This is a genomic window from Prevotella falsenii DSM 22864 = JCM 15124 (genome assembly GCF_000613945.1).
GTDB classification, from domain to species: domain Bacteria; phylum Bacteroidota; class Bacteroidia; order Bacteroidales; family Bacteroidaceae; genus Prevotella; species Prevotella falsenii.
Genome location: NZ_BAJY01000022.1, coordinates 1 through 45,924 on the forward strand (window position 1 = coordinate 1; position 45,924 = coordinate 45,924).

General features: G+C 42.1%; 31 protein-coding genes, 1 tRNA gene and 3 pseudogenes. 22 read left to right on the top strand and 13 right to left on the bottom strand.

The window, feature by feature from the left end:
* Positions 1-166, top strand: a pseudogene (locus tag JCM15124_RS16190) (transposase); the annotation flags it as partial.
* Positions 167-360: 194 nt separating this feature from the next.
* Here the strand turns inward: JCM15124_RS16190 and cas2 are convergent.
* From cas2 to JCM15124_RS16970, 4 genes are all read right to left on the bottom strand, one after another.
* Complete coding sequence (gene cas2 / locus JCM15124_RS08685; protein ID WP_036885267.1) at positions 361-657, bottom strand: CRISPR-associated endonuclease Cas2; 297 nt, start codon at positions 655-657, stop codon at positions 361-363.
* A 51-nt stretch (positions 658-708) separates the two neighbouring features.
* A complete protein-coding gene (gene cas1, locus JCM15124_RS08690) occupies positions 709-1,641 on the bottom strand; it encodes a type II CRISPR-associated endonuclease Cas1 (protein ID WP_024999114.1) in 933 nt (310 codons plus the stop codon).
* Between the two features lie 12 nt (positions 1,642-1,653).
* A complete protein-coding gene (gene cas9, locus JCM15124_RS08695; protein WP_024999115.1) occupies positions 1,654-5,796 on the bottom strand; it encodes a type II CRISPR RNA-guided endonuclease Cas9 in 4,143 nt (1,380 codons plus the stop codon).
* 1,301 nt (positions 5,797-7,097) lie between these two features.
* A complete protein-coding gene (locus tag JCM15124_RS16970) occupies positions 7,098-7,223 on the bottom strand; it encodes a hypothetical protein (RefSeq protein WP_262499276.1) in 126 nt (41 codons plus the stop codon).
* A 333-nt stretch (positions 7,224-7,556) separates the two neighbouring features.
* On the opposite strand from JCM15124_RS16970, the gene JCM15124_RS08715 reads away from it, so the two are divergent.
* Positions 7,557-9,746: a glutamine synthetase III family protein gene (locus tag JCM15124_RS08715; protein ID WP_024999116.1), complete on the top strand. Its 2,190-nt coding sequence runs from the start codon at positions 7,557-7,559 to the stop codon at positions 9,744-9,746.
* Positions 9,747-10,359: 613 nt separating this feature from the next.
* On the opposite strand, the gene glsB is transcribed toward JCM15124_RS08715, so the two are convergent.
* Both glsB and glsA read right to left on the bottom strand, forming a co-directional pair.
* Complete coding sequence (gene glsB / locus JCM15124_RS08720; protein ID WP_024999117.1) at positions 10,360-11,352, bottom strand: glycine N(alpha)-acyltransferase GlsB; 993 nt, start codon at positions 11,350-11,352, stop codon at positions 10,360-10,362.
* A gap of 59 nt (positions 11,353-11,411) precedes the next feature.
* Positions 11,412-12,227 carry a lyso-glycine lipid O-acyltransferase GlsA gene (gene glsA / locus JCM15124_RS08725; protein ID WP_036885264.1) on the bottom strand — a complete coding sequence of 272 codons (816 nt, stop codon included), beginning with the start codon at positions 12,225-12,227 and terminating at the stop codon, positions 11,412-11,414.
* Positions 12,228-13,045: 818 nt separating this feature from the next.
* On the opposite strand from glsA, the gene mraZ reads away from it, so the two are divergent.
* The 14 genes and pseudogenes from mraZ to JCM15124_RS15315 all read left to right on the top strand — a co-directional run.
* Positions 13,046-13,525 (top strand): division/cell wall cluster transcriptional repressor MraZ, encoded by a 480-nt coding sequence (mraZ, locus tag JCM15124_RS08730; RefSeq protein ID WP_024999119.1) that lies wholly within the window; start codon positions 13,046-13,048, stop codon positions 13,523-13,525.
* A gap of 7 nt (positions 13,526-13,532) precedes the next feature.
* A complete protein-coding gene (rsmH, locus tag JCM15124_RS08735) occupies positions 13,533-14,468 on the top strand; it encodes a 16S rRNA (cytosine(1402)-N(4))-methyltransferase RsmH (RefSeq protein WP_024999120.1) in 936 nt (311 codons plus the stop codon).
* The gene (locus JCM15124_RS08740; RefSeq protein ID WP_024999121.1) at positions 14,469-15,137 is read left to right on the top strand and encodes an FtsL-like putative cell division protein; all 669 of its coding nucleotides are present in this window, start codon (positions 14,469-14,471) and stop codon (positions 15,135-15,137) included. It abuts the gene before it with no gap.
* A 5-nt stretch (positions 15,138-15,142) separates the two neighbouring features.
* Positions 15,143-17,296, top strand: coding sequence for a PASTA domain-containing penicillin-binding protein (locus JCM15124_RS08745; protein ID WP_024999122.1), 2,154 nt, complete (start codon positions 15,143-15,145; stop codon positions 17,294-17,296).
* 52 nt (positions 17,297-17,348) lie between these two features.
* On the top strand, positions 17,349-18,809 hold the full coding sequence (locus JCM15124_RS08750; RefSeq protein ID WP_024999123.1) for a UDP-N-acetylmuramoyl-L-alanyl-D-glutamate--2,6-diaminopimelate ligase: 1,461 nt from the start codon (positions 17,349-17,351) through the stop codon (positions 18,807-18,809).
* A 51-nt stretch (positions 18,810-18,860) separates the two neighbouring features.
* A complete protein-coding gene (locus tag JCM15124_RS08755; protein ID WP_024999124.1) occupies positions 18,861-20,132 on the top strand; it encodes a phospho-N-acetylmuramoyl-pentapeptide-transferase in 1,272 nt (423 codons plus the stop codon).
* Positions 20,133-20,207: 75 nt separating this feature from the next.
* Entirely contained in the window at positions 20,208-21,539 is a 1,332-nt protein-coding gene (gene murD / locus JCM15124_RS08760) for a UDP-N-acetylmuramoyl-L-alanine--D-glutamate ligase (protein ID WP_024999125.1), read from the top strand.
* A 58-nt stretch (positions 21,540-21,597) separates the two neighbouring features.
* Positions 21,598-22,869: an FtsW/RodA/SpoVE family cell cycle protein gene (locus JCM15124_RS08765; RefSeq protein WP_024999126.1), complete on the top strand. Its 1,272-nt coding sequence runs from the start codon at positions 21,598-21,600 to the stop codon at positions 22,867-22,869.
* 440 nt (positions 22,870-23,309) lie between these two features.
* Positions 23,310-24,412, top strand: a pseudogene (murG, locus tag JCM15124_RS13895) (undecaprenyldiphospho-muramoylpentapeptide beta-N-acetylglucosaminyltransferase).
* Positions 24,413-24,457: 45 nt separating this feature from the next.
* The gene (gene murC, locus JCM15124_RS08775) at positions 24,458-25,843 is read left to right on the top strand and encodes a UDP-N-acetylmuramate--L-alanine ligase (RefSeq protein ID WP_024999127.1); all 1,386 of its coding nucleotides are present in this window, start codon (positions 24,458-24,460) and stop codon (positions 25,841-25,843) included.
* Positions 25,844-25,847: 4 nt separating this feature from the next.
* Positions 25,848-26,708 (top strand): POTRA-like domain-containing protein, encoded by an 861-nt coding sequence (locus JCM15124_RS08780; RefSeq protein ID WP_024999128.1) that lies wholly within the window; start codon positions 25,848-25,850, stop codon positions 26,706-26,708.
* A 33-nt stretch (positions 26,709-26,741) separates the two neighbouring features.
* The gene (ftsA, locus tag JCM15124_RS08785; protein ID WP_024999129.1) at positions 26,742-28,190 is read left to right on the top strand and encodes a cell division protein FtsA; all 1,449 of its coding nucleotides are present in this window, start codon (positions 26,742-26,744) and stop codon (positions 28,188-28,190) included.
* Positions 28,191-28,268: 78 nt separating this feature from the next.
* Complete coding sequence (ftsZ, locus tag JCM15124_RS08790) at positions 28,269-29,579, top strand: cell division protein FtsZ (RefSeq protein WP_024999130.1); 1,311 nt, start codon at positions 28,269-28,271, stop codon at positions 29,577-29,579.
* Between the two features lie 190 nt (positions 29,580-29,769).
* Positions 29,770-30,053 (top strand): annotated as a pseudogene (locus JCM15124_RS15315) (HU family DNA-binding protein); the annotation flags it as partial.
* Between the two features lie 91 nt (positions 30,054-30,144).
* On the opposite strand, the gene JCM15124_RS08800 reads toward JCM15124_RS15315, so the two are convergent.
* From JCM15124_RS08800 to JCM15124_RS08815, 4 genes are all read right to left on the bottom strand, one after another.
* Entirely contained in the window at positions 30,145-31,011 is an 867-nt protein-coding gene (locus tag JCM15124_RS08800) for a helix-turn-helix domain-containing protein (protein WP_024999131.1), read from the bottom strand.
* A 95-nt stretch (positions 31,012-31,106) separates the two neighbouring features.
* Entirely contained in the window at positions 31,107-33,077 is a 1,971-nt protein-coding gene (gene gyrB / locus JCM15124_RS08805) for a DNA topoisomerase (ATP-hydrolyzing) subunit B (protein ID WP_024999132.1), read from the bottom strand.
* Between the two features lie 710 nt (positions 33,078-33,787).
* Complete coding sequence (rpsT, locus tag JCM15124_RS08810) at positions 33,788-34,042, bottom strand: 30S ribosomal protein S20 (RefSeq protein WP_024999133.1); 255 nt, start codon at positions 34,040-34,042, stop codon at positions 33,788-33,790.
* 22 nt (positions 34,043-34,064) lie between these two features.
* Positions 34,065-34,136 (bottom strand) — tRNA-Glu (locus JCM15124_RS08815).
* Between the two features lie 114 nt (positions 34,137-34,250).
* On the opposite strand from JCM15124_RS08815, the gene recO reads away from it, so the two are divergent.
* The 3 genes from recO (at position 34,251) to JCM15124_RS08830 (ending at position 37,516) form a co-directional block, all read left to right on the top strand.
* On the top strand, positions 34,251-34,985 hold the full coding sequence (gene recO, locus JCM15124_RS08820; RefSeq protein ID WP_024999134.1) for a DNA repair protein RecO: 735 nt from the start codon (positions 34,251-34,253) through the stop codon (positions 34,983-34,985).
* Between the two features lie 208 nt (positions 34,986-35,193).
* Positions 35,194-36,744: an Eco57I restriction-modification methylase domain-containing protein gene (locus tag JCM15124_RS08825; RefSeq protein WP_024999135.1), complete on the top strand. Its 1,551-nt coding sequence runs from the start codon at positions 35,194-35,196 to the stop codon at positions 36,742-36,744.
* Positions 36,731-37,516, top strand: coding sequence for a HincII family type II restriction endonuclease (locus JCM15124_RS08830; RefSeq protein ID WP_024999136.1), 786 nt, complete (start codon positions 36,731-36,733; stop codon positions 37,514-37,516). Before JCM15124_RS08825 ends, JCM15124_RS08830 begins: the two co-directional genes overlap by 14 nt.
* A gap of 52 nt (positions 37,517-37,568) precedes the next feature.
* Here JCM15124_RS08830 and JCM15124_RS08835 read toward each other — a convergent pair whose 3' ends face one another.
* Entirely contained in the window at positions 37,569-38,585 is a 1,017-nt protein-coding gene (locus JCM15124_RS08835; RefSeq protein WP_232220141.1) for a glycosyl transferase family 90, read from the bottom strand.
* 548 nt (positions 38,586-39,133) lie between these two features.
* Between JCM15124_RS08835 and JCM15124_RS08840 the strand changes: the two genes are divergently transcribed.
* Genes JCM15124_RS08840 through JCM15124_RS08850 form a run of 3 tightly spaced genes read left to right on the top strand, consistent with a single transcriptional unit; the run spans position 39,134 to position 41,734 of the window.
* Positions 39,134-39,838 (top strand): NigD1/NigD2 family lipoprotein, encoded by a 705-nt coding sequence (locus tag JCM15124_RS08840; RefSeq protein ID WP_024999138.1) that lies wholly within the window; start codon positions 39,134-39,136, stop codon positions 39,836-39,838.
* A gap of 22 nt (positions 39,839-39,860) precedes the next feature.
* Positions 39,861-40,424 (top strand): RNA polymerase sigma factor, encoded by a 564-nt coding sequence (locus JCM15124_RS08845; protein ID WP_024999139.1) that lies wholly within the window; start codon positions 39,861-39,863, stop codon positions 40,422-40,424.
* Complete coding sequence (locus tag JCM15124_RS08850; protein WP_024999140.1) at positions 40,421-41,734, top strand: outer membrane beta-barrel protein; 1,314 nt, start codon at positions 40,421-40,423, stop codon at positions 41,732-41,734. Before JCM15124_RS08845 ends, JCM15124_RS08850 begins: the two co-directional genes overlap by 4 nt.
* A 469-nt stretch (positions 41,735-42,203) precedes the next feature.
* Here the strand turns inward: JCM15124_RS08850 and JCM15124_RS08855 are convergent, their stop codons facing one another.
* A complete protein-coding gene (locus JCM15124_RS08855) occupies positions 42,204-42,398 on the bottom strand; it encodes a hypothetical protein (protein ID WP_024998709.1) in 195 nt (64 codons plus the stop codon).
* A 14-nt stretch (positions 42,399-42,412) separates the two neighbouring features.
* Positions 42,413-45,757, bottom strand: a complete 3,345-nt coding sequence (locus tag JCM15124_RS08860; protein ID WP_024999141.1) for a leucine-rich repeat domain-containing protein — start codon at positions 45,755-45,757, stop codon at positions 42,413-42,415.
* Between the last annotated feature and the right edge of the window lie 167 nt (positions 45,758-45,924).

Sequence of the window (45,924 nt, forward strand, 5' to 3'; positions counted from 1 at the left end):
GTATTATTTCAAAAAAGCAGCAAACAGCATTATGGCAAGAAGGACAGGTATACCGGCATGGTATGACTATCCCATTTCAAATGCCAAGGTTGAAGGAATAAATAATAAAATTAAAGTAATAAAGAGAAAAGCGTATGGATATAGAGATGAGAGATACTTTGAACTTATTCTACTTGGACTCTATGATGAAACCAACGCAATTATGCATGAACCTTTTTTAGCCTACCAAATGTCCATTACGCCGAAAAATATGGGCTTACACACTTTTTTAAGACAGTACCTTATTAGTTATTTCTTTAAGTATCTTAATGAATAATATGCTGGCATAATTCTTATGCCGAACTCAGGTTAAAAAATGGATTAAAAGAGTTCTAACTGTGCGCCGGGTGCATTTGGTTTTTGTGGTTTCTTACCATAGAATAGCTTTATTTCTTCAAATTGTTTGTCTGTAATACCCATTATTCCAACTTTTCCGTATGTTGGAATAAAAGTGGAAACTCTTTTAATGTGCACTTCCATATTTTCTTTACTGCCACAATGGCGTATGTAAATGGAGAACTGAAACATTGTAAATCCGTCTTTTAGTAGATTTTGACGAAAGAGCGAGGCTGCTTTTCGTTCTTTCTTTGTATCTGTGGGTAAATCAAAAAATACCATTAACCACATACTTCTGTATTGACTAAATCTATAGGTTTCCACTAATGGGCTTTATAATTCCGGATAAACCATTTTTCTTTGCTCTCCGCTAAAGCACTTGTAAAGAGAAGCTGTGGTCTGTTGTGTAGCTATCATCAACGGACTCTTTTTGTTTCCAATCGTTGTGTCAAGTACAGGAATAGCGAGGAGCTTCATCTTAATTTCTTTTGTAAGCTCGCTGTAATCGGTGGTTGATGCCATTACATCTAACACCAATCCATCGACGTATGGGCGGTAAGGTTCCATAATATCGTCGGCAAGGCAATAGGCATTATATCTGTTGTGATGGTGAATGCCCAATGTTGGGAGCAATCCGCTTGCCACTAAAGAGCGTGCCACCACAGCGCGCAATATAGCATATCCATAGTTCAGAAGGTTGTTAGGTGGCTCACCATCGCGTCCTCTTATGAAATCAGGAATATCAGAAAAGAGATTTTTCCAATAATAAGCTGCTGCACGAGCTTCGAGATTTTCGGGGTCGCCACTTCTAACTTTATCTGCCCATGCGTACATGCAGCCCACATCGGTGTTGGTATATATGCTTAGAAGTTTTGCTTGATTGCTTATTTTCTGCTTAATGGTTTGTTGCCACAATTGTTTTTTAAGTGGTAATGATGCTTCTATCTGAGCGCGGAAACGTTCGCTTTGCGTTGTGTTACCGCATAAAGGCAGCAAAAGTCCGATAGGCATATTCCTGCTGTCGCAGGTAATTACCGCACAGTTGTTTTCTATCAAGGCTTCTAATGCAGACGATGTGATGGTTATCCGCTTGTTATCGAGCAGTACAACTCCAATATCTTCTATTGGAATTGTACGCTCGGTTTGCTTTTTAAAACTGTCAGGCAAATCGTTGCAAGTCTCTACTTCGGGCAAACGAATTGCTAACTGTGCATTGTGCAAACTTAGATAGACAGGATTGCTAAAACATAATGTTTTCTTTATCATAAGCCATCTATATTAATCGTATTCGCCTACTGCTACTATTTTACCAGTAGAGTTTATACGTACCTTAACAATACCTTCTAAAGGCTTTAAGGAAGTTATTCGTTTAAATGCAAGGTTCTTAAGTTTTAAATCATCATTCAGAATGGTTTCTAAGTGATGTCTGAACCAATAGTCTCTTGAAACAGATACGCCTTTCTCTATCCTTGATACTTTTTGGACTCTATATAAGTTTGGACTTATAATACCATAGTTAGCTTCGTCCATTAAATCAACTTCAGAAGGAACAAACCCTGTCGCTTCATTAGGAAATACAAAGTATTCGTTTTGCTTCATCGTGAAGAGGAAACGCCAACCTTTATCGCGGTTGTAGTCTTTATCAACAACAGGAATACCTTGCGATTTACGCTCGGCAGCTTCAAAGAACGATACAGCATTGTCTTGTAAGTTGCCCTCTTCATCACAATAAAACGCAATATGGTGGTTGTTACTTGTCTGAACATAATTGCCAAACACCGGTTTTCCGTCTTTTCCCGTAATAGGTTTGCCTGCTTGGTCTTTTAGTGTGTGTAGCGGAATAGCACTTAAAACACCTTCAATACTGACACGTTTTAAGGTAATGTTCTTCGCTTGGTCAAGATAAATAGGGTTCTCGTCCAAGTTACTGAAAGCTTTTTTTGTATCTCCATTAAATTCTTCTAAGCGGGCTTTCAGGATTTCTCTTATGCCTTTATCAATTACTTTATCAACTTTAAGGTCTGGTGTAATCGCTTTGCGGATAGGGTGATACATTTCCCATTCTACCGTTTTGACCAATGCCGGAACGGTTTTCGTTCGTTCAGTATTTAGGTAAATAGGATTTTTATCTATTGTATTTTTTCCTGTAAAAGCTTTTTTGGTATTACCATTGTATTCGTTGAGACGTTTTAGTAATGCTTCGCGGATAACAGGGCTACTCACTTTGTTTATCGTAGCTTCGTCCAACGCAGCTCCAACTTTCACCATCTTTATTATAGGACGCATCTTTGTGCCATAGATAGTTTCTTTATGTAACTCTCCACGTGGTGTAAGTTGAATCTTTTTTATTATTCCGTACTTTGTTTTTATCTTGTTTACGTTCTGCGTCATCACTTTGTTTTTCGCCTTAATCGAAACTAAGATAGCACTAAGATGGCGTTTTGCTTCTGCGCGAAATTCATTGACAGGGATAGGAGCATTAAAGCGGAGCTTGCCATCTTCGTAATGTAGCTCTTTCTTTTCTATTGTAGAAATACTGTCGCCTTTATTGCTTCGTGCATTAAGGTTGTTCAGATACTGAATGAAAGCGTGCTTTGTAAAAGCTATTGCGAGTGCATCCATTGCGTGGTGGCGATGGTCATTGCGCTTTGTCCAGTCTTTTATGCGTTTTATTTTCCTTCCGTCTCTGTCCTCAACTATTTCGGTTAAGCCTAATTTTTCATACTTTTCGAAGTTCAGTTCTTTCATAACGTCTACCAACTGCCAGTCTTCACGCAGGCGATCCGTTATCTTTCCTGTTGTCGGTATAACCGTTCTAACCAACTCGCCCAATATTTCGTATGCCTTCTTTGCTATATATTGTGTGTTGCGAAGGTCGCGGTTGATGAATTCTGAAGGTATGTTGGCTTCAATCATCAATAGATTTCTATACTTTGTTTTGTTTATAACGCCTTCTGCTAAGAGCATATCGAGTTTCTTTTTATATGCTTCAGCCCCTTGCTCGCCATATTTTTCGTGAACAAAATCAAAAGCAGTTTTATTGCTTTTGGCAATGTTTATGTCGCGTGCTTCGAGTGTCTTGTTCGAGAAAGAATCGTCAAACAAGCGCGCTTTCGGAATGATATGCTCAATATCAAAGTCTTTAGAGAAAAGCTTATCTTTCGGAATGTAGGTGTCAGAGTACAGTGTCTTAAAGCCGTTCGGTTCAAGTTCCTTATACAGTTTATATTTTATAATGTCGTTCCGACTGATGTATGAAAGCGCAAATTCCTTTTCGAGTATTTCACGAATGCGTTGGTTCTCAGCATTACCTTGACTGATGGCGCGTGTGGCTTTATCTCGTTCATCAGCACTGCTCTTCAGTTCGCGCGCCATTTCTATTCTTATTTCATCGGGTTTCCCGTATTCGTCAATGACTGCATTGATGACATTTATCATCTGATTGAGGATTTTCTCCACAACAGGATTGCGCAAACTGTTCTTTGGCAACAGCTCTAACCTTTCTTTATACATCTTCCGGTCTAACTCGTCTTTTGTGAGCGAGCGGCGCGAATGATTATAACCTGCTTCTACACATGCTTGACTGTAATCGTTTCCGGCTTGAAGATGAGGCAGTATTTCCCGCATTGCTTTCACACTGAGATTGCCATAATCATCTTCAAAAACAACATCGCAAAGCACAGTAGCATATTCTTCAGGGAAGCCAAAGGTTGTTTCCAACTTTCTTAATAAGGCTTCATTGCCTGTTCGCGAATTATCGCTTTCGTAAGAATACAACAGATGCCAAAGCTGGTACATAGGTTGTTGTTCCAACTCGTGCTTTTCTAACAATGGGTCGAAATCGAGAATGTCGGTGTTGAAACCTAAGTTCTTGAAAATGGTTTTAACGTAATGGCGAATCTCGGAAGCCTTTAATTTTTTGAAATCGCACTCTTCGTGCCCTGTCAGCGTTATGATACGGTTATAGCAATCAAAGAGAATGGCTTGCGTGCGGTTGCCTTCTAACTCTTTATAATTCAAGTCCCATTGCTTGCCTTTCTTGTTCAGTGCTTTCAGAGCTTCGGTCTTACTTAGTTTTGCTTTAATGCTTAGCTCCTCATACAGCGAGTTTCTTTCTTCTTCATAGAGTGGACGCTTGGTGTTGGCATCGTTATCAATCAGCAGAACATTGTTTAAGTTTTGCCAAATCCTAAACTCTTGGAATACAGGCGATGACTTTGGAGCAACTTTCGGACCTATTGTTATTTCCTTTTCCTTTCCATCAATTGTCGCTTTTACTTTGCGTTGCTCCAGTTCGCAAACCGAAATAAGACCTTTCTTGCTCTTTAACGGACGTTGATAGAAAATGATAATGTCTCTTATTTCTTGCTTCAGCTCCGACGTTAGCTGCTTGTGGAAGGTGGCTTGCGTTTCCCAAATCTTCTCAAATTCGTCTAAATAGTCTTGCCGGTAGAAAGGTTTGTTCTTTATACTGATATGCGGATTTTCTTTCAACGAAGCCCGGATATACTGTCCAACAGTCTGTTTGTTGAAATAAAGTTCCTTGCTTCTGTCGCTGATGGCACCGAGAAGTCCGCTTGTATTGGCTATCTGTCCTTTCAAATCGCTGATGACAAAGGCTAAAACATCTTTATCTACTTGTTGCTGCAACGCCTCAACTCTCCATTTCAAAGGCTGTATCTTTCTGTCCAAACCTTTTAAGTCGGCAGAATAAATGCCATATTTGGCAAGGAAAATCTTACTTGTATTGTTTTTTGTTTTGCCCTCTAACTGTTGTTTAAATTCGTCTGTGAGTATTTCCGGATAATACTTTTTCTGCTCGTCCCATATTCTTTCCAACTCTGCATTCAGGTCGGAACGATAGTAACCTTGCGTAAACTTCTTGCCGTTATTGAGCAGCTGAAGTGAATATTCTGCAGGAGTCAGGTGCTCTTCGTAGAGCTTTTTGGCGATGGTCATACCGTCAAACAGCTGCCCTTCTTCCTTGTTGTTTGCTTTTCGATTGCTTTTATAGCCGCGTTTCTTGTTCAACATAAACAAGACACGGGCAAATTCGTGCAACGATATTTCTTCTTCCGCAGCTTTTGCACGAAGTTCATAAGTTTCAAAAGTAGAAGCTTTGCCTTCTTCGTATATAGGTTCAGCACCTAACCAGCCTTGTTTTTGCAGGCAGTCGCGAAGGTTTTGTCTGCGAAGTTTATAGCGTTGAAGGTTTATTCTTGCGCCATGACGCAACTGTCTATCTGAATTAGTAGTGATAGCTTTTCCTTTTTCGAAATTGCTTTTTTCGTCTACGGTCAATGGGTTTACTCTTACGCCGAGTCGAACAATAGAAGACTTCTCATTGTCGCTTTCCGCTTCATTCACCAAAGCCCAACCTATGCTTGTGGTTCCTAAATCTAATCCTAATATTCTTTTCATGTTTAATTGATTGTTTAAATATTTTGTGTAAAGTTACAAAATTATTTTAATTTAAAGAAAAAATACTTTGAAAAAACTTGCATATTATTTTAAAAACCCTTATCTTTGCAGTACTAATTTTAAAGTATTCACAATAAGGATTTTTCCGTTGTGAAAACATTAGGTTGCCTCGTCCTTATAACGGGGCTTTTTTTATGTCTGCATTTTAGCTTTTGCGAGCAATGCCATAGCTTTCATAGAACTTTTGCAGGCTCACAGAAGTCGCTTTTCATTTACAAACTTTTGTTAAAACGCAGTCTCTTTTGTTAAATTCCAACTTCCTAACTCCGAAATTACGGGCACTTTTCTGCACTTCAAATTATTTATTTGCAAATAATGGCAGCATTTACGTGCTACTGTAAGTGGTTTATTTATAGACTGTTGTATCCTTATAGGGTAGTGCTGTGCAGCGAAACCACATCTTCTACGTTACAAAACAAACACTTTTATGCGTGTATAGACCATATTTTTCGCTCCGTCATCATCTTTTTGGCATGCAAAAGAGCCGTTTTTGCGTTCCAAAACCGTAGGTTTTGCACGGTAAAACCTATTGTTTTGCATTGCAAAAGCGGCTCTTTCACTTTTCAGCCCCTATTTTCCAGCTCTCTTTTTCTCTATTTCACCCTTTCCGCTTGTGTTAAATTTATTGTCCCATTTACTTGATTTTAGAACAATAAATCGGAACACCTCTGTTGCCGTTATTTTGAATTACGAAATAGTTTGTGGATTGCTTTTTGCGAATTTCTGTTGTTCTTTCAAAATAAATATAGTATCTTTGCAAAAAGCAGTGCCAATCACCGGGATAATGATACGGATACATCCTCGCGGGTGAAGGAGCTTCGCGATAGGCTGGACTACCAGCGGGGGTTGGCATCAACCCGAAGAGAAGGTGTAGACACCACTATCCAACCGTATGACGCGGACTTGCCACGTGTGGCATAACCAAGAATTAGGACGGCGGACGTAAGGACTGCATCTTTTCGCCCTTTTTGTTATTGATGATAGATAAATCGTGATTAACTTTAATTTTCCACCATAATACATTTCAATCCATGCACACTGCCATTATCCAAGTATCGTGATTAACTTTAGTTTTGTACCATAATACATTATGCTATGTTTATATTAGGTTTTCTTTACTTCATATTTCTTTTCATTCTTGCACAGTTTATAGTATCCGGGCAAGGATTTTATGTTAAGCTGATTTATATCTTATTTTCCCTTGCTGCACCGTTTATCTTTCCTCTTATTTTTGCTTATAGTTACTCCTCGCACTCAAGAGCCGTATCGGTGAGTATCACTTTAATTGCCCATATCTTTGGTGCCTGCTTGCCGATTTTGCTATTAGGTTTTGCCTGATAAGGCGTTAGCTGTTTTCGTATCAGCATTTACAGCAAAAGGAACATAGGTTTTGCAACGTGTTGATAAAGAGACTGTTAAGAAAGAGATATACTTATGAAAAATATTTACGCATTTACACTCTGTTTTCCTCATATATAATAATGTGTATAAAGACAATAATGTAGATGCAAAAAGATTCGCCTATTCGGGAAAACGGAACGATATGCCGGCACAAACTAAAAACCAAAAGAAAGCCGAAATAAATGATATATATTATCTTTTTAAAGAATATACGTATCAATATGCTACAACTGTTTTGTAAATTGCAAACAAATGTTTACTTTTGCAATGCACAAAAGCGACAAAAAGTAAAAAGAAGTATGGATAACTTAAGATTTGAAGTTGTAAAAGAGGCTTTTAGAAAACGCCCCATAGAGTCAGAATTGCCGAACGAACGCCCTTCCGAACTATTTGGGAAGTACGTTTTTAATCGCGACAAAATGTACAAATACCTTCCTGTAGACATCTTTAACAAAATGATGGACGTAATGGATAACGGCATACGGCTCGACCGTTCGATTGCCGATGGTGTGGCAAACGGTATGAAAAAGTGGGCAAAAGAGAATGGCGTTACACACTATACGCACTGGTTTCAGCCCCTGACAGAAGGCACGGCGGAAAAGCACGATTCCTTTATAGAGTCGAATGGGAAAGGCGGAATGCTCGAAGATTTCTCTGGAAAACTGCTCGTACAGCAAGAGCCGGACGCAAGTTCGTTTCCATCGGGTGGCATTCGCAACACCTTCGAAGCACGCGGCTATTCGGCGTGGGACCCTACAAGTCCGGTCTTCATCATAGACGACACACTCTGTATTCCTACTATCTTTATTTCTTACACGGGCGAAGCACTCGACTACAAGGCACCATTGCTGCGTTCGTTGCTTGCCGTAAACAGTGCAGCAAAAGAAGTTTGCCGGTATTTCTACCCCGATGTTAAGAAGGTGCACACCAATTTGGGTTGGGAACAAGAGTACTTCCTTGTAGACGAGGACTTGTTTTTTGCACGTCCCGACTTGATGCTTACAGGCAGAACGCTGATGGGACACGACTCGGCAAAGAACCAACAGATGGACGACCACTACTTCGGTACTATCCCTGAACGTGTGCAAGCCTTTATGAAAGACTTGGAAATTCGTGCTTTAGAGCTGGGCATACCGGTAAAAACCCGCCACAACGAGGTTGCTCCGGGACAATTTGAACTTGCTCCAATCTTCGAGGAATGCAACTTGGCAGTAGACCACAACATGCTGCTAATGGCACTAATGAAGAAGGTAGCACACCGACACGGCTTCCGCGCACTACTACACGAAAAGCCTTTCGCAGGCATCAACGGTTCAGGAAAGCACAACAACTGGAGCTTGGCTACCGATACGGGGGTGCTGTTGCACAAAAGTGGCAAGAACACAACCGACAATTTGCGCTTCGTAGTCTTTGTCGTAGAAACATTAATGGGCGTTTACAAGCACAACGGCTTGCTGAAAGCATCGGTCATGAGTGCAACCAACGACCATCGTTTGGGAGCAAACGAAGCACCGCCTGCCATTATTTCGTCGTTCCTTGGCAAACAATTGACCGACTTGTTTGAACATATAGAGAAAGCCGACAAGAAGGATTTGTTCACCGTGAAGGGGAAACAAGGCGTGCAACTCGACATTCCGGAAATCCCGGAGCTATTCATCGACAATACCGACCGCAACCGTACGTCGCCATTTGCCTTTACCGGCAATCGCTTTGAGCTACGTGCAGTAGGGTCGGAAGCCAACTGTGCCTCTTCGCTCATCGTTCTGAATACGGCTGTAGCAGAAGCTCTGACAAGTTTCAAGCAACGTGTTGATGCGCTGATTGAGCAAGGCGAAGACCGGATGAGTGCGATTATAGAAGTTGTCCGCAACGATATTAAAACCTGTAAGCCTATCCATTTCGACGGAAACGGTTACAGTGATGAGTGGAAAGCTGAAGCAGCGCAGAGAGGATTGGACTGCGAGGCAAGTTGTCCGGTATGTTTCGATGCCTATTTGCGCGATGATTCCGTGCAAATGTTCGAGTCTATGAACGTAATGAAGCGCAACGAACTCGAAGCCCGCAACGAGGTGAAGTGGGAAACTTACACGAAAAAGATTCAAATAGAGGCACGTGTAATTGGCGATTTAGCGATGAACCACATCATTCCTGTTGTAACTCACTACCAAAGCAGGTTGGCAAAGAACGTCAGTTCGATGATAAACATCTTCGGCAGAGAAGAAGGAGAGCGACTTACGGCACGCAATGTAAAGATTTTAAAGGAAATAGCGGAGCGTATGCAAGCCATAGAAACAGGGGTGGACGAACTTGTCGAGGCAAGAAAAATTGCCAATAGAATAGAAAACCAACGCGAAAAAGCCATTGCCTACCACGACAACATTACCACGAAGATGGAAGAGATACGCCACGAAATAGACAAACTCGAACTGATTGTGAGCGACGAAATGTGGACGTTGCCTAAATATCGCGAACTCCTATTCATTCGTTAAGACGAGTACAAGATGCGCTTCAATAGTGAGAGATTTTCGGTTTCACTTTGTAAAGATAATTCTGTTAAAAAGTGATATAATCGCTTTGGCGTTGCGAAAGCGTAGGTTTTGCAACGCAAAACCTACGCTTTTACCGTGCAAAACCTACGGTTTTGGAACGCGAAACAATAGGTTTTGTAATACACTGACGCATAGACGGTTAAGCAATCGCTACGCTTACGAAAAATAATTACATATTTCGTGCTTTCTTTTCGTTCTTTTCTCGTTTCTCGAAAAGTGCGTTTTCTCGCCATGGCAATGCTTAAATAAACTTAGCATTGCTCATTTGGCTAAACGAAAACGTTCATAAATGACGTGAATTGAGTGTAAGAATTTGAAGACAAAGATACTTCGGTTATTTTTGATTGTAAGCACATTAAATCATAATCGGTTCTTTCTTCCAATACCCTATAAATAAGATACCGGTGTAATCCTTATATCGAACTCACATTGACAATTGGATTTTGAACTTGAAAATACAAAATAAAAACCGGCATTTATTGCCTTTTCATCGATGAAACGGACAATAAATGCCAGTTTATTGTTTTATGATAACCTTTTATTCGGGTAAATTTTACCGTTCCTCGTAAATCACGTTGTTGGCACCGCTTGTTATCTTGAGTGCTTCCGGGTGGTCTTTTACAAAGCTCTCAATATGGCGAATGCGCTTTTCTTCAAATATTTCGTCCACAGCGATAAGAATTCCGGTTTCTTCTACATCGCCAAAGCCATTGTTAATACCCGTTCCAAAGAGTTTCATTGTTGGAGAAAGGTTCATATAAGCATTCACCAAAGGAGGGATATTGAACCCTAATTTGCGAATTTCCCTATTCAAAATGCGATAGTTTTCTTTAAAGGAAGTAGCATTGAACAACGATTGAAACTCAGAGAAAGGAGTATCGATTTTGAGCGGTTTTATCGGTATAATGAGGTCTTCCTTGTCATCGAAAAACTTCTTGAGGAAGTAAAGAATCATATCGCGACCACGACGGATATACGACGGATACATCGTCATTTTACCAAAGAAGTATTTGCAGTGAGGGTTCAGCACTGTAAGCGCACCTAAACCGTCCCAAAGATTATCGAGTGCAAAGATACTTTTGGAGTTTTCACGAACGTTCTGGTATCCCAAAGAAACAAAAGAACGCCCCAACTCAACCGTATAGGGAGCGTATTCTTTCAGAAACTTGTCGGAAAAATGGAACATGTGGCTCGTAGGAAGTATAGGTTGCCCATCGCTGCCAAACTTCCAGTCATTGCCAAACACATAACGATAACCGCCTATAATCTCCTCGTTGTCAGGATTCCACACGACAAGCTGCCTGCAGCCATTGGGCATTAGGTCAAATTCATCAATATCCTTTGCCTTTCCCGTGCCACCACCGGCACTGCGAAAAGCCTCTTCGCGCAATCGTCCAACTTCGTCCATCAGATGCGGAGCTTCGCTTGCCGAGAACACATAGATGTCGTTATGACTCTTATTGGTACCTCTCAGCAATCTGTCAGGAGTAAGTTCACTTTTCAAAAGTTCTTTACTGACCGGTTGGATTATCGCTTCTTCCTTCATATTATTGCTTTTTATCGCATTTCATTATTTCGCATTACTTCATAACAAGTAAAACTTTCCTAAAGTTCATACACCTTATCTTGGACAAATTTTGCCCATTCCATCGGTGTTTTGGTATCATCGAAAGTCTGCCACGGAATAGGTTTTCCGAAACTGACACGAAAGGTTTTACCCACATTTCTATACATTTCATCGACTAAGAAGAACATTGCAAGGTTTACTTTCTTCACGTATTTATCGCTGAAATGGGCGATTTTATAAAATCGTTCCGAATTGCGTCCGCTGAAATGGATTGGTACAACATCTCGTTGATACTCTACGCTCTTCGTTATGAAAGTCTTCTTCCAAGGCAAATCGCGAATTACACCATTCTGTTTTCTGCTGTTCAAACCTGCCGGAAACATCAATATGTGGTTGTCGCTGTTAAATCCTGCCTCCACCATACGAGGGAAATCGCGGCTCTGCTTGCCGGTTTTATTTATTCCAATGGACACCGGCTTTAAACCGGGCAAGTTCAACAGCAAATCGTTCACAAGGTAACGAAACTTCCCATCGTAGTGCTTGCCGATGATAGAACCGAGCGCAACTCCGTCTTGCCCGCCAAGCGGGTGATTAGAAACAAATGTATAGAGTTTACCATCGTTCTTGTCAGGCAAGTTTTCCAAGCCTTCTATTTCGAGTGTCATACGCAGGTAATGCACACATTCATCGAGCCATTCCGTTCCGGTTTTGTCGCGATTTTCCCATAGGAACTTATTAACCGCGTCTTCGTGAATAATGTTTCTAAACCAATTAATCACAAAACGAGGGACAAACTTTGCCTTCGAGCCCATTTTACCGTACAGTATCTTTTGGATATCGATGGTCTTCTCCATGCTACTTGCTATATGCTTTCTAATTTTTCCAAGTTCTCAAATAGACTGCAAATATAACTAAACCTTTTGAGATATTCGAGTTTTTTATAAAAAAAAATGCTCAATAATCATTGATTTGCACACGAAAACCAACAACAAAGTTACACCCAAAACCACTTGAAAGTGTACACCGGCAGCACTTAAAACAACGTTAGTCGGTATAAGAAAGCAGGTTAAGCAGACAAACAACGCAGATATTTTTAAACAAATCCACTGATGAAACCGTGAGAGTGTTTCTGTTTAATTTTGTAAAGATAATTCTCTTAAAAAGTGATAATTTCGTTTTGACGTTGCAAAAGCGTAGGTTTTACAACGCAAAACCTACGCTTTTACCGTGCAAAACAGCCGCTTTTGCAACGCAAAACAATAGGTTTTGTAATACACTGACATATAGATAGTTAGACAATAGCTGCGCTTGCGAAAAATGTTTACATCTTTATTCTCTTTTTTCCGTTCAGAAATAACATGGGTTCGGTGTAGAAATTCGAGGACGAAGATACTTCATTTCTTTTTGATTATAAGCATATTAAACCATAACCAATTCCTTCTTTCAGTATCTTATATAAGCAATACACTCGCTTAATTCCCGTATCCGACTCACGTTAGAACACAATAAAAAAACCCTTACAATAAATCTTTTACACACTTCTTCTACACTTTTACTTTGCGTTAAATATATTAAAAATACAAGAATAGCGCAAAGTTTGTGGTGGAAAGAGGTGGAATGTGGGGAATTTTACTTAACTTTGAACCGAAATTTCAATTATATAGAAGTACACATGCGATTTTTAGGTAGCATAGAAGCAAAAACTGACGTGAAGGGAAGAGCCTTTCTGCCGGCAACATTCCGCAAGATATTAAGCACATCCGGCGAGGAGTCGCTGATTATGAAGAAAGATGTCTTCCAGCCTTGCTTGGTTATCTATCCTCAATCGGTGTGGAACAAGATGCTCGATAACCTTCGTAGCCACCTCAACCGTTGGAACAAACGCGACCAGATGGTTTATCGCCAGTTCGTCTCAGACGTTGAAACCATAGTACTTGATGGCAACGGACGCTTCTTGATACCGAAACGATATTTAAGAATGGCAAACATCGAGCAGCAGATAAAGTTCATCGGTATGGACGACTGCATTGAGATTTGGAACAACGAGAACGAGAACGCATTCCTTGACCCAGACGACTTTAGTGAAACATTGGAGACTATTATGGGAAATTCAGGAGAAACAAAAGCACTCGCCACAGATACAACTCGATAAAGAAAATATGGTTAAGACCGCTGAAACATATCATGTTCCGGTATTGCTTCGCGAAAGCGTTGATGGTTTGAACATTCACCCTGACGGCATTTATGTAGACGTTACCTTCGGTGGTGGTGGACATAGCAGAGAAATTCTTTCACGTCTTAGCAAGCAAGGACACCTATACAGCTTCGACCAAGATGCCGATGCAGAACAGAATATATGCGAAATCGGCAGCAATGGAGAGAAGCCTGAGAACTTTACGTTTGTACGTTCCAACTTCAGATATTTGTCAAACTGGTTGCGTTATTACGGAGTAGAACAGATAGATGGGTTGCTGGGCGACTTGGGAGTAAGCAGTCATCACTTCGATGACGAGCAAAGAGGGTTTTCATTCCGCTTCGATGCCCCACTCGATATGCGCATGAACAAACGAGCAGGCAAAACTGCTGCCGACATTTTGCGGGAATACGATGAGGAAGAACTTGCCAACATGTTCTACCTTTACGGTGAACTGAAGAACTCGCGTAAGATTGCTGCCGCCATTGTGAACAGCAGAAGTACGACGCCCATACTTACAACAAAAGACTTTCAAGCCGTTGTAGAACCGCTTTTCAAGCGAGAACGGGAGAAAAAAGAAATGACAAAACTGTTTCAGGCACTCCGTATAGAGGTAAATCAAGAGATGGCTGCACTGAAAGAAATGCTCATCAGTGCTTCCGAAGTACTAAAACCGAGCGGCAGACTCTCCATTATTACTTACCATTCATTGGAAGACCGCATCGTGAAAAATATGATGAAATCGGGCAATATTGGAGGTAAGGTGGAACAAGACTTCTTCGGACACATCAATTCACCCTTCAAGTTAATAAACAACAAGGTAATAGTGCCGGACGAAAACGAACAAGAAAGCAACCCACGAAGCCGCAGTGCGAAACTTAGAATAGCCGAAAAGAAATAAATGGACGATAAGCTAACAGAGAATGAAGAAGTACAGGAAGTGGTAGCAAAACCCATTTTCACTGTAAGAGAACAAAAAAAAGAGGAGATTGCAGAGACAGTAACATTGTCTGAGCAGTCTGCTGATTCTGTGGCTATGAACGGAATGGAGGTGGAATTGGAGGTAGAAAAGCCTCAGCTTACAAAGAATACGGAAAGTTCTAAACTCCAAAAAGAAGAAGAGAAAGAAGAGAAAAACAATAAGCAGAAGACCGAAGAAGCAAAGGCTGAAAAGATAATAGAAGAAGAAAAAGCACTGAAAAATGCGATTGAGGAACAAGCAAGAGAAGACGAACAGCCTTTATCGAGCAACTTCACATTGAAGAAAATACTCGGTGGCGATATATTTTCGGCACATTTCCTAAGAAACAACATTGGGCTCATAGTGCTCATCGTGGTCTTCATTATTATATATATATCAAACCGTTACAGCGTTCAGAAAGACCTGATAGAGATTGACAAACTCGAAACAGAACTATCCGATGCAAAGTACAGAGCCTTGTCGAGCAGCAGCCAACTTACAGAACGCTCACGAGAAAGCCACGTATTGGAAATTCTGAAAACCAATAAAGACAGCATATTGAAGATTTCTTCGCGTCCACCGTTCATCATTAACGTTCCTTCAAAATAAAGATTATGAGTAAGTTCAATAATAAAAATATTATGCCGCGCTATTCGCTCATAGCATTTATTATGAGCCTCATAGCGATTGCTGTCGTTGCCAAATCTGCCTATATAATGATAGTGCAAAAGGATTATTGGTTAGAAGTTGCAGCAAAACAGAAGAAGGATAATGTTCCTATCCTACCTACACGTGGCAATATTCTTAGCTCCAACGGAGAACTTATGGCAAGTTCGCTGCCTGAGTTCAAAGTTTTTATGGACTTTAAGACACTCAAGGAATCGGGCAAAGACACTGCTTTTGTTGATAGCATAGATTATATTTGCAAGGGATTGAACGAGCTTTTCCCCGAAAAAACAGCGGGCGAATTTAAACAATACCTATTGAGTGGCTTGAAAGAAGAACGCCGCCACTTCCCTATTTGGAAGTACCGTATCGACTACAATACATATAAAGAGGTGAAGAAGCTCCCTGTTTTCAAGTACGCAAAATTTAAAAGCGGTTTCCACGAAGAAGAGTTTAATGCACGCCGCCGTCCTTTCGGTTCGCTTGCACAACGCACCGTGGGCGACCTTTATGGCGCAAAAGATGTGGCTCGATGCGGATTGGAAATGTCGTTCGACAGCATTTTGCGAGGTACAAACGGTATTGAAAACCGCCGGAAAATCCGAAATAAATATCTTAGTATCACCGAAATTCCTCCTATTGATGGTTCTGACATCGTTACAACCATCGATGTGAGCATACAAGACTTAGCCGAAAGAGCCTTACTTGAGGAATTGCAGGAGATAAATGGCAACGTAGGCGTAGCCATTGTTATGGAAGTTGCAACGGGAGACATTAAGGCAATCGTCAATCTTGATAAGTGTGAAGACGGGCAATACCGCGAAATTAAGAACCACGCAGTAAGCGACCTGCTCGAACCGGGCTCGGTTTTCAAAACCGCTTCTATGATGGTTGCACTCGACGACAACGTTGTAGACACGATGTACACTGTGGCAACAGGTGGCGGTGTGTGGAATATGTACGGTCGTGATATGAAGGACCACAACTGGCGGCGCGGCGGTTACGGTAATCTAACATTGCCTTGGTGTCTTAAATACAGTTCTAATATTGGCATCAGTCGAATTATAGACAACTTCTATCATAGAAATCCGGAGAAATTCGTGCAAGGAATTTACGATTTAGGCTTAGCCGACGACCTTCAAATTCCTATCACAGGTTATTCTCCGGCAAAAATTCGTATGCCTAAAAAGACCAAGCGAGGTCAATATAGCAACTGGAGCAATACGGCTTTAGCGTGGATGAGTATTGGCTACGAAACACAAGTGCCTCCCATTTCAACACTGACATTCTACAATGCGATAGCAAATGGTGGAAAAATGATGCGCCCACGCTTCGTCAAGAAGGTAGTGAAAGACGGAACAATATTAGCCGAATACCCTCCTATTGTACAACGCGAACAAATTGCAAAGGAATCTACCATAACGCAAATGCAACGCATTCTCAGCGAGGTTGTATCCGAAGGATTGGGCAAAAAAGCCAGTTCCGACAAATTTTCTGTAGCAGGAAAGACGGGTACGGCGCAAATGTCGAAAGGTGCTGCGGGTTATAAATCAGGCGTTACCGACTATTTATTGAGCTTTGCAGGCTTTTTCCCGGTCGATGCACCACGATATAGTTGCATTGTCTGCATACAAAAGTCGGGACTTCCGGCATCGGGTGGCGGTATGAGTGGTGTTGTTTTCCACAACATAGCAGAAGGTATTATGGCGCAAAACCTAAAGCTCAGCGTTGCCGATGCTAAAGATTCAACTGCATCGCCTATTCCAATAGCAAAGAGTGGCAACCTTTTAGCAACCGACTATGTGCTCTCTGCTCTCGGTTTCAACGTTAAAAACGGTTGGAATGGTGCTTATCCATTTGGCAATAACATTTGGGGAACAGTGGAAACAAATAACAACGCCATAACGTTTTCAGAGAAAAAAAATATCAATAAGCAACTTGTGCCCGATGTACACAATATGGGAGCACGCGATGCTATTTATCTATTAGAAAGCTGTGGCATAAAGGTTGTAATGTCCGGACGTGGCAGAGTGGTAGAACAATCGCTTGCACCGGGCGACAAGATTAAGCGAGGAATGGTTTGCAAACTTCGTTTTGCCTAAACCTTACAGCAAGATAAATCCAACAAGAACGAATAAAAGAGAGAAGCAAGATATGAAATTAAACGATTTGCTCAAAAACATCAAGCCGCTAAATATAGTTGGCAATACGGACAAAGACATTAAAGGCATCAATATCGACAGCCGTAAGATAGAACAAGGATATTTGTTTGTTGCCATAAAAGGTACGCAAACCGATGGCCATAAATTCATAGAAAAGGCTATAGAATTAGGTGCTTCGGCAGTTTTGTTGGAAGATATGCCGACAGAAACTGCTGAGAAAGACATCACTTATATACAAGTCAAGTCTACCGAAGATGCTGTTGGTAAAGTCGCAACAACCTTCTATGGCGACCCATCGCACCGGTTAAAACTTGTTGGTGTAACAGGAACGAATGGCAAAACAACCGTTGCCACCTTATTATATAATATGTTCCGCAAATTCGGATACAAAGTTGGCTTGCTTTCTACCGTCTGCAACTACATCGACGACAAGGAAGTGCCGGCCAGCCATACTACTCCCGACCCGATAGAACTGAACGCACTGCTTGCAAAAATGGTAGCCGAAGGCTGTGAATATGCTTTTATGGAATGTTCGAGCCACGCCATTCACCAACGTCGTATTGGCGGATTGAAATTTGCAGGAGGCTTGTTTACCAACCTCACACGCGACCATTTGGACTATCACAAGACGTTTGAGAACTACCGCAATGCAAAGAAAATGTTCTTCGACGATTTGGGCAAGGACGCTTTCGCCATTATTAATGCCGACGATAAAAACGGTATGGTGATGGTTCAAAACTGCAAAGCAAAGATAAAAACCTACTCTACCAAACACATGGCAGACTTCCGTGCACGCATTTTAGAGTGCCATTTCGAAGGAATGTACCTTGAAGTAGACGGCAAGGAAGTAGGTGTGCAGTTCATTGGCAAGTTCAATGTAAGCAATTTGCTGGCTGTTTACGGTGCTGCCATTATGCTGGGCGAGAAAGCAGAAGATATTCTGGTGGCACTCAGCACACTGAAGAATGTAAACGGACGCTTAGAACCCATCGCTTCACCCGAAGGATACACAGCCATTGTAGACTATGCACACACACCGGACGCACTCGAAAACGTGTTGATGGCTATACACGAAGTGCTCGATGGAAAAGGCGGAAAGGTGTTTACAGTGTGTGGTGCAGGAGGCAACCGCGATAAAGGCAAGCGACCGTTAATGGCTCTCGAAGCCGTAAAGCGCAGCGACAAGGTTATCCTAACCAGCGATAATCCCCGCAACGAAGACCCTCAAGCCATTATCGACGATATGTTGGCAGGACTCGACACTACTCAAAAGAAGAAGGTGCTCTCTATAACCGACCGCAAAGAAGCTATCCGTACAGCTTGTATGATGGCACAAAAGGGCGACGTTATCCTGATTGCAGGCAAGGGACACGAAACTTATCAAGAAATAAATGGCGTAAAACACCACTTCGATGACCACGAAGTGGTACGTGAAATTTTCGGTTTAAAATAAAGAAATCCGTAAGCAGTAACGAATAAAAGCCTAACATTAAATAAAGACATTATGTTATACTACATCTTCCGTTGGCTCGACCAGTTCGGCATCAGTGGTTCCCACGTATGGGGCTACATCAGTTTCCGAGCCATTATGGCAATGATTCTTGCATTGATAATTTCAGCTTGGTTCGGCGAAAAATTTATAAAATACCTCAAGAGGAAGCAGATTACAGAGGTACAACGCGATGCAAGTATCGACCCGTTCGGTGTTAAAAAGATTGGCGTACCGTCGATGGGCGGCATCATCATCATTGTTGCATTGCTCATTCCTGTATTGCTGTTGGGTCGTTTGCGCAACATCTATCTTATTTTAATGGTCATTACCACTGTCTGGCTGGGATTTCTCGGTGGAATGGACGATTTTATTAAGATTTTCAAACATAACAAAGACGGATTGAAAGGCAAGTATAAGATAGTCGGACAGTTCACCATCGGTCTTATTGTTGGGTTGGTTCTATGGGCATCGCCCGATGTTAAGTCGAACATCAACTTGGAAATGCACAGCAATAATGGGAAAGAAATAGTTGTAAAACACGGCACAGAAGCAGAAAAGACGCTTAAAACAACTATTCCATTTATTAAAAACCATAACCTTGACTACTCTGAAATAATGTCGTTCTGTGGCAAATACAAGACAGCAGCAGGTTGGATATTGTTTGTTATCATGACCATTATCGTGGTAACAGCCGTTTCAAACGGTGCGAATTTAAACGATGGAATGGACGGAATGTGTGCCGGAAACTCTGCTATCATAGGTGTGGCGTTAGGCATCTTGGCTTATGTAAGCAGCCATATTGAATATGCCGCCTACTTGAACATAATGTATATTCCCGGCTCGGAAGAGTTGGTCGTGTTCTTTATGGCTTTCATCGGTGCGCTGATAGGTTTCCTTTGGTACAACGCATACCCTGCGCAAGTGTTCATGGGCGACACCGGCAGCCTCACCATCGGTGGTATCATCGCAGTAGGAGCTATCATTATTCACAAAGAATTGCTATTGCCTATCTTGTGTGGCATCTTCTTCGTGGAAAGCTTAAGTGTGATTTTGCAAGTCTACTACTTCAAGTTGGGCAAGCGCAGAGGCATAAAGCAACGAATTTTCAAGCGTGCACCTATCCACGATAGCTTCAGAACGGAAGACAGCCGCTTGGAGCCGGACTGCAAATATCTCATCAAAACGCCCCACACACCGGTGCACGAAAGCAAGATTACCCTTCGTTTTTGGATTGTAACCATTATCTTGGTGGCACTTACCATCATTACTTTGAAGATTAGATAAAACGAAAAAGGTATATCAGAACAAAACAACCGCAGGGCAACAACCTTGCAAAACGACGATAAAAGACTAGTAAACATGAAGAGAATTGTAGTATTAGGAGCAGGCGAAAGCGGTGCAGGAGCTGCCGTATTGGCAAAGGCGAAAGGCTTCGACGTGTTTGTTTCGGATATGTCTGCTATCAAAGATAAATATAAAAAGCTACTCAACGACCACAATATAGAGTGGGAAGAGGGGCAACACACGGAGGAAAAAATTCTGAATGCTGACGAAATCATTAAAAGTCCCGGTATTCCGAAGGAAGCACCGATGGTGAAAAAGCTCATCGAACAGGGCACACACATCATCAGCGAGATAGAATTTGCAGGCAGATACACCAATTCTAAAATGGTCTGTATTACGGGCAGCAACGGCAAAACTACCACAACAAGCCTTATCTACCATATATTCAAAGATGCCGGATACGACGTCGGGCTGGCTGGAAACATCGGTAAAAGCCTCGCTTTGCAGATTGCCGAAGAGCCACACGACTACTATGTGATTGAACTTAGCAGTTTCCAACTCGACGATATGTACGATTTCCGTGCAAACATTGCCATCTTGCTGAACATCACACCCGACCATTTGGACCGTTACGACTATCAGTTCGAGAAGTATGCCGACTCTAAAATGCGCATCATTCAGAACCAAACGCACGAAGACAGCTTTATTTACTGGAACGACGACCCCGTCATTAAGAAAGAGTTGGAGAAGTTCGACGTAAAAGCAGTGCAATATCCATTCTCCGAACTCAAAGAGAAGGGCAGCATCGGCTACATAGAAGAAGGGCAGTACACGCTCGAACAGCCTACCCCGTTCAATATGGAGCAGGAAGATTTGTCGCTTACGGGCAAGCACAACATATACAACTCGTTGGCAGCAGGGTTGGCATCGAACATCAGCGGTATAAAAAAAGAAAGCATTCGCAAAAGCCTGAGCGACTTCCCCGGTGTGGAACATCGTTTGGAAAAGGTATGCAAGGTGGCGGGCGTTCAATACATCAACGACTCAAAAGCTACGAATGTAGACGCTTGTTGGTATGCTTTGGAAAGTATGCGCACGCCTACCATTCTCATTATTGGCGGCAAAGACAAGGGAAACGACTACAATGCCATTAAAGACCTTGTGAAAAAGAAGTGCGTAGGTTTGATTTACCTCGGCGCAGACAATAGGAAATTACACGAAAACTTCGATGATTTGGGCATTCCTGTACGCGATACCCATTCCATGAAGGAGTGCATCGAGGCATGCTACGCCATGGCAAAACCCGGCGACACCGTACTGCTGAGTCCGTGCTGTGCAAGTTTCGACTTGTTCAAAAACATGGAAGACCGTGGCGAACAGTTCAAGGCACTTGCACGCGCACTGTAAAGACAACAAACAAAACAACACGTTGATACTTACATTTTAAAACTTCAAAACGACAAAAATGAACCTAAAGTCCTTTAACAACATATTCAAAGGCGACAAAGTAATATGGATGGTATTCTTCATTCTTTGCATGATAAGCATTGTAGAAGTGTATTCGGCATCGAGTACACTTTCGTACAAGGGAGGAAACTATTGGGCACCGCTGCTGAAACACGGCGGAATGCTTTTCATTGGGTTCATCGTCATGATTGTCGTAATGAACATAAAGTGTCGGTATTTCAAAATAGCAACACTCCCCGCACTCGTCCTTTCGGTGCTGATGCTGATAGGTGTGCTGCTTACGGGTGGCGTTACGAACGGCGCAAGTCGGTGGATAGAAGTCATGGGCATTCAGTTCCAGCCTTCCGAATTGGGCAAAGGCGCATTGGTATTGGCGGTTGCACAGATACTCAGCGCAATGCAAACCGAATCAGGAGCAGCCAAGAAAGCTTTCAAGTACATACTGTTTCTATCGGCAGCCATCATCATTCCTATCAGTTTCGAGAATCTTTCCACGGCACTGTTGGCAAGTTTAACCGTGCTGCTTATGATGTTTGTGGGACGTGTACCTTTAAAACAAATAGGAAAACTCTTGGGCGTGGTGGCACTGACGGTGGTTTTTGCACTTGCATTGGTAATGGCGATAGGAACCGACGAAGAGAAAAATGCGCCCAAACAAAATCTTACCGAGCAGACAACACTCGTGGAAGAAGAAACCGAAGAAAACTTCGTGGGAAAGCTTTTCCACCGTGCCGACACGTGGAAAGCACGTATCAACCGATTTTTAAACAACGAATACGTAGCACCAAAAGACTACGACCTCGATAAGGACGGACAGATAGGACACGCCAACATCGCCATTGCATCGTCGAACATTTTGGGCAAAGGACCCGGCAACTCTAACGAACGAGATTTCCTTTCGCAAGCATTTTCCGACTTTATCTATGCCATCATCATCGAAGAAATGGGCATCGTAGGGGCATTTTTCGTAGCTTTCCTCTACATTGTAATACTGATGAGAACAGGACAGATAGCAAGTCGGTGCGAAAACTCGTTCCCCGCATTCCTTGCCATGGGCATTGCCTTCCTGTTAGTAACGCAGGCTCTCTTCAATATGGCGGTGGCGGTGGGCTTAGCTCCCGTTACGGGACAACCGCTACCACTTATCAGCAAGGGCGGAACATCTACCATCATCAACTGTCTTTATATTGGTATGCTGCTAAGTATCAGCCGTTTTGCCAAAAAACGCAACAACGATACGGCTACCGAAAGAAAAGCTGTCGGAGCATAAGTACGATACAGAAAAAACACCGTAAAAGTGTAAATATTTTTCTAGAGAATATCTATTGCTTAACCTTCTCTTTATCAGCGCATTACAAAACCTATTGTTTTGCATTGCAAAAGCGTAGGTTTTGCACGGTAAAAGCGGCTGTTTTGCATCGCAAAACCTACGGTTTCGCAACGTCAAATCGAAATTATCATTTTTCTTCAGAATTATATTTACAAAATCGAAGCGATTTCCGGCACTTGGCATAATAAAGGAAGCGAAAAGCATTCGCCCAATAAAAAAAATACCGAACCGCTTTTGTTGTAAACACAAAAGATAATGAACTGAAATACAGTATCCATACCACGACAAAACCACATTTGTGATATTTCACATTTTTAAGTGGTTAATTTTACGACAGAACAAAAAAAATGATTAACTTTGTAGGTTGATAAATAGAGACTATGAACGAAGAGTTAAAAATCATCATAAGCGGTGGCGGAACAGGCGGACACATCTTTCCGGCTGTGTCGATTGCCAATGCCATTAAAGCAAAATACCCTGAAGCAAAGATATTATTCGTCGGAGCGGAAGGCAGAATGGAAATGCAACGCGTTCCTGCTGCAGGCTACGAGATTAAAGGCTTGCCCATAAAGGGATTTAACCGCGCAAACAAGCTGAAGAATTTTAGTGTGCTTTGCAAGCTCTGGAAGAGTCTGCGCTTGGCACGCAAGATTATAAAAGACTTCAAACCACAGGTTGCTGTGGGCGTAGGTGGCTATGCAAGTGGCGCAACGCTTTATGAGTGTTCCAAGATGGGCATTCCCTGCTTAATCCAAGAACAGAACTCTTACGCCGGTGTAACCAACAAGTTGCTATCTAAAAAGGCAAAGAAGATTTGTGTAGCTTACGAAGGAATGGAACGTTTCTTCCCGGCCGACAAAATCATTATGACCGGTAATCCGGTGCGGCAGAACGTGCTCGAAACACCGCTTTCGCAAGAAGAAGCAAGAAAATCGTTTGAGCTTAGCCCCACAAAAAAGACCATTCTGCTGGTAGGCGGTAGTCTTGGAGCACGCACCATTAACCGTGCCGTGTTGGAACACTTAGACCTTATAGAGACCTCCGACGCACAGTTTATATGGCAAACGGGCAAATATTATCACCGGTCTATCCTCGATGAAATGAATGGAAAGGAACTTCCGAACCTGAAAATTATGGATTTCATCGGCGATATGGGGGCAGCTACAAAGCTGCCGACTTGGTAATCAGCCGCGCAGGAGCAAGTTCTATCAGCGAGTTCCAGCTCATTGGCAAACCTGTTATACTTGTACCAAGCCCAAATGTTGCGGAAGACCACCAGGCAAAGAACGCAATGGCATTGGTAAACAAAGGCGCAGCATTGCTTGTAAAAGACGTGGAAGCACCCGAAACGCTCTTGCAGTTGGCGATAAAGACCGTAACCGACGAGCAGAAACTTGCAGATTTAAGTGAGAATGTAAAGAAAATGGGACTTCAAAACTCTGCCGATGTGATTGCAGAAGAAGTGATGAAACTAATTAAATAAAGCGGATAAAGGGTGTTTTCAATACACCGAACGACAATACGGAAGATGGAACTAAAGGATATTAAAGCTGTTTATTTCGTAGGAGCAGGCGGCATCGGCATGAGTGCCGTGGCTCGATATTTCCGTCAGAAAGGACTTGTGGTAGCAGGATACGACAAGACACCATCCGACTTGACACGCCATTTGGAACAAGAAGAAATACAGTTGCACTACGAAGAAAACATCGACTTGATTCCCGAAGCGTGCAAAAACCCCGCTGCAACATTGGTGGTTTACACGCCGGCCATTCCCGACACGCACAAGGAATTGGCTTTTTTCCGTGCGAATGGATTTCAAATAGAAAAGCGTGCACAGGTGTTGGGCAGACTCACGCAAACACACAAAGGACTTTGCTTTGCCGGTACACACGGCAAGACGAGCACTTCAACGATGTGCGCCCACATCATGCACCAAAGCCACTTGGGTTGCAACGCGTTTCTTGGTGGCATTTCAAAGAACTACGGCACAAACTACATACTGTCGGACAAAAGCGATTATGTGGTTATCGAAGCCGACGAGTTCGACCGTTCTTTCCATTGGTTGCGACCATATATGAGCGTTATCACATCGACCGACCCCGACCATTTGGACATTTACGGCACAAAAGAAGCCTACTTGGAGAGCTTTCGCCATTACACCGAGCTGATACAGGCAGGCGGTGCCCTTGTTATCCATAAGGATTTGGAGATGAAACAAAATGTACAAGCAGGTGTTAAGGTTTACGAATACAGCAGGGAAGCAGGCGATTTCCACGCTGAAAACATACGAATACAGAACGGAACCATCGTTTTCGATATGGTTTCGCCCATCGAGAACGTTGCAGACATAGAGTTAGGGCAGCCCGTCCCCATTAACATAGAGAACGGCATAGCTGCCATGGCGTTGGCACAACTCAGTGGTTGCACAACCGAAGAACTGCGCAGGGGTATGAAAACCTACGAAGGAGTGGACCGTCGCTTCGACTTCAAGCTGAAGAACAACCGCCACGTGCTGCTTTCCGACTATGCGCATCACCCTAAAGAAATTCTGCAAAGTGCCAAGAGTTTGAAGGAAATTTACCCCAATCGGAAGATTACGGTTATTTTCCAACCTCATCTCTATTCACGCACGAACGATTTCTATATGGACTTTGCAGAAGCACTCAGCCATTTCGACGAAGTGGTTCTCACCGAGATTTACCCTGCAAGAGAAGAACCTATACCGGGTGTAACCTCAGCACTTATCTACGACAACCTCGACAGCGGTGTTGAGAAACAAATGATAAAGAAAGACGATGTGCTTGAATTTGCAAAAAGCAGAGACTTCGATGTGCTTGTGGTGCTTGGTGCAGGAAACCTTGACAACTACGTGGGACAACTCACAGAGATTATAAAAGAGAAAGAGCAGAGATAAGGAAATGTACGCAAACTGGAAAAAAATAACTTTCTGCGCATTAGATGCCGTGTTGGCATTCTATCTTGTCATGGCGGTAACCTCGTGGAATACACCGGACAAGAGCCATCGCATCTGCACGAAAGTGAACATCAACATTTCCGATTCCAACAACTCCGGCTTCCTCAGTGCAAAGGAAATAAAAAACATTCTTGAAAAGGAACAACTCTATCCGCTTAACAAACGGTTGGACGGAATAAAGCCGCGAAGAATAGAAGAAGCCTTGAAAGTCGGACCATTTGTAGACACTGCACAATGCTACATAACGGAAAATGGGCACGTGAACATTATGATTTCGCAACGTATGCCTATAATCCGAATCAAGAACGATAAAGGCGAAGACTATTACTTGGACGATAACGGAGGCATACTCCCAAACTCTAAATATACAAGCGATTTAATTATCGCATCGGGAAATATCAGCCATTGGTTTGCTCACTATGGCATTGCACCATTGGCAAAAGCCATAAACAAATCGGATTTCTGGCTCAATCAGATTGAACAAATCCACGTTTGTGCCGACCGTGGCATAGAACTTGTACCACGAATAGGCGACCACATTATATTTATTGGCTATCTGCCAATAAGGAAAAGCAAGGCTGCAAACGAGAAAAGTATAGCCGAGTTTGTGGCAAAGAAACTCGAACGAATCGAGAAATTCTATCGCTACGGACTCTCGCAAGCCGGTTGGAACAAGTACTCGTATATCAATGTAGAGTTCGACAACCAGATTATCTGCAAGAAGAAAGGTGCACAACCGCAACAAACAGATGCACAGCAGCAAGCAAAACAAGAAGAAACAATTCCGACAGAAGTATCAGAATAAGAACAAAACATAAGTTATAAAGTATTTTAGTGTATGGCAGAATTTATTGTAGCCATTGAACTGGGCTCATCAAAAATTATGGGTATAGCCGGCAAGAAGAACCTTGACGGCAGTATCTCTGTGAATGCCGTTGTCAAAGAAGACGCCTCGCAGTGTATCAGAAAGGGCGTAGTCTATAACATCGACAAGACAGGACAGTGCTTAACCAATATTATAAACAAGTTAAAAAAGCAACTTAAACATGAAATAACACACGTCTACGTAGGCGTAGGAGGACAGTCTATTCGCAGTGTAAAGAATGTTATAGTAAAGGAATTACCTGCCGACACCATCATATCAAGCGATATGATAAACGAATTGATGGATGCAAACCGCGATATGAGCTATCCGGAGCAGGAAATTCTCGATGCTGCCACACAAGAATACAAGGTAGACAACCAAGACTCTATCGACCCTGTAGGCATCAAGGCAAACCATTTGGAAGGCAACTTCCTCAACATACTTTGGCGCAAATCGTTCTACGACAACCTGAACAGTTGTTTTGAAAAGGCGGGTATCGCCATTGCCGAGATGTATCTTGCACCTTTGGCATTGGCAGACAGCGTACTCACCGAAAACGAAAAGCGGGGCGGTTGCGTACTTGTAGACCTTGGAGCAGAAACTACAACGGTATCGGTTTACTACAAGAACATACTCCGACATTTGGCAGTACTGCCGCTTGGTGGTGCAAACATCACAAAAGACATTGCCAGCTTGCAGATGGAAGAGAAAGATGCAGAGAAGCTGAAACTTACACACGGCAGTGCATACACCGACGACAACGACATCGACAACAATCTTTCTTACACCGTAACCGACGATTACTCGGTAGAAAGCAGGAAACTCATTGCCATTATTGAAGCCCGCGTTGAAGAAATTATCGAGAATGTTATCTATCAAATTCCGGCAGAATTTGCAGACAAACTCTTGGGCGGGTTCATTCTTACGGGCGGTGGCTCTAATATGAAGAACATTGAACGCGCTTTCCGCAACCATTCTCACGTAGATAAAATCAGAATTGCAAAGTTCGTTACCCAAACCATCAATGCAAGCAATGCCGACATCAATGCCAAGAACGGCACCATGAACACCATTCTCGGTTTGTTGGCAAAGGGCGACATCAACTGTGCAGGTGCTCCTATCAATCCCGACCAGAAGCTGTTTGAGGATACAACCAAGACAACAACGGCTACCACAAGCGACCTTCACAAGGAACCAAGAAAGGCAACCGAAATCGGACAAGGTGTTGTACTGACAGCAGCAGAGAAAGAAAAGGCTGAAGCAGAACGCCGCCGCATAGAAGAAGAAGAGCGCAAACGCAGAGAAGAGGAAGAAGAACAGCGCAAGCAGGAAGAAGAAGAGAAACGCAAAAACAGCTTTTGGGGCAAATTAACTCGTAAGATGAAAGATTTTGGCGGTTCTATTTTAGAGCCTGAAGAGTAAGAATTCAACTCTTGAAAAGCGTAAGAAAACACTTTTAAAGGCGTAGGAAATAAAAAACAAGACAAAGGAAATACGGCTATGGCAGATAATAATATGAAAAGAGAAATACTCGACTTCGGCGAAGCTGAACAGAACAGCATCATCAAAGTTATCGGTGTTGGCGGCGGCGGTGGCAACGCCGTGAACCACATGTACCGCGAAGGCATACACGATGTAACATTCGTTTTGTGCAACACCGATGCACAATCGCTCAACGACTCGCCCGTTCCCATTCATTTGCAACTTGGCAAGGAAGGTTTAGGAGCCGGCAACAAGCCTACCAAGGCAAAGGAAGCAGCCGAGGAAACCCTCGACGACATAAAGAAAATGCTGAGCGACGGCACCAAGATGGCATTCATTACCGCCGGAATGGGTGGCGGAACGGGTACGGGAGCAGCCCCCGTCATTGCAAAAGTAAGCAAGGAAATGGGCATTCTCACCGTAGGTATCGTTACCATTCCATTCCGTTTCGAGGGCGACAAGAAGATAGACCAAGCACTCGACGGTGTAGAAGAAATGTCGAAACACGTAGACGCTTTGCTCGTTATCAACAACGAACGTCTGCGCGAAATATACCCGGAAATGAGCGTGCTCAACGCTTTCGGCAAGGCTGACGACACGCTTAGCGTAGCCGCAAAGAGCATTGCAGAAATCATTACCGTTCACGGACTCATCAACCTCGACTTCAACGACGTGAAAACAGTGTTGAAAGACGGCGGCGTAGCCATCATGAGCACAGGTTACGGCGAAGGCGAGGGCCGTGTAAAGCAGGCTATCGAAGACGCTCTGAACTCTCCGTTGCTCAACGACAACGACATTTACAACTCCAAGAAAATACTTCTCTCCATCAATTTCAGCAGCGACAACAACGACAATCCCGGCTTGACGATGGAAGAGATGAGCGATATAAACGAATTTATGAGCCACTTCGGCAACGGATTTGAGCTGAAATGGGGCTTGGCACTCGACCCGGAACTCGACAAGAAAGTAAAAGTTACCATTCTCGCAACAGGTTTCGGCATCAAGGACGTGGAAGGAATGGGCAGCCACATCAAGAAACATTCGCTGGAAGAAGCAGCGCGCCTTGCCGAAGAAGAGGAGCGCGAGGCAGAACGCAGAGACCGCAGAGACCGCATCTATGGCGGAAGCAAGTCTACAAAATCGAAGCGTCGTCCGCACATCTACATCTTCTCTCAGGAAGATTTGGACAACGAGGACATTATCCTCGCTATCGAAAACACCCCGACCTACAAGCGCACGAAGCAAATGCTCAAAGACTTAAAGGTTACACCGGAGAAGAAAGAAGATGCGCCGTCTGAAGAAGTTCAGGGCGTCATCAGCTTTGTGTAAGAAACAAGACGGACTAAAACCCATAAGGCAAAGCGAAATACTTTCCAAAAATACAACCATTTACACGATAAAACGATGTGCGCATATTGCGAAACGCACATCGTTTTTGCTTTTTATAAACTACGACAGGAAGAAAACCTAACTTCAAGAAAAGCACATTTACAAGACATTTTCCTCTATTAGTAAGCAAGTTTTCTACAAATTCCGCAGCGTTCTCAACCGACTTTGCTCGCAGGGCTATATTGTCGATGGCGGTCCGCTCGGCACGTTCCGCTCCACATTTTCGTCGAAGGCAGTAGAGAAGGAGGAAGATTTCAAGCCGTCGGAGTGCATCTTGAAGATGCAAATTCTATTTACACCTACCGCCCGCTTCCGCCAACTGAATATGTGGAGTTCTTCCGCGTGCCGAAGCGGGAGCAGAAGAAAGGTAAGCCTGTGGGCGGCGGCTCGGGTGGCGGAAACGAGCTCCCATAAACGGGCAACGGAAACCGACATATATAAAAGGAGTTGAGAATTATCGTAATTCTCAACTCCTTTTATGTTTTTAGCACCTCTGCCGAGTCTGTCAGCTTCTTCTGAACTGCGACGGGCTCTTGCCGTAGCGGTCTTTGAAATACTTTCCTAAGAAACTTTGGTTGGGGAAATGCAATTCTTCTGCAATCTGCTTGATGCTCATTTTGCTGTTTCTAAGCAACACTCGGATTTCCATCATCACATAATAGTCAATCCATTCGCTCGGTGTGCGCTTGCTGATATGCTTGATTGTTTCCGAGAGATACTTGGGCGAGATGTAAAGTTGCTCGGCATACCAGCTGACACGGCGTTCCGAACGGTATTCTTTTTCCACCAATCTTATGAAGTCGGAGAAGATGGTTTCGCCTCTCGATTTGCCCGTTTTCTCTACTTGTTGTACACGATAGATAACGTTGCACATATCGTAGATGAGCACTTTCAGCATTGTTGCCACCAATTCGCGGCGGAATTCGTGTTGAAGGTCGAGTATTTTCAGCTTTACGGCTTGTATGTAGTTCAGCAGTTCGCTTACCAAATTGTCTTCGGCGTGGAATACAGGGTGGCGACGCGCGAAGAGGAAAAGCGTGGTAAGTTCTTTCACGTTGCTCACAATTTCTTGGAAGAAGTCGTAAGAAAGCAAGAGACAAACCCCTTTTGCATCTGCCGACATTTTGTAATCGCCTATTACTTGCCCTTCGCTGACAATGAGAACATCGTTGGAAGAAACCTTGCGTATTACAGTATCAACCGTATATTCAACCTCTCCACCGGTGCAGATTGCCAACAACAGGCATTTCATTCTCGATGTTTCGGTGAGAGTGGGCAAACCTGTTGTCGAGTCGTACAACAACAAATCGTTCTCTATGCTGAAGCCATTGGGGTATTTACCCTTAATGAAATCGATATTAAGTTCTCTCATATAATGTTATTTTGAACGAGTCAATCACTTATCCTGCAGGTGTAAAACAGTGAAAGTTCGTAGATTAAGCTATTCCTTTTGGCAAATCGACAACGCTATGCATCGATGTTTGCATAGGTTGCATTCTGTTCAATGAACTCACGGCGTGGTTCAACATCGTCTCCCATCAACATAGAAAACATTTCATCGGCAGTCGAAGCATTCTCGATAGTTACTTGTTTAAGGAGGCGCGTCTTTGGGTCCATTGTGGTTTCCCAAAGTTGTTCCGGGTTCATTTCGCCCAAACCTTTGTATCGTTGCGTGTGAACAGCCTTGTTTTCTTCGTCTCCACCGGCATATTTGTCGAGGAATTGGAGTCGTTGCTGCTCGGTATAGCAATATTCGCTCACCTTCTTGTAAGTACATTTGTAAAGTGGCGGAGTAGCAATATACAGGTGTCCTTCTTCGATAACACGCGGCATATAACGATAGAAAAGCGTCATGATAAGTGTGTCGATGTGAGAGCCATCGACATCGGCATCGGTCATTATGATTATCTTATCGTAGCGCAATTTATCGGTGTTAGCCTCAAAGTCCGACTCGCCTTCAACGCCGAAACGAACACCTATCGACTGGATAATGTTCATTACCGATTCTGCTTCAAACACTCTGTGGCGTTGAACTTTCTCTACATTGAGGATTTTACCGCGCAAAGGCAGAATGGCTTGTGTATATCGGTCGCGACCTTGCTTGGCAGAACCACCTGCAGAATCACCCTCGACAAGGAATATTTCGCATTCCTTAGGGTCTTTGTTAGAGCAGTCTGCCAACTTTCCGGGCAATCCGCCACCTGTCATAACATTCTTCCGCTGAACACTTTCGCGTGCTTTGCGGGCGGCAATGCGGGCAGTTGCTGCAAGAATAACCTTATCGCAAATAAGTTTTGCCTCTGTTGGATTTTCCTCCAAATAGTATGAAAGTGCCTCGCCCACTGCTTGCTGAACAGCACCCGACACCTCGCTGTTTCCGAGCTTTGTCTTGGTTTGTCCCTCGAATTGTGGTTCGGCAACTTTGATTGAAATAACTGCAGTAAGACCTTCGCGGAAGTCTTCGCCCGTAATTTCTATCTTAGCTTTCTCTATTTGCTTTGCTATTTGCGGGTCGTTGTCGGCATACGACTTCAACGTACGTGTCAATGCAGCACGGAAGCCTGTAAGGTGTGTACCTCCTTCGATGGTGTTGATGTTGTTCACATACGAGTGTATGTTCTCATTGTAGTCTGTATTATACATAACGGCAACCTCGATAGGAATGCCTTGCTTTTCGGTTTTCAAGTAGATAACATCGTCGAAAAGATGCGTGCGGTGGCGGTCTACGTATCTTACAAACTCTTTCAGTCCGTCCTTAGCGTGGAAAACTTCCTGTCGTGTCTTCCCTTCTTCGTTTGGACGCAAGTCGGTGAGTATGATTTTTATACCTGCATTCAGGAACGCAAGTTCTCTCATACGACGTGCCACAATATCCCATTGGAACACCGTTGTAGTGAAAATGGTAGCGTCCGGCCAAAATTGCTGACGCGTACCGGTCTTGTCGGTTTCGCCAACTATCTTCACCGGATAGAGAGGTTTGCCTTGTTCGTATTCTTGTTGGTAGATTTTACCGTTACGGAACACTTGCGACTTCATGTGAGAAGACAATGCATTTACACAGCTGACACCCACACCGTGCAGACCACCACTGACCTTATAGGAGCCCTTATCGAACTTACCACCCGCGTGTAGCACGGTCATAACAACTTCGAGCGCACTTTTGTGCAGCTTCTCGTGTTCGTCTACGGGGATACCACGTCCGTCGTCTTCAACGGTTATGGAGTTGTCTTCGTTGATGGTTACTTCGATATGGCTGCAATAGCCTGCCATAGCCTCGTCGATAGAGTTGTCTACTGTTTCGTTGATGAGGTGGTGAAGTCCTTTTTCGCTTATGTCGCCAATATACATTGCAGGGCGTTTGCGCACTGCTTCAAGTCCTTCGAGGACCTGAATATTACTGGCCGAGTAGTTGTTCTCGTTTCCTAAGTTATCTGCCATTTTTGTTTGTTTCTCCTTGTTCTTTTGCGATAGTTCCCGAGCGTATATCTAATTTTTCAAGATTTCATACAACCTATGAAACTATCTACTTGCAAAGATACGAAAAAATACCCAATTAAAAGGAATATTTAGTGCGAAAAAAAGTTTAATCAGAGCGATTTATAGGGCATTAGAAACTTAATAAAGAGTAACAATACCATCTAATCCACTCTGAAAAGAAAGTACTTCTTACCCGCTACCCTACTGCTCCTACAATCTTACTTCAGGAAGGAAAAGACGAGAAAGCATTGTAAAAATTCTTCACAAGCACAAAGATTTCATATTCCCCTGTTTACCAATGCGTTGCAAAACCTATTGTTTTGCGTTCCAAAAGCGTAGGTTTTACACGGCGAAATCGGCTGTTTTGCGATGCAAAACAGCCGATTTCGCAATGTTAAAACACAGTTGTCACTTTTTAATAAGATTATCTTTACAAAATCGAAACTGTTTTTGAGTATTCTTTTTGAGCAGGAAACAGAAAATCAACCCACCAAAAACATCAAATGTTTCTCTAAACATAATGGCTATTAATCATAAGCACTTACTCGACACAAAGACATAGGGAGAACACATTTGCGAAGATTTCACAGGGGTATAAAACGCAAAAGGCTACAATCTTTATCAGATTGCAACCTTTCATTATTCTTTATTTGCTATGACTTTACCGTATTTTACCCAAGCGTAGCAATGTGCTGGCAAAGACCGGACTTCAAGTTCGCTGCCTTATTCTTATGAATAATATTTGTTTTAGCAAGTTTATCAAGCATCTTCTGTACAGTTGGATACAGCTTAACAGCTTCTTCCTTGTCAGTGATGTTACGTAGCTTGCGAACAGCGTTACGCATTGTTTTAGCGTAATACTTATTGTGCAAAGTCTTCACCTTGTCTTGGCGGATTCTCTTAAGTGATGATTTGTGATTTGCCATCTTTACTTTTTATTTTTGTTTGTAGTCTCTAGGGGAATCGAACCCCTCTTACAAGAATGAAAATCTTGTGTCCTAACCGATAGACGAAGAGACCTTCTTTTGTTTTGCGGGTGCAAAGGTAGCAGTTTTATTTTAATCGTCCAAATTTTCTCAAAGATATTTTTCATTCTGCTGCGCTTTTTGTATCTTTGTATCAACAAAAAGGCTTATGATTACAAAAACAAGAGGAATAGTACTGCGGAGCGTTCGTTTCGGAGAATCATCGTTGATTGTCGATGTGCTGACGGAGTTGTCGGGGCGTGTTTCTTTTGTTGTGCGCATTCCTAAAACATCGAAAGGCAAAGTAAAGAAACAATATTTTCAGCCTATGACTTTGCTCGATTTTGAATACGATTTCAGGCAACGAAGCAGCTTGCAGCATATTAAAGATGTAAGAATAGCCCAACCTTATTCCTCTATTCCCTGCAATCCTGTAAAGTCGAGCGTTCTGCTTTTCCTTGCAGAGTTCCTATATTATACTACTCGGGACGAGCAAGAGAATTCCACCTTATTTAATTATATAAGCGCAAGTTTGGAATGGTTCGACAGTGCCTGCGACGGTTTTGCCAACTTCCACCTTGTTTTCATGATGCGTTTGGGCAGGTTTCTCGGCTTCCACCCTTTTCTCGACAACTTCACGCAGGGTTGTTTCTTCGACCTTCGCAACGGTTGCTTCACGCTGTCGGCACCTTTACATTCCGATTTCCTGAATGCAACAGATGCCGAAAGTATGCACACACTGATGCGAATGAACTTTGAAACAATGAAGGTTTTCAAACTCTCGCACGACGAACGCAACCGCATTACCGAACTTGTGTTGCACTACTATCGTCTCCACATACCCAATATGCCCGACCTGCAAAGCTTCGACATCTTGCGCGAGGTGTTTTCGTATAAGTCCTAAGAATATTTTATTTATTTTCATCGGGGTTCATCAAAATATGTTTTAAGAGAGTTTCTCTTTCTGTAAATAGTAAATTACTAAAACTTTCTTTTTAGAACTACTATATGTCAATTGTTCACTTACAACAACTTATAAATATAAAAGTTTGGATTACTACTTTAAAATAGCTATATTTGCACTTGTATTCAAACACGATTATAGTCATTTAATGATAAAGAAAAATAAATATGGACAGTATTTTACTATTGAAAGCATAGCCGAATTTATGGTTTCTTTAGTAAAGCAAAATAAAGAAGCAAGAGTGCTTGAGCCTTCTTGCGGAGAGGGCGTGTTCCTGAAAATGCTGTATAAGAGTGGCTTTAAGAATATAAAGGGTTACGAAATAGATAGTACTTTAAAAAATCCATACGACGTGGTGGCATTCAAAAGTTTTATAGGCTCACCTCTTTCCGAACGCTTTAATGTCGTGATTGGCAATCCTCCATATATCCGTTGGAAGAATTTGGAAGACGATTTGAAGGCAGAATTGGCACAGTCTGCCTTGTGGAATAAATACTTTAACAGCCTTTGCGACTATCTGTTCATCTTTATTCTGAAAAGCATAGAACAGCTGGAAGAGAACGGCGAACTTGTTTTTATCTGTCCGGAATATTGGCTAAATACGACACATTCGGCTTCGTTGAGAAACTATATGTGTGCAAATGGTGTGTTTTCCGATATTTATCTTTTCAAGGAAGTGCCTTTGTTCGAAGGCGTAACATCTTCGTTTATTATATTCAGATATATCAAAACAAGTGAGCCTGCATCAGAAATAGCTTTGCATAGATATATTGGGAGGGGGAAACCGGACTTAGAGACGTTGATGGACGGTGGCTGTTTTCAAACCGAACAGATACCGGCTTTCCTCATAGGAGAACGCTGGATATTGGCAACAAGAAGCAAGCAAGAGCTGATGAAGTCGTTCCAGAATAGCTGCATTCAGACCAAAGGTTTGTTTCCGAATGATGAAACGTTTTACAGAATAGGCGATTTTTGCGACATTGGAAACGGAATGGTGTCCGGATTGGACAAGGCATTTAAAGTTACAGACATAGAATCTTTAAATGAAAATGAACGTAACAGCCTGATAAAAGTAAATAAGGCAAAGGATTTAGAGCCCTATTCCAATGTTGGAACAAGCTATTATTTCTTCATAAAGGACGATATGGAAGAGAAGGACTTTGCTGTAAAATTCCCGCATTTTTACAAGCAATTAATTCCTTATAAAGACTCATTGGAAAAGCGATACAGCTATGGAAGGGACTTACCGATATGGCAATTCGCCTTTCCTAGGAACGAAAAACTTTTTAATAGGGCTGTTTCCCGCATCTTTGTGCCGTGCAAAGACAGAATATCCACACGACATTACTTCCGCTTCTCGTATGCCGAAAAGCAGTATTATCCGTTGCAAGATGTTACGGGGATATTGCTGAAAAAGCAATGCAAGGAAGATATTAAGTATATTTTAGCATATTTGAATAATGAAAGAGTGTTCGAATGGCTAAAATATAATGGTGTCGTAAAAGGCGAAATCATTGAATTTTCGGAAGCACCAATAGCAAGCATACCCTATCGCCCCATACGATGGGATAACAAACGTGAGGTAGCGTTGCACGATATGATAGTGAAAGCGGCTACAGAGTATATAAAAAAGAAAGACGAAGAGAGCTTTTCAATCATTAATTCTAGCTTTAATAAATTATTCAATGAGCACAATTAACTTTATATCATTACTATCTGAGATAAAAGGAAAGACCGTTATGCGCCCTAATGCCTCTACTGCAGGAACACTATCGGGGCACGCTGCGGGCGAACCATTCGAGAAATTGGTTTACAACGAACTAAAGAAAACATATCCTAATAATGTCTTCAAGCAATACGAATACTTGAATGATTTGTACAGAAGACACCCTAAAGCAATCTCTTTAGAAGACAGACAGGCACTATTCGATTCACCGGTTGCACTTTTTCTCTTGAATAGAAGCGAGACAGCAACAAGAGCATGGAACCCACAGAACATCTTTGAGGAAAAACAAAACGACACTGCCGATATTCTTTTTCATGATAATGGTTTCTTTGAAATTATTGACGTGAAAACAAGGAATATGGCTAAGCCTGCTATGGCACCTAATATTATCTCGGCTTATAAGGTCGCACAAATGTGTACCCTTATGATAGACAATGGAGAATATGATACTTTAGACATCAAATACATAGAGATAGCGTGGAAAGAAGGCGAAAACGAGCAGCTGGTTTGCGAGAATGCGTATATCGGAAGCTTGTTTAAAGCTAATCCGAATACCTTATATATTAATTGGGCAGCTGCGATGCAGATACAATTTCATGTGCATGAACTTGACCAAAGGTTTAAGGGAACATTGAAAGAATGGGCAAAGGAGTATTTGAAAATGTTTGTGAAAAGTGCAGAACATCGTATTGACATTATGCATCAGAAATATGTTGCACCCTTCAAAAAGTATATTGAGGAATAAAAAACAAAACCGACTGCCTGCATTAGCCCTGCGCCGTTCATTCGTTTCAGCTTCACCTTCGAGTCGCTTCAAAATATTTTGATAGTACCATTAACGATATGATACATTCGCGTCGGGGGTGTCGGAAACCTTCTACATACGCATGGGCATGTTCGATAATAGTTTCTGCCTTATCGGGATTGGCAATATAATAGTTTATTTTCTCTTCCACATCAGAATAATCCGGCTTTATTTCGATGTAATGATAATCAGGGATAAGCGTTCCTTCCATAAACCACGTTTCGTATTTCGGGCGCGGCATAACGGCAATAGAATTCGACGACATAATCCATTTAAGGTTGCTCGCCACATCATTTCCCTCTAAAGCCATAATGAATTTATAGGCAAGATGTTCATTGATTGTCATCTTCTCCGTGTGCCATTCAGGGAAACATTCGTCTATAACGCCGATATTAAAGAGAGGATTGCCATAGAATTTACTGACAAAATCATACCTGTTTTGTTTGAGTGAGTTGCTGTCAAACTGCCCTATCAGACCCCTGAAAATAACTTTATTCTCTTTTTCCGCATAGCTTAGCCTGTCCTTTACAAAAAGAAAATGCCGCACTCTGTCTAATTTCATCAGTACCGAATTTGCATTGTTACCATCGACAGGACGGCTTTTCACAATGGAAGGAACATCGGGTATCCATGTAACATCGCCTGATTGCAAACACCATTTCTCGCTTAACGGGAAGGCTTTTGCATATCGGTATGAGTCGAGATAATACACCGATTGTTTGGTTTTCTTTTGTTCGGAAAGCTTGATGGCTTTACTTTGAAAGTGCGAACCATCAATGGCTGAGTGTTCCAATTTGTTGTAATAATCCACTCGTTTCTTGATTTCAGCCCAATCCTTGCGCTGTTCCGCTTTAGAAAGTATTGCTTTTCGGAACAACGAAAGAATACAATGCGGAGTGGTAATCCAAAAATAAGAAGTCAGATAATACTTCAACTTTGAATTCTTTCCACTATGCAGGATATAGTAAAGTTTACGATGACACTGCGAAATTATATTTTCCTTCATCATTAATGAATAAAACCGTATTTAAATGGAAGTGCAAATATAATTATTTTACAGCAGCAATGCAAACTTTTATAAATTATTGTATGTGGGCAATCAATATCCAATGTTTTTTAAAACAAATTGTAGCGGTTTGCTATTTATAATGTTAATTTGGTATAAGAAAGTAGATGAAGCAAGCTATCTCGCAGTTATTTTTTAGCAACCCCATTGATGAAACAGTGAGCGTTTTTCCGTTTAATCTTGTAAAGATAATTCTGTTAAAAAGTGATATAATCGCTTTGGCGTTGCGAAAGCGTAGGTTTTGCATTGCAAAACCTACGCTTTTACCGTGCAAAACCTACGGTTTAAGAACGCCAAACAATAGGTTTTGTAATACACTGGCGGATAGATAGTTAAGCGACAGTTATTCTTGCGAAAAATATTTACACTTTTATTGATTTGCTAAAACATATTTTAACTATACAGAATGCAATCTTTTGCGCCTTTCCGCATTTACTTGGCGAGTACTCAAACATAAAGTAAAAATGAAGTTTAATACAATTGCAAGAACAATGAAAACAAATAAAATATTCTTAGGACTTATTTCTATATTCACTGTGTGCAGTCTTTTCACCTCGTGTGATAATGACACTAACGACAATACCACAAGGTTTCCCAATTCTATCGTTACGATAAAGCCGATTAACGGTGGCGCAAACTTCAACGTTTGGGTAAGCGAGAAGGTGCAAGGACCGCCCAGCAACCTTACCAAATCGCCATACGGAAACAAGGAAGTAAGGGCTATTGCCAACATAAAAGAAGAGAAAGACGCCAAAGGTATGACTAAAATATACATCAACTGGATGGACAGCATACGCACAAAGCAGGCTATCACACTCAAAAACCCGGAATTGGACTTGAAAAAGTACGGCGAAGACAGGTTGGAAATTATCAATGGGTTCGGCACGGTTGCAGAAGATGGCTATCTGACTTTAAGGTTCAGCACCGCCATGCGCGACCTAAGACTCAAGCGCGACTTAAACTTAATCGTGCAGCATTCGGAGAAAGAACCTTACAAATTAGTACTTGCGTACAACGCCCACGGCGATAATAACGGACGAATGGCATCGAGTCTTATTGCATTCAGATTATCCGAAATCGACAAGATAGCACAAAAGAATGGAAAAAAAGATGTAACTTTACAGCTCCATTGGAAATCTTATCAAGGGGATAAGCACGCTTCCTTTAAGTATCATGTAAGAAATGATAGTAAATAAAGGAAAGATACATACACACTGAATGATACAGTTAGACCAGAAAGAAGAAACTAAAATCGCTGAAGGGCTCCTAAAACGGGACGCTTCAGCGATGCGGACTTTCTACAACCTATACGCAGGGATATTCATGACAGTGTGTTCACGCTATATTGCAGATAAAGACGATGCAAAAGATATTCTGCAAGACGCATTCATAAAGATATTCACAAAAATTGGCAGTTTTGAATACAGGGGTAGCGGTTCGTTGTTCGCATGGAGCAAACAAATCGTTGTTATGGAGGCATTGGGCTTCTTGCGCAACAAGAAAACCATTCCGCTGATATACGGAGAGCAACTTCCCGAACAAGACGACAGGTCGGATTTAACGGTAGAAGATATACCCGAAGAAAAGCTACTGCAGATGATACAGTCGCTGCCCGATGGTTACAGAGTCGTATTCAACTTATACGTATTAGAAAACAAATCGCACAAAGAAATTGGAGAAATACTTGGGATTAGGGCAAAGTCTTCCGCTTCGCAGCTATCCCGTGCAAAAAGCATACTTAAACAACAAATTGTCTCATATAGGAAAGGAGTGAAACTATGAACGAAGAATGGAAAAAAGGATTTCATAATAAGCTAAACGATTATGAAACAACTCCTCCCCAAGGACTGTTTGACGAGATTTTAAAGCATATCTCACCTATCAACGAAGGTGAGAAGGCAGTAAATAACCCCACAGAAGTACCGATTACAGCTGCCAACACCAATAAAAAGAAGCAGGGCAAGGCTGCTGTTTGGCTCACAGCCATTCTCTCTGCCGCTGCAATTGCTGCGATTTTGCTGGTAAACAATTCTGTTGTAAATGTTACGAACAACACAAATGCAATTGGCAACTTAGCAGAAAACAATAAAAATGTAGTAGAAAACCGACGCGGAGAAACAGCAACAACATCTCCCGACAACACATATACCGGCAGTAATAGCAACGAAAGCACTTCTACGGAAAATGCAAGGAACGGCATATTCACCTCTGTAAAAGCTGCTTTCAAAGCTGTTGTATCGACGGTTTTGCCTCAAAATACCGGCGACAAAACCACTTTAGCAATGGTAGAACAGCCCACTACCACCACAGAACCGACAGATAAAACGGGTAACATACAAGAAACGACTGTAAACGAAGCGGGCAAAGCAAACCAAAAAGTGGAATGCACAGAGCCCACAAAGCACCAACGCCCCACCACGCCTACCGCCAACAGCCACCCCCGACACAATAAAAACTCCGTCCAACTGGGTATGTTGCTTGCAGGTATGCCCACGGTAAATTCGTCAGACGACCTTTATTCCATAGAACCGGCAGCAATGAAAGACAACAACGGAATAGAAGTAACAGGGCAAAACAAGATGGTAAAAAAAGCCAACCACCGACAACCCATCACCTTGGGCGTTTCCGTAGCCTTGCCATTGAGCAGCAAGATAAGCGTGGAAACAGGTTTGATGTATAGTCATCACTATTCGGAACTCACTTACGAAGTGGCTAACATAAACCACAACATCAAACAGCAACTGAATTTCGTCGGCATTCCGCTCAATCTGAACTATCAGTTGTGGCAGCGACACAACACCTCTGTGTATGTGTCGGGGGGCGGAAGTGTCGAAAAAATGGTCTACGGAAAGCAGAAAGAACGATACGATGGCACCGAAACCACCATCAGCAACAAAGTAAAAATGAAAGAGTTGCAATGGTCATTATCAGCCCGATTCGGTGCAGCCTACAAACTTACAAAAGGTGTCAGCCTCTATTTAGAGCCAGGCGTAACCTATCATTTCAACAACAATTCAGACTTGCAAACCATTTATAGCGACCGCCCTGTATCTTTCCAACTAAAAGCCGGGCTCCGATTTAATTTGCGATAAAACCGGTGCAACAGCGTTGTAAAATTAGGACAATACAGACTTTAATAAATCGCTTTAGTGCTAAGTAAGTAGGTGTTCATAATTAATTAACACTTATCTTATTCACTATAAAATAAATAACATAGTCGCAAGTCCTGTCTCTCAACAATTCTTGAGACTATAAAAACTTGCCGTTCACCTTCACTTTTGTTTTCTTGTAAAAAGCCATAATTCTAATTGTTTTTATGCCGCAAAACGATGTAAATGTTAATAACAACTAAAGTATAAGTAGTGGGGCACTACTTATACTTTAGTGCCCCACTGAAGTAGGACTTGTCGTTATCTATATCTACACCACCCACGGCAGGTTAATATTAATTAACAATTTCTCATTATTAGTAGTTCCGAAAAGAACATACCCATAATAAAAGTGCCATGCCCAACCTCGTACACAGGTTGAACATGGCTGAATATAGGTTATTTGGGGTTCTTAAGAATTGAAATCAGGTTTTCCCCAGTCTTCGTACTCAAAGGAACCTTCTTTGGCACCGATGTCGTCTTCATCACCGGGCTTGATGGAATGGTCCGGGTCGTTATCTATGCCGATACTCCATACTTCCATCAAAGCGTTGCCATCTACTTCAATCACCTCAACAAGAGGTTTTATATATGCTGTTTTTTTCATTTGTCGCTACTCGTTTATTTGATTATTACCTTTTTGCCGTTGTGGATGTACACACCCTTTGAAGGCTTGCTTACCTGTACACCGTTCAAATTATAGTAAGGTGCATTGTCGTTGTCCTTGCCAAACTCGGTAATACCGTCGATGCCCGCAGGAACATCCTCATCGTCGAACACAATGCTGAAACCCTTGGCAGGACTTGTCGGGCTGTTTTTCAGACGGAAGTATGCCTTGAAGTAAGGGATTTTAACTCCGTCCGTAACCTTTACGAACTTACCATACTTCTTGCTGAAAGTGTAGTATTGGAAACCGCTCTCGTTTTGAATGGTAACATCTTCCACTGCTCCAACCATACGGTTATCAGCATTTTTGTCATAACCAACAGCTGTGAGTTTATCCTCTTTATGCATTTGGTCTTCGTCCATCTGGCAGTAAGAAGTTACCGATGCTGTTTTCTTGCTACGAATAAGCACACCAACGTATGCAGGTACATAATAGTCGTCAATGCTGTATGCACGTACGATAGGGTTAGAAGCAGCATAAGCATAAGTATAATCTACCGGCACGTAAGGCTTGATGTCGTCGTTGCCTTTTCCATTTGGATACTTAACATCGAATGGAAAGCATATCGAGCCTCCATTCTTATTAGTTTGCTGTGGTATCTCGTGGGTGATGTTCAGTGTATGGGGGATAATCTGCCACTTGCTCTTATAATCAGCCACCTTACTCTCCTTTACATAGATATTCTGTCCATCTTTAAATGGATAGCTGTCTGGTTGCTCGTAGTTAACAGAACCGAGTTCGCCCGGTGTATTGCCTACGAAATAGACGTCCTTGATACTCGTGCCTTTGAAAGAGTTCATGCCAATATAGCCCATATCGGCAAGCGAAACGATAGCCTTTACCGTAGTGGTTGTTTCATAAGCAAAGTCTAAAATACTACTTACCTCATATGTCTTCTCCGGGAATGTTTTGCCGAAATGGTCAGGGGTGGTTACAGCGTCCTCTTTTGCTGTTTTGTCGAGAATAACAGAGGTACGCTCGGTATAGAAGCTGATGGCACCCACATTTTTCATAGATGTCGGGAAGAACTCTGTGCCGCGGTCGTAACCCTTAGAACTTACAAACGAAGGGTGCACTTCCTTGAAGGTTTGATTGTACTTCTTGATAGTTTCATCGTTGGCAGTAGTCTCATACCACTTCTTACGCACATAAATGGTAACATTCTTTTTGTTACCCGACTCATACATAATGTTTTCATTCAATGTCGGCACGTTGTCCTCTCCCATAAAACTGAGCGATTCCAATTTATTACAAAGAGCAATGGCATGTGTGCCTATCTCTGTTACCGTCTTTGGGAATGTGATATTGGTAACTTTATTACTACCATAGAAACAATAAGCATCAACCTTTTTAAAATACGGCACGAGCGTATACTTTGAATTTGCCTTACCGGCAGGGAATACATGGAGCACTTCTTTTTTGATATCGCAAAGCATACCATCGAGTGTGCTGTACTTTATGTTGTCTTTATCAACAATGAATCTCAAAAGGTTCTCACAGAAATTGAACGCTCCTTTTTGCACTTCCTGAAGGTTCTTGGGTAGCTTAATCTCTGTGAGGTTCGTACAATGGTCGAAAGCCAATTCTTGAATCAGCTTTATGCTTTCAGGCAAAGTTATATGTGTGATTCCGCAATCGGCAAATGCTCCTGTACCGATACGTTCAAGAACAGAGCTCTCTTCAAACTCTACAGTTTTTAGTCCCTGCGTACCCTTGAAAGCACCACTAGCAATGGTTGTAACTGTTTTAGGAACTCTAAATGTTTCAAGCTTAGAACAATTCAAGAATACGTCACTGCTTATCTTCGTCAGTTTATTCGTTCCATCAAATACAACTTTCGTAAGATTTTTTGCATTTTGGAAAAGATTACCCGACAATTCTTCTAATTGACATCCGGTGGCAAAGTGTACTTCTTTGAGCGTCTCTATATCGGCAAAACTTGCTCCTTCCAGTTTCTTGACCGATGCAGGTATGGTAATGTTCTCCAACTTCGTGTTCTGAAAAGCGTGGTCTCCGATAGTCTCGAGGTTTGTAGTCCCCTGAAAATCCACCTTTTTCAGTATCTTAGCACCCTTGAAAGCGGACGGACAGATAGTCTTTACAGTTTTTGCTATTGTAACATTCTCTAAATTCTGAACATCGGAGAAAGCAAAATCTTCAATCTTTATCGTACCTTCTGGCACAGTATAATCGTTTTTCTTTCCGCATGGGTAAAGTAAAAGGTTTTTACCATCTTTTGTAAAGATCACACCATCTTTTTCCACATAGTTACTATTTTGTTCATCTACGACAAAAGCTTCGATGAATTGGCAGTTAGTAAATGCTCCCTGACCAATCTTATTAACATCTTTACCTATCTTTACGCTTTCTAATGCACTGCACGAATGAAAAGCGTTATTACCAATTATCTTTGTTTGGTTTAAATCAAGTTGTTTCAGATAGCTACCGACTGCTGCATTCTGTGCCACTTCGGTAATGCCTGTAGGAATTGTCAATTTTTCAGTCGTTGTTTCTAATCTGTCATAGTGAAAGGGAACATGTAAGAGTTTTGTTCCATTTTTATTGCACAAAAGACCATCTTTATCGCAGAAATTATTATTGCCACCAATTACAGTGAAATGAGTTCCACTACCGTTAAATGAGGGATATTCGCTATTTTCTGAAATTTTAGTAACAGAAGCAGGAATAGTTATCTTTTGCATCTTTTTACAATTAGAGAATGCTGTTGGCATAATCTCTTCCACATTATTAGGTATGGAATAATCGCCAGTCTTACCTGCCGGAACATAAACCAACTGTTTTCCATCACGAGACAGTAATGAGCCATTCTCTGCCTTATATTTCGTATTTCCCGTTTTTACCTCAAAAGTCGTAAGTGCTGGACAATCAAGAAAGCACCCTTTGCCCACTTTCTCACAAGATGCAGGAATAATTATCTTCTGTAGAGTTTTAGGTTTGCGAAGTGAGTTTTCAGAAATTTCCTTGAATCCTTCAGAGAACTCTATCTCTGTAACGCCATCTGCTACCGTGGAAGTCCATGGTGCAATACCTGTTACTGTGTACCATTCCTTGTCCATTCCATCTGGGGTTTGTACCTTTGTCGGAATAACGACCTTACCAGTACCTTTTACTGTCAGCACCACAGCCTCATTGAGAGCTGTATTTTGCAGGTCTTTCTTGGAAACCCTATACTCACAACCTCCATATTCGAAAACGGTTCCTACCGTTTGCGCAAAGGCTTCTGTTGCCGACAATATAAACGCCAGCAACAGCAAAAATAAAATTTTTGTTTGTTTCATAATAAAAATAAAATATTGATATTTCTTAATTTATAGTTCTTAATGCTTAATTTATAATTCTTAATAGTCAAATCAGACAATTGGTGCAAAGATAATAAATATTTATGATATAAACAAGAAAAGTTACAAAGAATATGAAACTATATATATCAGCATACTATATAGGC

Bases quoted from the DNA above. Each gene is read 5' to 3' on its own strand.
- cas2 (WP_036885267.1), bottom strand. From the start codon at position 657: ATGGTATTTTTTGATTTACCCACAGATACAAAGAAAGAACGAAAAGCA.
- cas1 (WP_024999114.1), bottom strand. From the start codon at position 1,641: ATGATAAAGAAAACATTATGTTTTAGCAATCCTGTCTATCTAAGTTTG.
- cas9 (WP_024999115.1), bottom strand. From the start codon at position 5,796: ATGAAAAGAATATTAGGATTAGATTTAGGAACCACAAGCATAGGTTGG.
- JCM15124_RS16970 (WP_262499276.1), bottom strand. From the start codon at position 7,223: ATGCTGATACGAAAACAGCTAACGCCTTATCAGGCAAAACCTAATAGC.
- JCM15124_RS08715 (WP_024999116.1), top strand. From the start codon at position 7,557: ATGGATAACTTAAGATTTGAAGTTGTAAAAGAGGCTTTTAGAAAACGC.
- glsB (WP_024999117.1), bottom strand. From the start codon at position 11,352: ATGAAGGAAGAAGCGATAATCCAACCGGTCAGTAAAGAACTTTTGAAA.
- glsA (WP_036885264.1), bottom strand. From the start codon at position 12,227: ATGGAGAAGACCATCGATATCCAAAAGATACTGTACGGTAAAATGGGC.
- mraZ (WP_024999119.1), top strand. From the start codon at position 13,046: ATGCGATTTTTAGGTAGCATAGAAGCAAAAACTGACGTGAAGGGAAGA.
- rsmH (WP_024999120.1), top strand. From the start codon at position 13,533: ATGGTTAAGACCGCTGAAACATATCATGTTCCGGTATTGCTTCGCGAA.
- JCM15124_RS08740 (WP_024999121.1), top strand. From the start codon at position 14,469: ATGGACGATAAGCTAACAGAGAATGAAGAAGTACAGGAAGTGGTAGCA.
- JCM15124_RS08745 (WP_024999122.1), top strand. From the start codon at position 15,143: ATGAGTAAGTTCAATAATAAAAATATTATGCCGCGCTATTCGCTCATA.
- JCM15124_RS08750 (WP_024999123.1), top strand. From the start codon at position 17,349: ATGAAATTAAACGATTTGCTCAAAAACATCAAGCCGCTAAATATAGTT.
- JCM15124_RS08755 (WP_024999124.1), top strand. From the start codon at position 18,861: ATGTTATACTACATCTTCCGTTGGCTCGACCAGTTCGGCATCAGTGGT.
- murD (WP_024999125.1), top strand. From the start codon at position 20,208: ATGAAGAGAATTGTAGTATTAGGAGCAGGCGAAAGCGGTGCAGGAGCT.
- JCM15124_RS08765 (WP_024999126.1), top strand. From the start codon at position 21,598: ATGAACCTAAAGTCCTTTAACAACATATTCAAAGGCGACAAAGTAATA.
- murC (WP_024999127.1), top strand. From the start codon at position 24,458: ATGGAACTAAAGGATATTAAAGCTGTTTATTTCGTAGGAGCAGGCGGC.
- JCM15124_RS08780 (WP_024999128.1), top strand. From the start codon at position 25,848: ATGTACGCAAACTGGAAAAAAATAACTTTCTGCGCATTAGATGCCGTG.
- ftsA (WP_024999129.1), top strand. From the start codon at position 26,742: ATGGCAGAATTTATTGTAGCCATTGAACTGGGCTCATCAAAAATTATG.
- ftsZ (WP_024999130.1), top strand. From the start codon at position 28,269: ATGGCAGATAATAATATGAAAAGAGAAATACTCGACTTCGGCGAAGCT.
- JCM15124_RS08800 (WP_024999131.1), bottom strand. From the start codon at position 31,011: ATGAGAGAACTTAATATCGATTTCATTAAGGGTAAATACCCCAATGGC.
- gyrB (WP_024999132.1), bottom strand. From the start codon at position 33,077: ATGGCAGATAACTTAGGAAACGAGAACAACTACTCGGCCAGTAATATT.
- rpsT (WP_024999133.1), bottom strand. From the start codon at position 34,042: ATGGCAAATCACAAATCATCACTTAAGAGAATCCGCCAAGACAAGGTG.
- recO (WP_024999134.1), top strand. From the start codon at position 34,251: ATGATTACAAAAACAAGAGGAATAGTACTGCGGAGCGTTCGTTTCGGA.
- JCM15124_RS08825 (WP_024999135.1), top strand. From the start codon at position 35,194: ATGATAAAGAAAAATAAATATGGACAGTATTTTACTATTGAAAGCATA.
- JCM15124_RS08830 (WP_024999136.1), top strand. From the start codon at position 36,731: ATGAGCACAATTAACTTTATATCATTACTATCTGAGATAAAAGGAAAG.
- JCM15124_RS08835 (WP_232220141.1), bottom strand. From the start codon at position 38,585: ATGATGAAGGAAAATATAATTTCGCAGTGTCATCGTAAACTTTACTAT.
- JCM15124_RS08840 (WP_024999138.1), top strand. From the start codon at position 39,134: ATGAAAACAAATAAAATATTCTTAGGACTTATTTCTATATTCACTGTG.
- JCM15124_RS08845 (WP_024999139.1), top strand. From the start codon at position 39,861: ATGATACAGTTAGACCAGAAAGAAGAAACTAAAATCGCTGAAGGGCTC.
- JCM15124_RS08850 (WP_024999140.1), top strand. From the start codon at position 40,421: ATGAACGAAGAATGGAAAAAAGGATTTCATAATAAGCTAAACGATTAT.
- JCM15124_RS08855 (WP_024998709.1), bottom strand. From the start codon at position 42,398: ATGAAAAAAACAGCATATATAAAACCTCTTGTTGAGGTGATTGAAGTA.
- JCM15124_RS08860 (WP_024999141.1), bottom strand. From the start codon at position 45,757: ATGAAACAAACAAAAATTTTATTTTTGCTGTTGCTGGCGTTTATATTG.